The following is a 56668-nucleotide window of genomic DNA, read 5'->3' on the forward strand; positions in this document are numbered from 1 at the left end:
AAGTCTCAGCGTGCGGGGTGTGGGATGCGAATCAGGATGGGCTGCAAGGCGCAAACCGCAGCAATACCTAGCGGTATCGCGAGGATTTGCAACGCAGCAGACCGCCCGAGGCCGCGCCCACACACCCGCGCAGAGACTTTGAACACGCTCTAAAGCCGCCTGCATTTGAGCGGTATTGAGCGGCGGCAGGCTGCTCAGGCAGGCCCTGGTCAAGCATGAGGGACAATTTGCGCTGTTTTTTGCTGTCTTGACCTGACATGTCCAAGCCCCCACGCGGTCGCGCCCGGCCGCCATCCATGGCCAGCAGCTTGATGTTTGGCACCAGCGCGACCCGCGCCGCGCCCTCTGCCGCTGCTTCCAGCACCTCACCGGCCACCCAGTTGCAGCAGGCCGTGGCTTTGCTGCGCCAAGGCCAGGGCAGTCGCGCCGAAACCCTGTTGCGCGCGCTGATGCAGCAACCCGCCGCGCGTTTTGACGCCGTGCACCTGCTGGGCTTGATCCAGCTTCAGCGCAAGGACGCGGCAGCGGCGCTGGGCTATTTTGAGCAAGCCATGCAACTGCGCCCTGATGCCGTGCCACTGCTCAACAACATGGGCATCGCTTTGCGTGAGCTGGGCCGCTTGCAAGAGGCACTGGCACATTACGAGCGTGCGCTGGCGCTGCAACCCGATTACGTGGAAGCGCTGGTCAACCGCGGCAACACCTTGCGCACGCTGGGCCAGCCCCAGACCGCGCTGGACAGCTACGCCCGCGCCTTGCAACTGCAAGCGGCGCATCCGCAGGCGCTGAACAACCGCGCGCTGGCGCTGCGCGAGCTGGGTCAGTTGGATCAGGCGCTGGCCAGCGTCCGCACCGCCAACGCGGCCCGGCCTGATTACGTTGAGGCGCTGATGACCGAAGGACTGCTGCTGCAAGACCTCAAGCAACCCAGCGACGCCCTGGCCGTGTACCAACGCGTACTGGCGCTGCAACCGGCGCACGCCCAGGCGCTGAACGCCCAGGGCAGCGCGCTGGAAGATTTGCAACGCCCCGCTGATGCCCTGGCCTGTTACGACCAGGCCTTGCGCCACGTCCCCGGTCTGCCCGATGCGCTGGCCAACCGTGCCAGCGCGCTGGAGGCATTGCACCGCATGGACGAGGCCGTGCAAGCCTATGACCAGGCCATTGCCGCACAGCCCCAACGCGCAGCGCTGCTGTCCAACGCGGGGGCACTGCTGGCGCGTCTGGGCCGCCATGCTGCAGCTGCGCAACGCTATCAGGCCGCGCTGACTGCCGACCCCGCATTGCCCTACACCGCAGGCGCGCTGCTGCACAGCCGCATGCAACGCTGCGACTGGGCAGACCACGCCGCCGACGTACAGGCGCTGGAGCAGGCCGTGGCCGCAGGCCAGCGCGTGGTCACGCCGTTTCAGTTTCTGGGCCTGTCAGGGCAAGCGGCGCTGCAAAAACAATGCGCCGAGATTTACACCCAGGACCAACACCGCCAGCGCCCGCCGCTGACGGTGCCGCGCGCTGCCCCGCTGCCCGATGGCCGCCTGCGCCTGGCGTATTTGTCGGCCGATCTGCACGACCACGCCACCGCGCACCTGATGGCAGACGTGTTCGACGCCCACGACCACAGCCGCTTCGAACTGTGGACCTTCTCGATAGGCCCCGAAACCGGCGACGCCATGCAGCAGCGCTTGAAGGGGGCGTTCAACCATTTCATCGACGCTCGCCGCCTGAGCGATCAGGCTGTGGCCGAGCGCATCGCCCGCGCGGGCATCGACATCTTGATCGACTTGAAGGGCTACACCCGCGACAGTCGCCCCGACATCCTGGCCTGGCGGCCCGCGCCGCTGCAAGTGAGCTACCTGGGCTACCCCGGCACGCTGGGCGCGCCATACATCGACGCCGTGCTGGCCGATGCCGTGCTGGTGCCGCCAGGCGATGAGGCGCACTACACCGAGCGTGTGCTGCGTCTGCCCGGCAGCTACCAGGCCAATAACGCCTTGCACGCGCTGGACACGCCCGCGCCCACGCGCGCCGAAGCGGGCCTGCCCGCCAGCGGCGTGGTGTTCAGTTGCTTCAACAACGCCTGGAAGATCAGCCCGCCGGTGTTCGATGCCTGGATGCAAATCCTCACCGCCGTGCCTGCCAGCGTGCTGTGGCTGCTGCAAGATCATGAGGATGCCGCCGCCAACCTGCGTCGCGAAGCCGCAGCGCGTGGCGTGACCGCCGAACGGCTGGTGTTTGCCCCGCGCGTGGCCCACGCCGAACATCTGGCGCGTCAATCCTTGGCCGATTTGTTTTTGGACACCCAGCCCTACGGTGCGCACACCACCGCCAGCGATGCACTGCGCCAAGGCGTGCCGGTGCTGACTTGCCGGGGCGGCAGCTTTGCCGCCCGGGTAGGGGCCAGTCTGCTGACGGCATTGGATTTGCCAGAGTTGATCGCACCTGATTTGCCCGGCTACACCGCGCGGGCCATCGAATTGGCGAGCGACCCCGCGTTATTGCAGGCTCTGCGCCACAAGCTGTCAGCGCAAAGGCAAGCCACCGAACTGTTTGCGCCCAAACGCTTTGCGGTCGACTTCGAGGCCGCGCTGATTCGGCTGCATGACGACAGCGCCCGTCCGGCTGTTGCAGCGTGAGTTTTGGCGGGCAGCGCCGCCCTATCAAAGCAGCGATGACGGCGTTGGCGTGCTGCTTTGCATTTGCGCCGCCTCTGCCTGCGCGCTGTCGTTGTTGCTGTCGCTTTCGGGGCGCTCCAGTTGCCAGCGCACCAGCCGCCCCTGATTGAATTCGGCCGTCACGAAAGAATCGCCCGGATCGGTCCAGCGGTACACCTCGGGCTGGGTGTCTTTGGAGGTTTGCAACTGGCCGATCGAGCGCGTCAGCGCCAGCACGTGCAGCAGCGACACTCTGGGCTTGAGCTTGGCGTTCAGCATCACGGCGCTGTCGATGTAGCCGATGGGGCGGTCAGCCGTGCGCTTGAGCACCGCCATCACCCGGTTCATGTACAGCAAAAACCACATCACCAGCCCGCTGGCGACCAGCGCCAACCCCGCCCAGCCGCCCATGCGCCAGCCGCTGGCCCCCAGGGCCACGGCGCACAGCACCACCAAAATTTTGCGTCCCATCATGCGGCGATTGTCACCGCAGGAAGGACGCTGGCGGGGGCGGTTGCTTCAAGACTGGCTTGAAGACGCGTCTTGCGTGCGCTGCTGCACCTCTTTGGCTTTTTCTTCCGCCGCGTAGCGCTCGACCAAATGCTTCAGATCGCGCTCGTGGCGTTGCTCGGCTTCCCAATCCTGGCGGATGGCCCGCGTCAGCGCAATGGCCATCAACACCAGCACCAGCGAGAACGGCAGTGCAAACACAATGGTGGCGGTCTGCACAGCCTTCAGTCCACCGGCCAACAGCAAGGCGATGGCAATGCCAGACACCAGCACGCCCCACACCACCTTGCTGCGGTTGGGCGGGATGGGGTTGCCGTCGTTGCTCATGGTGGCCAACACCAGCGTGGCCGAATCGCCCGAGGTGACAAAAAACACCAGCACCAGCACCGTGGCCAAAATGGAGGTGATGGTGCTCAGTGGCAGCTCCCCCAGCAGGGCGAACAGGGCCAGCGATGAATCCTTGCTGGCCACGCCAGACAGGCTGACGTGCTGGAAGATTTCCATGTTCAGGGCGGCACCGCCGAAGATCGAGAACCACACAAAGCCCACCAGCGTGGGCGCAATCACCACGCCCAGCAAAAATTCGCGGATGGTGCGACCGCGCGAGACGCGCGCGATGAACAGGCCCACGAAGGGCGACCACGCGATCCACCAGGCCCAGTAAAAAATGGTCCAGCCGCCCACCCAGCCTGATTCGCGAAACGGCGTCAGGCGCAGGCTCATGCGGGCAAACTCGGTCAGGTAGCTGCCCAGCGTGCTCGACAGCGTGTCCATGATGGCCACCGTGGGGCCGAAGATGAACACCGCCAGCGCCAGCAAGCCCGCGGCCAGCAAATTGGCCTGCGACAGCCATTTCACGCCGCGTTCCACACCAGTGACGGCCGAGCCAATGAACAGCAGCGTCACCACCACGATGATGCCGGTTTGCCAGTTGGGGCCGATGGGCATGCCAAACACGGTGTGCAGGCCGCTGTTGATTTGCGCCGCACCCATGCCCAGCGAGGCCGCCACGCCAAACGCTGTGGCCACCACGGCCATGATGTTGAACACTGGCGACAGGCTTTGCGCCCAGCGCCAGGACAGGGTTTCGGTGGCCGAGCTGACCAGCGCCTTGCTGCCACGCCGGAACTGAAAGTAAGCAATGGCCAGCGCCACGATGCCGTAAATGGCCCAAGGGTGCAGCCCCCAGTGAAAAAACGCGTAGCGCATGGCGGCGTTGGCCGCCTCGGGCGTGTTGGCGGCAATACCCGGCGGCGGTGTGCCGTAGTGCGTCAGCGGCTCGGCCACGCCCCAGTACACCAGCCCGATGCCCATGCCTGCGGCGAACAGCATGGCAAACCAGGCGGTGTTGGTAAATTCAGGCTCCTCGTCCTCTGCGCCCAGTTTCAAATCGCCATAGCGGCTGAAGGCCAGCACCACGGCCAGCACCACCAGGCCCAGCACGATCCACAGGTAAAGCCAGCCAAAATCGCGTGTGATCATGGCCAGCGCAGTGTTAAATACTTCGCCCAGACTGCTGGGCGATAGCAGCCCCCAGGCGACAATCAGGCCGATAATGCCGGCCGATATCAGCATTTGCATATGGTTTTTCCTTGTGTAATGAAGTGGTATTTAAGTTTTGTTTTGCTGCTGTGAGATTTTCGTAAACAGGCGTTTTGATTTAATTAATTGGTTGTATGGAATTCGCGGATTTGATCGGAGCGTTCAGCAAAGGCTTGTTGCTGGTGGTGGCAACCATCCTGCCCATCGTCAACCCGCCCGCCATGGCCCCCACTTTTCTGGCCATGACCGAAGGCGCTGCGCCCGCCACCCGCACCTTGCTGGCACGGCGCATTGGCATCAACGTGATGATGTCGCTGGTGGGGGCGATGGTGATTGGCAGTTACGTGCTGACGGTGTTTGGTATTTCGCTGCCCATCGTTCGGGTGGCTGGTGGCCTGATCGTGGCGGCCAATGCCTGGCGGCTGTTGACCGTCAACCCGTCGTCCACCGATGGCCGGGCCGAGCTGGCCGAGACCTTCACGGCCGAGCACGTGCGCGCCACGGCGTATTACCCCATGACGTTTCCGATCACTTTCGGCCCAGGCTCTATCGCTGCGTCGATCACCATTGGCGCGGCACTGCGCGACAGCCACGCCATGACCTCGTTGGTGCGCTTTTCGGGCGGTGTGGTGGGCGCAGCGCTCGTGGGTCTGGTGGTGTATCTGGTGTACCGCTTTGCCCGGCGCATGCTGCGCCCGCTGGGTGAAACTGGCACTACGGTGTTCTTGCGGCTGTCGGCCTTCATCTTGCTGTGCGTGGGCGTACAGATCATCTGGGATGGTGTCAGCGGTTTGGTGCAAACGCTGCACTGAGGCAGCGAAGACAGCAAAAGCTGCCAAGTCGGGAGATCGAAAAAACAAAATAGACCGCGCTGGGATAGGAACAAAAATGCGCCACGCATCGGGCGTGGCGCACCACGAAAAGCAAGTGCTGCTTTAAGCGCCGTGTTACTTGGCAGCCGCCAGCGCCTCGGCCACCCAGCCATCAAACTTGGCTTGGTTGGCCTTGATCCAGGCGTTGGTGTGCTTTTCAATGTCGGCCGGTTTGTTGGCCCCTTCGGACATGGCCATGTTTTGTGCGTTGATGTCGGCCACGGGCAGCTTCATCAGGCTGAACAGTTTTTTGGCGGCGGGGTTCTTGTCCACGAAAGCCTTGTTGGCCAGGATGCGCTGGGTATTGACCACAAAGCCGTAGTTCTGGCCATTGGGCAGTTTGGTGTCCAGCCCTTTTTGCTCGCCGGGCAGTGATGAGAAAGGCACTTGCAGCCATACCACGTCCTTGCCGGGCTTGAGCACGTTGCTGACCCAGTACGGCGTCCAGGTGTAATAAAAGACCGGCTGGCCAGCACGATAGCGGGTGATGGTGTCGGCAATCAGCGCCGAGTAGTTGCCCTGCACGTGTTGCACGTGGCCGCGCAGCTTGTAGGCGTCCAACTGGTGCTCGATGACTTTTTCGCAGCCCCAGCCGGGGTTGCAGCCGGTCATGTTGGCCTTGCCGTCGCCGTCGGTGTCGAACAGCTTGGCGATTTTTGGGTCGCTCATCTGGGCAATGTTGGTGATCTTGTGCGCGTCGGCGGTTTTCTTGTCGATCAGGTAGCCCTGCAAGGCATTGTCCGAGTAAATGTTGTCCCGCCACAGCTTGGCTGCGCCGCCAGCGTTCTTGAAGTAATCAGCGTGCAGCGGATCCCAGTGGTCAGCCAAAAAAGTGGCGTCGCCATTGCCGATGGCCAGATGGGCGGCAGGGTATTCCACCTCTTTGATGGGCTTGACGTCGTAGCCCAGCTTTTCCAGCCCTTTCATCACCAGCAGGGTTTGAAAGGTTTCTTCAGCGATGGAGCTTTTGAGCGGCTGCACCGTGACGCCCTTGCCAGGCAGATCGGCGGCCAGCGCGGATGTGGCCGTGGTGGCCAGGGTCAGACCGCAGGCGGCAATCAATGTGCGCAGGCGATGGTTTGTGAACTTCATGGATAACCTCCTGAAAAAGGTGGAAAAAAGAGGGTGTTCAGGCATGTGCTGATGCGGCGGCCGAAGTTTCAGCACGATGAAACAGCTGCCACACCAGCCCAATGGGGCCACGCATGTACCAGCGCAGGCTTTGATCACGTTTGGGCTGGCCCATGGTCTGGGTGATGCGGTCGAGCACGATGGCCAGAATGACGATGCCTAAACCACCCACGGTGGCCATACCCATGTCGAGTCGGCCAATACCGCGCAGCACCATCAGGCCCAGACCACCCACAGCGATCATGGAGGCGATGACCACCATCGACAGACTCAGCATCAGTGACTGGTTGATGCCCGCCATGATGGACGGCATGGCCAGTGGCAGTTGTACCTTGGTGAGCAACTGCCACGGCGAAGCGCCATAGGCCCGGGCGGCCTCCACCAGATCGGGGCGCACTTGGCGGATGCCCAGGTTCGTGAGGCGCACCAGCGGCGGCAGCGCAAAGATGATGGTGACAATGACGCCCGGTACGTTGCCAATGCCAAACAGCATGACCACCGGTACCAGGTAGACGAAGGCGGGCGTGGTCTGCATGGCGTCCAGAATGGGGCGCACGAAGCGTTGGGCGCGGTCGCTGGCGGCCAGCACAATGCCCAGCGGCAAGCCGATCACCACGCAAAACAGCAGCGATGTGAGCACCAGCGACAGCGTGACCATCGCATCCGGCCAGATGCCCAGCATGGCCACCACCAGCAGCGATGCCAGCGCAGCGATGCCCATGGCCCCGCCCGCCAGTTGCCAGGCCAGCAGCGACAGCAGCGCCACCATGAGCAGCGTGGGCGGGTATTGCAAGGCGGCTTCCACGCTGGTCAGCAATGTATCGACCGGGCCGCGCAGCGCCAGAAAGAAGGGGCGAAAGCGTTCCACCACCCAGTCCAGACCCTGGTTGATCCAGTCTTGCACGGGCAAGGTGCCATCCCAAAGCTGGTGCAGGGCAAAGCCTTGCTCTTGCACCGCCTGGGCGGGCGCATCCTGAATGAAGCTGGCGCTGGGCGCGGCACCTTCGCCCATCGACCAGGCGTCAACAGTGGGTGCCGAAGCTGGTGCTGCCGACGCATCCGGTGCGGAGGCAGCGGCGCTGGTGGCCCAGGGATCGATAACGGTGTCAGTCATGGATGAGGCTCCTTGTGCGGCGTTGGCTCAGGCCATGGCGGTTTCGGACGATGCAGGCAGCGGGTTGCCGTCGGCATCGGTGCTGCGGTCCAGAAACTTCAGCAGCGTGTTCTTGCTGATGGTGCCCAGCAGGCGGCCATCGTCAGCCACCACGGGCAGCGGCGTGTGCGCTTGCGCCACGGCACCAATCAGCTCGTGAATGGGGGTGGCCGCCGGTACCGCAGCCACGTCAGTCAGGAAAGCGTGCGACAGGCCCAACGGCCCTTCGTGCCCGCGCAAGGCGGCGCGCAATGAATCGCCCGACACTGCGCCCAGGTACTTGTGCTCGGGGCTGACCACGTAGCCCCAGTCGCGGTCTTCGTCTTGCAGGCGTTGCAGCATGGGGCGGCAGCCGCGCGAGGGGCTTTCAGAAATTTCGACCTGCGTGCGACGGGCAATGTCACCGGCTTTGAAGACCGCCGCAGCGTCCACCCCGCGGATGAAGTTGCGCACGTAGGCGTCGGCAGGCTTGCGCAAAATTTCTTCAGGTGTGCCCACCTGCACCACCTGACCGTCTTTCATGATGGCAATGCGGTCGCCAATGCGCATGGCCTCGTCCAAATCGTGCGAGATGAAGACGATGGTGCGGCGCTGTTGCTGCTGCAGGCGCAGCAGCTCGTCCTGCATGTCGGTGCGGATGATGGGGTCGAGCGCCGAGAACGCCTCGTCCATCAGCAAGATGGCCGGGTCGGCCGCCAGCGCGCGCGCCAGACCCACGCGCTGTTGCATGCCACCCGACAGCTCATCGGGGTAAGACTTGGCCCACACCTCCAGCCCCACCTGTGCCAATGCGGCGCGCGCCTGCTCAAGGCGTGTGGCTTTGTCCACGCCTGCCAGTTCCAGACCAAAGGCGGTGTTGTCCAGCACCGTCATATGCGGCAGCAGCGCGAAGGACTGGAACACCATGCTGATGTCCTTGCGGCGAAATTCGCGCAACTGTGCGTCATTGAAGTCGTTGATGTTTTGCCCGTCGACCACGATGCGTCCGGCGGTGGGTTCGATCAGCCGGTTGAGCAGTCGCACCAGCGTGGACTTGCCTGAACCCGACAGGCCCATGACGACAAAAATTTCACCCGCCTCGATGTGCAAACTGGCATCGAACACGCCAATCGACTGTCCGGTTTGCGCCACGATCTCTTGCTTGGACAGCCCTTCGCGCGCCAGTGTCAGCGCACGCTTAGGCGCGTCACCAAAGACTTTGAAAACGTGCTCGATCTGGATGGTTTTGGCCATGCGCTCCTTCCGGTGTGAGGTGGCAACGCCGCAACGCCTGCGGCTTGAAGCAGGCGCGGCGCAGTGCGCCACACAAAGGGATTTCCAGGTTGGGGCGGTGCCAGACGCAACGCTCCTCAAAGGGCGGGCGATGTGGGGCGCGCAAAGCCCCAGCAAGTCCTTGACGGCCCAGCCGCTGTGAACAAAAGCAAGCGGTAGATTGGGCGCGCCCACGGCTGTCAAGGCAACCGAAACCTTTGACCGCATGGGCGTCGATCCCAGCCAGCCAAAATTATATTATAACCTTTGCATATGAATCGACACAAAAATTGATGGAAACAGATATAAGAGAGGGCGCTTTAAGTGCGGAAAAACAGCCCATTTTCAGGCGCTATCGCTTGAAAATAAAGCAAAGTAAGCTATAGAAAGTGAAGTTAACTATCATCAAGCATTTTCAAATGACGTGAATGGTTGCGCCCTCTTGGACTGGACAGCCTGGTGCATGATTTAACAAGGGGAGAAAAAACACATGATGCGCGCCAAGATCAGAACGTGTTGTGTCACCTGGGCGGTGCTGATGCCCATGGTGCTGTCGGCCTGCGGCGGTGATGGGTCAGAAGAGGGGGTGACGGTGGTGCCCACGCCCACGCCCGCCGTTGGCGCTATCCCTAACGACTTTGACAGCGACGCCCACATGGCGGTGCGCGCGGCTTTGCCTACGGCCAGCACGGTGTCGGCGCTGGCAGTCGCCAGTAATCGCTGCGAGACAGGCGCTTTTCCGGCCTTCCAGGTCTGGCCGACGGCCCAGCTGTCTTCGCCTGCGCAGCCCGCTGCTTCAGGCACGCCGCTGATCCGGCAGATTCGAGATGGGCAGGTAATTGCCACCTACGACAGTCTGGGCAAGTCGGGTTGCTATCAGCCGGAGAACAACGATGCGTCGCCCGATCCCAGTTGCGGCGTGTTCTCGCGCGACTTTGGCCGCAATTGGCGAGAAGGTGACGTGTTCGAGATTTACCCCGCTGTTTATGAAGGCGAAGACCAGCAACCCTGGATCGGCCCGGCCTACAGCACGCATGCGCAGTACAACACGCGCGAGCCCACGGTGCCGCGCAACATCACGCTGCGCGGCATCACGGTGGATGGCAAGCGTCCAGTCATCCGGCTGTCGGCCAGCGGTGCGTCGAACAACACACTGGGCCAGGGGCTGGTGTATGTGGATGAATCCAGCGGTATCACGCTTGAAAACCTGGATATTGACGGTGGCACAGCAGGCAGCGTGGGCAAAGCGGGCGTGTACGTGCGCGCGGGAGAGAACCTGACGCTGCGCAACGTGCGCGTGAGTGGCTTTGGCCGCGTGGATGCCAACGGCATCTTCGTGGCGGGCGACGCATCCGGCGTGCTGCGCCTGGACGGGCTGGAGCTGAGCGGCAACGGCGGCGACAGCGGGCCAGAGCACAACATTTATGTCAACGCCAGCCATGTGGACGACAACTTCACCGTGTGGATGACCGGATCGTATTCGCACGACGTGTACTACGGCCACACCTTCAAATCGCGCGCACAAGTCAATCTGCTGGAGGGCAATTATTTTCAGGGAGGCGTGGGCGGCAGCCGCCAGGCCGAGGCATATCTGGTCGATCTGCCCGAAGGCGGGCGGGCCTTGCTGCGCAACAACCTGTTGATCAAAAACGCCTCGGGCGACAACTCCAACGGCGCGCTGGTGACCTACGCTGTCGAGGGCGCGCCCGCAGGCCGTACGCAGTCGCTGGTGATCGAGCACAACACCTTCATGGCCTATGCCAAGACCTACGACGGGCAGCACCTGATCTACCCCATCTTCACGCGCTACCAGTCGGACGACGGCACCAGCACCTGGCCGTTCGCCAAAGTGGCGGTTCAAAACAATGTATTTGTCGGCTTTTGCGGCACCCAAGGGCGTGCGGTCTACCGGGGTGATGCGGCTTGGACGCTGGATTTTGATGATCTGAACGCCGGTTTTTCGCCTTTTGTGAAAACCATGCAAGGCAACGCGCAAACCGTGGGCCGCCCGAGCTACGTGCACCAAAGCAGCAGCCAGCAGCGCCAGACGGCGCTGGCCGGTGCGTTTGATTGAGCCGTGTGTTGTGTGGTTGGCCGTGCCGTCAACGGATCATCAGGCCTGCTAGCCGCTGCATGTGGCAGCGCTGCGTCAAAGGATGTAGCGCGACAGGTCTTCGTCTTGACTGAGGGCCGACAGGCGCTCATCGACGTAAGCCGCATCGATCACCACGGTTTGCCCTTCCAGCCGGGTGGCGTTGAAGCTCACGTCGTCCAGCAGGCGCTCCATCACGGTGGACAGGCGCCGCGCGCCGATGTTCTCGGTCGATTCGTTGACGGCAAAGGCGATCTCGGCCAGGCGCGAAATGCCCTCGGGCCGAAAATCCAGCGCCACGCCTTCGGTCTGCATGAGCGCCTGGTACTGGCGCACCAAGGAGGCATCCGTCTGCATGAGGATGGCCTCGAAATCCTGCACCGACAATGACGCCAACTCCACCCGAATCGGCAAGCGCCCTTGCAGCTCAGGAATCAAATCGCTGGGTTTGGCCAGATGAAACGCGCCTGAGGCGATGAACAGGATGTGATCAGTGCGCACCATGCCGTATTTGGTGCTGACGGTGGTGCCTTCCACCAGCGGCAGCAAGTCGCGCTGAACCCCTTGGCGCGACACTTCGCCCGCACTGCTGCCTTCTCCGCTGCGCGAGGCCACCTTGTCGATCTCGTCAATGAAGACGATGCCGTTTTGTTCCAGGTTATGCACGGCCTGTTCGCGGATATCGTCGTCGTTGACCAGTTTGGCGGCTTCTTCGTCGATCAACTGCTTCATGGCTTCGCCAATGCGCACGCGGCGCGTTTTTTTGCGGCCCGTGCTCAGGTTGCCCAGCATGCCTTTGAGCTGCTCGGCCATGTCTTCCATGCCCGGCGGCCCCATGATTTCCATGGTGGGGGTGGGCAGGGCCAACTCGATCTCAATTTCTTTGTCGTTGAGCTGACCTTCGCGCAGTTTTTTGCGAAAAGCCTGACGCGCGGCCCCATCGGTGGGGGCTGCGTCGCTGCCGTCTGCGTTGCGCGCGGGCGGCAGCAGCACGTCCAGCACGCGCTCTTCGGCCAGGTCTTCGGCGCGCGAGCGGTGCTGTTTCATGGCTTGCTCGCGCTGCTGTTTGACGGCCATCTCGGCCAGATCACGAATGATGGCGTCGACATCTTTGCCCACATAACCGACTTCGGTGAACTTGGTGGCTTCGACCTTGATAAAGGGCGCATTGGCCAGCCGGGCCAGTCGGCGTGCAATCTCAGTCTTGCCCACGCCGGTGGGGCCGATCATCAAAATGTTTTTGGGCGTGATTTCGGGGCGCAGCTTGTCATCGACCTGCTGGCGGCGCCAGCGGTTGCGCAGCGCAATGGCGACGGCGCGCTTGGCGTCTTGCTGGCCAACGATAAAGCGATCAAGTTCGGAGACGATCTCCTGCGGCGTCATGGCAGACATGGGCATCTATCAATCATGAATGAAAATAGGCTTTAGAGCTAGAAATATCTGCGTTAGCAGCTATTTATTGAGGAGCAGCTACAGCGTTTCAACGGTGTGGTGCATGTTGGTGTAAATGCACAGCTCGCCAGCGATTTCCAGCGCTTTTTTGACCACCTGATCGGCGGGCAGCTCGGTGTGATCGAGCAGCGCCTTGGCGGCCGATTGTGCATAGGCGCCGCCGGAGCCGATGGCGACCAGGCCGTGCTCAGGCTCCAGCACGTCGCCATTGCCAGTGATGATGAGCGAAGTTTCTTTATCAGCAACCGCCAGCATGGCTTCAAGCCGACGCAGCACGCGGTCAGTGCGCCAATCTTTGGTCAGCTCAATGGCGGCCCGGCTCAGGTGGCCTTGGTGCTTTTCCAGTTTGGCCTCAAAACGCTCGAACAGCGTAAAGGCGTCGGCTGTGGCCCCCGCAAAACCTGCCAGCACCTTGCCGTGGTAGAGCTTGCGCACCTTGCGCGCAGAGCCTTTGACCACAATGTGGCCCAGCGTTACCTGGCCATCGCCGCCAATGGCAACTTGCCAGCCCTCGGGTGTCTGGCGGCGGACGCTGACGATGGTGGTTCCGTGAAATGATTCCATCGTCTTATGGTGATGGCAAAACGTGATGAATCAAGGGGACAGGTGTTCAGCATCTGCATATTTCAGATGCGTGGGGGTGGCTGCGGTCAATCGGCCCGCAGGACGACGCTGGCGTTTTCGGTAATGCCAATCACGCCAAAAAAGGCTGCCACCAGCCGGTTCACCTGCTTGAAAGTGACGGCGCGCCCAAGGCTGCCTTGGGCCATGGCCCAGTTGAGCAAATCGCCCGCCGCACCAAAGTCCACCCGCCGCAAGGTGCGGCAGTTCAATTCGACGACGGTCATGCCGGCGTCGATGCGAATCGCTTGCAGTGTCGTCTCGGCTGAACCCACCAGCTCCCCCGTCAGTTCTGCGCGCTGGATGCCATCGCCCAGCCCGCCTAAAGCACTAGGTGGCGGCTCCGTGTGGCCAAACTGACTCGTTGGCAGGCTGTCATGCGCTTGGTCACCCTCATCGGGTAGCAGCGTATGGCCTTCGTCGGACAGCGGACTGTAGCTGCTGGCCGGGTCTTCCCAGGCGGGTGGCGATACTTCGTAGGTCACGCAATAGCTCAACGCCACAAAATCAAACTGATCCATCTCGCCCATAACGCGCAGTAAATTCAGTCGCGTGCCCCACCACTGCGGATCGGCAGATCGATCGTCGGCGGGGGAATGATCTTCCAGTATTTGCAGTACATGCTCGGCTCCTGCAAAACGCAGTTGCACCGGCTCACTGGCCCAGCGTTTGAACAGATTGTCCAAAATGGGCAAGGCGTCCAGCTCCATTGTTTTGAGCTTGCGCCAGTCAATGCGCCAGGGCTGCGGTGAGCGCGCCAATGCCCCATTCAAGGCCGCGAACGACTGCGCATTCAGACTGGCCGGACATACCCAATGAAAAGTCCCTGCGGGTTTGGCGACAGGTGCCACCGTGCTGGCCACTGGGCCGGGCGAGACCACCGCTTCGCGCCCCCATTGCGGGGCCGAGCGCCCAAAGCGGGCTGCAAACTGCAACGCCATGCCATCGAACTTGTCTTGTGCGTCCGTGGCGCGGTACAGATCGAACAGGGTCAGCCAAGTGTCGGTGTCGTCTTCGCGCCGCCCGCCTTCGGCCAGCAACTCGAGCAAGCCCGCCTCGGCACCTTCTGCATCGCCATTGGCAAAACGCACAGCAACTTCTTCGATTTCAGGGTCCAGCTTGGCAGGGGCTGCCACCTCCACCTGAAAGTCGCCCACCATGCCACCCAGAAAGTCACCATCCGTAAAGATGGGCTTGGGCACGTGGGGTGCCGCAGTCGGCCTGAGTGAGGTTGTCGCTGGCATCGCTGATGGCGGCATAGCCGGGGGCATCGGCATGGCGGCAGGCGCTGAAGCAGCTGCCTGCGCGTGTTTGCCCGCGCGAATGCGTGCCAGCTCGGCCTCGAACTCCGCGTCGTCCATGGGCACGGTGTGCACGAAGGTGCCGGGCAGTCTTTCTGCTGCACCGTGCGATAGCACTCCAGAATTTTCCATCGGCAGCCTGGAAGATGAAGAATGTGAGGCTGAAGACGGAGAAACTGAGGAGTGAGGAAAAGACGGCGCGTGGGCAGAGGTGGTGATGTCAGGTGCTCTTGCTGTCGATGCGGCCGCAGCTTGGTTGGTGGCGGGCACAGATGCGGTTTGCCCCCCTGAGGCCTGACCATCGGGACGTTTCAACCAGGTCGTCGACATTTGCGCTTCAATTTCGTCGATCTTTTTGATCGTGTGCTCGCGCTTGATCTGATTGTCAGCAGGTTGCTCGCTGGGGAAATAAGAAGGGCCAGGCAAGGCATCTTCCGGATTCAGTTTTTCCTTGCGCCGCAACTTGCGCAGCATGTCGAATTCGCGGTTGCGCACAAAGTCATTGCGGCGCTTGCGTTCGATCATCTCCTTGAGCGCCAGACGTGATTCGGAATGACCAGAATCGGCAGGCTCCGGCCGGTCCAGATCAGCCCAATGCGTGGTTGGGCTTTTGACGAACTTGACCATTTTGGAGAGCAAGCCCCCACGGCTGCTGGAGTTTCCGCTGCCGTCCGTGTCGGGTGTTTTGCTCATGGTCAAACGCTCTCCTGCGCTGGATGTTTGGCGCAACTGTCAGTCGCCAAACATCTTCTGTTTCATTTCGCGGCGCTGCTGCGCTTCCAGCGACAGTGTGGCTGTCGGGCGGGCCAGCAGACGCGGCACGCCAATCGGCTCGCCTGTTTCGTCGCAATAGCCGTAGTCGTCCGCGTCAATGCGGGCGATGGATTGTTCAATCTTTTTCAGCAACTTGCGCTCGCGATCGCGTGTGCGAAGCTCTAGCGCATGCTCTTCTTCGATGGTGGCTCGGTCTGCTGGGTCGGGCACCACCACGGTGTCATCGCGCAGGTTTTCCGCCGTTTGGTCGGCGTTGGCCAAGATGCCGTTTTTCAGGTCGACCAGCTTGAGGCGGAAAAACGCCAGTTGCGTGCCGTTCATGTATTCGCCGTCGGGCATGGCGATCACCTCGGCATCCGAGAGTTGCTCGACGGGTTTGGATTTCCAGTTGTTGGCCAATTTGGGGTTTTTCTTGACGGCGACAGGCACAGGAGGAGGTGCCACGATGGGCATAGGCAAAATTTTTGGAGCAACTGCAGGTGCTGTTGCCGGGGCAGCCTTGGTCGCTTTTTTGTTTGGCGCAGATTTCTTGCGTGATGAAACAAGGTTGGTAGGCTTGACGGGGGTTTTGGCCACAGTTGCTTGCTTTTTGGCGACAACCCCTTTTGGGGTAGCGAAAGTCTTGGCCGCAGTGGGTTTAGCGGCACCCCTTTTGGCAGCCACAACTTTTCGAGCCGCTGGTTTGGCAGTCGGTACTTTGGTCGAAGTTGCCTTCGATTGGGCCGTTTTTTTGGCCGCAGCCATGGATTTCACTTCTGGCGTCTCCTGTCGTAACCGCACAAGCTCCAAGTTTGTACCGTCACGTGACGTGCGGGACAAAGCATCTATGCCCAACCCCGCGTAAAGCCCGCTCATTCACCGAACCGGGCAACCTCACCAGACCACTATGAGTCTGGTGACCAACGACTTCAGAGGCGGCGATTGTATCGGTACCGCGACATATGCCGCAGCCAAGGGCATGCCAAGTCGGTTACAGAATGTTGAAACTGCGCAATTTCGCGCAATCCTGTACGATTGACGGCGTCATATTTGGAATGCTGTGGCAGCAGTCATCACACCAAGCATTGCTCTAAACCCTGGGTCAAGATATCGCGTGGCAGATCGATGCCGATGAACACCATTTTGCTCACGCGCGGCTCATCAGGCTTCCAGACTGGCCCCAGGTCGCTTCCCATGAGCTGGTGCACGCCTTGGAAAATCACTTTGCGCTCGACCCATTGCATCGACAGCACGCCTTTGTAGCGCAGCATGCGCGGCCCATAAATGTTGACGATGGCACCTAAAAAATCCTCCAGCCTGGCCGGATCAAAGGCGCGTTCGGCGCGAAAGATAAAGCTTTTGACGTCATCGTCATGATGGTGGTGGTGCCCATGCTGGTGCGAGGGGTGATCGCAATGTTCGCCATGTGCATGGTCATGGTCATGGTGATCGTGGTGGTCGTCGACGGTCAGAAAATCCGGATCAATGTCCAGCTTGGCGTTCAGGTTGAAACCCCGTAGATCAAACACGTCCTTGATGGGCACAGCACCAAAATGTGCCACGCGCTGCTCGGCGCGCGGGTTCATGTGCTTTAAGCGGTGCTGCAAGGTGGCCAGCTCGTCGGCTGACACCAGATCGGCCTTGCTGATGAAAATCTGATCGGCAAAGCCCACTTGGCGCTGCGCCTCCACGCGGTCATTCAGTTGCTGAGAAGCGTGCTTGGCGTCTACCAAGGTGACGATGGCGTCCAGCAAAAAACTTTCGGCGATTTCGTCGTCCATGAAAAAGGTTTGCGCGACCGGGCCCGGATCGGCCAGGCCGGTGGTTTCGATCACCACACGCTCAAAATCCAGCTCGCCCTTGCGCCGTTTGGCGGCCAGGTCGGCCAGCGTGGCGCGTAAATCTTCACGGATGGTGCAGCAGATGCAGCCATTGCTCATCTGGATGATCTGCTCGTTGGCATCGGTCACCAGAATGTCGTTGTCGATGTTCTCTTCGCCAAACTCGTTTTCGATCACGGCAATTTTTTGACCATGCGCCTCGGTCAACACGCGCTGAAGCAAGGTGGTTTTGCCCGAACCTAAAAATCCCGTGAGGATGGTGGCAGGAATCAATGACATGGCAGCCCGGTGCACCCTAACGTGGGTATGAAGTGAATGAAAAACCAGCGTGCAGTTTAGCGATGTCTTAAAAATGGCATGCTTTTGAGCGAAGAACTGTCGGTCTTACTTCTCGAGGCCGCGCAGCAGGCGTGCCCACCTCGCTGCGGAGCAAGCGATACGGGAACGCCGTGGCCGACGCACCCCCAGTCACCAACGCTGCCCCCTCAGAGGAAAGGCGCGCAGCACCACAGGGGGTACGTAAAGGTACGTCAATAGTGTGAAGCCCGCCGATACGCCGGATTCTGTGCAGCGCGGTGACCCGCGCTGTGACCGCCATCAATCTGGGCCGCCGGTCGCCCGGGCGGCTCGGTGCCACCTACCCGCCAGCTCAGCGGGTCGCCTCAACGCTGGCCTACTTGGTGTTGCTGCGCGCAGAGATTGCCCGTTTCACCCACCTTGGTTGCTCGTACCTCTGGCTTGCGCCTTCGGTGCGGCACCCAAGGTGACTCGTCTCTGTTGCTCTGATCCTCACCTCACGGTGGAGAGCCGTTAGCTCCTGCGCTTACCCTGTGCAGTCCGGACGTTCCTCCAGCGCGCCCTTTCGGGCCTTGCGCCAGCGGCGGTCTGGCGGGCTTCACGGGGTGCATTATCGCTTTCAGTTATATCCATAGGCGTGACGCGGCGTGTGCACTGCGCCAGAATGGCCCACTTCACCCTTTTGAACCTGAAGAGACAAACCTATGAAAGCCGACAACATCCTGCAAACCATTGGCCGTACCCCCGAGGTGCGCATCAACCGCCTGTTTGGCCCTGGTGCCCACGTGTGGGTCAAAGCCGAACGCGCCAACCCCGGCGGTTCGGTCAAAGACCGCATTGCCCTGGCCATGGTGGAGGCGGCGCAAGCATCAGGCCAGCTTAAACCCGGCGGCACCATCATCGAACCCACCAGCGGCAACACCGGCGTGGGCCTGGCCATGGTAGCCGCTGTCAAGGGCTACAAACTGGTGCTGGTGATGCCCGACAGCATGAGCGTGGAGCGCCGCCGTTTGATGCTGGCCTACGGGGCCACGTTCGATCTGACGCCGCGCGAAAAGGGCATGAAAGGGGCCATCGCCCGCGCTGAAGAGCTGGCCGCGCAAACACCCGGTGCCTGGATACCGCAGCAGTTTGACAACCCGGCCAACGTCACGGCGCACGAGCAAACCACGGCGCAGGAGATTCTGGCCGATTTTCCTGACGGGCTGGACGTGCTGATCACCGGCGTGGGCACGGGCGGCCACATTACCGGCTGCGCGCGTGTGCTCAAAGCCCAATGGCCGCAATTGAAGGTGTACGCGGTGGAGCCGACACAATCGCCCGTCATCAGCGGTGGCGCACCCGCTCCGCACCCCATTCAGGGCATTGGCGCAGGCTTTGTGCCCAAAAACCTCGACACCAGCTTGCTGGATGGCGTGATTCAGGTCGAAGCCGAAGCCGCCCGTGAAATGGCGCGCCGCTCAGCACGCGAAGAAGGCATGCTGGTGGGCATCAGCAGCGGGGCCACGCTGGCCGCCATCGCCCAAAAGCTGCCCGAGCTGCCTGCCGGTGCCAAGGTGCTGGGCTTTAACTACGACACGGGTGAGCGGTACCTGTCGGTGGAAGGGTTTTTGCCCGCGTAAACCTGTGCCATCCAATCCATGACGTGCACGGACGCCACGGGCACTATGACCCAGTGAACAAAACGTGACTCGGACTGTGACTCAGCCCACCCCCAAGGAGACTCTGTACATGCAACGCCGCACCCTGATCCGTTCCGCAGCCTTGGCCGCGGTCAGCAGCAGCCTGGGCGCACCTGCCCTGGCGCAGCAGTCTGACGTGGTGCGCCTGATCGTGCCGTATGCGCCCGGTGGTGGCAGCGACCGCGCGGCGCGGCTGGTGGGTGACAAGCTGGGCGCTCAACTTGGCCAGACCGTGCTGGTCGAGAACAAGCCCGGCGCAGGCGGGCGCTTGGCCGCCCAGCAGTTGCGTGGCGCGTCGGCCGACACACAGTCGCTGCTGCTGGCCAATCCAGCCATCATGGTGGTGGCTCCGCTGGTGTTCAAAAACAGCGGCTACGACCCGATGCGCGACTTTCAGCCGGTTTCCAGCGCCAGCAGCTATGAATTTGTGGTGGCGGTGGGCGCAGCAGTGCCGGTCAAGGCGCTATCGCATTTGCTGGCATGGCTGAAGGCCAACCCGGCCAGTGCCAACTTTGGCGTACCAGCGACCGGCAGCCTCCCGCACTTCTTTGGTTTGATGGTGGGCGAGAAGGCCGACGTCAAGGCGCAGGTAGTCGGTTATCGCGGCTCCGGCCCGCTGATGACGGATCTGATCGGCGGGCAAGTGCCCGTGGCTTTTGACACCATGGATGCCGTGCTGCCGCACGCTGAGGGTGGGCGGGTTCGCATCCTGGCGTCATCTGGCGCCAAGCGTTCCATCTTCTCGCCCCAGATCCCGACGTTTCGCGAAGCTGGGCTCGATCTGGTGGCCAGCGGCTGGAACTGCTTTTTTGCCCCAGCGGCGATGCCCGCAGCGACCGTCACGCGCCTGTCTGGTGCCATTGAAAAGGTGATGCGCGACGCCGACACCCAACGCCGCTTCGTCGATGCCAAGCTCACCCCGGTGGCCAGCAACGCCGCCCAGACCGCGGCCATGATCAAGGCATTCCGCGCCCAATGGGCACCAGTGGTGCAACGCTCTGGCTATCAGCCCTGATCCTGTAGCGCTGAACTTTGGGGCATATTCAAGCAATGACTGCAAAAGAATGACTGTAAAAGCACGCCCCAACATCATTTTTATCGTGGCCGATGATCTGGGTTACGCGGATCTGGGCTGCTACGGTGGTCGTCAAGCGGTGTTTGGTCCGGTATCGCCTGAGCTGGACAAACTGGCGGCTGGGGGCCTGAAGCTCACCCAGGGCTACAGCAACTCGCCCGTGTGTTCGCCCACGCGCTTTGCGCTGATGACAGCGCGCTACCAGTACCGCCTGCGCGGTGGCGCTGACGAACCCATCAATTCGCGCAGCCGCGGCAGCGACGTGCTGGGCCTGCCGCCCGGGGTGCCCACCTTGCCTTCGCTGTTGCGCGGCGTGGGCTATCGCACCGCGCTGATGGGCAAATGGCACCTGGGTTACCCGCCGCACTTTGGCCCGCTCAAGTCTGGCTACGAAGAATTCTTCGGCCCCATGTCGGGCGGCGTGGATTACTTCAGCCATTGCAGCTCAACCGGCCAGCATGACCTGTTCATCGGCAATGCCGAGCAGCAGGTGGAGGGCTACCTGACCGACCTGATCACCGAGCGCAGCATCGATTACGTGCAGCGCATGGCCGAAGGCGCACGCTGCGGCACGCCGTTTTTCCTCAGCATGCACTACACCGCGCCGCACTGGCCGTGGGAAACGCGCGACGACGCCCACATGGTGGATGACGTGCGCGCCAACCTGTTTCACCTGCACGGCGGCAACATCCACACCTATCGCCGCATGATTCACCACATGGACGAAGGCATCGGGCGCGTGGTCAAGACGCTGCGTGCGCAGAATCTGCTGGACGACACCTTGATTGTCTTTACCAGCGACAACGGCGGTGAGCGTTTTTCAGACAACTGGCCCCTGGTCGGCGGCAAGATGGATCTGACCGAAGGCGGTATTCGCGTGCCCTGGATTGCCCACTGGCCAAGCGTCATTCCGCCCGGCTGCGAAAGCGGGCAACTGTGCATGACCATGGACTGGTCGGCCACCATGATCGAGCTGGCCGGTGCCCGGCCGCAGCCGGACTACCCGCTGGATGGCGTGTCGCTGGCTGCGGTGCTGCGCGATCCGTCCACGCTGTTCGAGCGCCCTTTGTACTGGCGTATGAACCACCGTGGACAGCGCGCGCTGCGGCGCGGCGACTGGAAGTACCTGCGGGTGGACGGCAACGACTATCTGTTCAACGTGGTCGACGACGCGCGCGAGCGTGCCAACCGCGCACCGCGCGAGCCTGATCGTCTGCAAGCCATGCGTGCCGACTGGCAAGCCTGGGATGCCAGCGTGCCGCCGATTCCGCTTGATGCCACCGTCAGCCTGGGTTATGGCACCAAGGACATGCCCCAGCGCTGAAGGCGCAGGCCTGTGAATCCATATCCATCGCATCTTTCATCTGCTCATGCCTGGCCGCCTTGCTGCCGGTGTTCTTGCGGGGTTTGACCCGTCCACTGGCGGAAGGCGCGGGCAAAGCTTTTATCGCTGGCAAATCCTGCCGCGCGCGCCACGCGGGCGATGGGCTGGCGGGTGCGCAGCAGCAGGACGCTGGCGCGCGCGCAGCGCACCTCATCTTTCAGCGCTTGCAAGCTGCTGCCTTCGGCGGCCAGTTGACGGTGCAGGCTGCGGGTGGACAGCCCCAGTTGCGCGGCCAGAGTGTCGGCGGTGTGCACGCTGCCAGCCGGTTGCAACAGGCGGCGCACGCGGTGCGACAGCAGGCGGTCGCGTCGGTAAGGCCACACCATGATGGGCAAGGCGCGGCGCAGCATCTGGTCGAGCGCGGGAGCGTCGCGGCGCAGCGGCAATTGCAGATAGGGAGCGTCAAACGTCAGCGCGGCGTGGGGCGCGCTGAACTGCACCGGGCCGGGAAACAGGCGCGCGTACAAATCGGCATGCGGCGGCACAGCCAGCGGAAACTGCACCGAACGCAGCGCAATGTGCGAATCCACCAGCCAACTGGCCAACCCATGCACGTTGCGCAGCAGCGAGAGCAGGGCGAATTCACGCAGCACGCCCAGATCGCGGTGCTCGGCAATGTCAAGCCGCGCCTGGTCGCCGTGCTGGGTGAGCGAAAGGGTCACGTCTTCGGTCAGCAGGCGGTGGTGGCGGCACCAACGCGCCAGCGCCACGCCCAGCGTGGGCGCGCTGATGCTGGCGCGCGCCAGCATGCCGTAACTGCCCCAGGGCAAGCGGCGGCTGAACCAGCCAGGGGCTTCGTCGTCCAGCTCTTGCATGGCGGCGGCGCACAGGCGCTCGAACTGCAAGGCCGTGACATGGTTGCCTGGTTTTTGAATGTCTTTTGGCGTAATTTGCGCCTTGATCAAAGCCCCGCAAGGGTCGAGGCCGCGCTGTGCATACGCCTGAACAACCGCCTGAACCAAAGCCACAGGCGTGCGCGCTGGCAAATGCCATAGGGGGGTTGGAGTCCGCTGAGGTGCCATGCTTTCAGTGTTGATGAACTTGGCAGTTTTTGCAACCCGTGTGGCAACAGGCATGACCACTGCCGGGATAAGCTCCAAGACTTGGCAGGCGCGGACACTGGGTGCGTGCGATATAGGTGCGTGTGACATGGTGGGTTGTAGATGCGCTGCCCGGCAACCACCGCTGCCGCCAGTCACAACGACTACGATGGCGTGTGCACCGCCCGTGATAGAGACCAAGGAGACCAACCCGATGACCACCCAGTTGACTGAAAGCCACGCCCGCGGCAACGCCGACGCGCCGCTGCTGGAGCAGACCATCGGCGATTTTTTTGATGACATGGCGGCGCGCCAGCCCGATGCGCTGGCGCTGGTCAGCCGTCACGAGAGCGTGCGCCTGAGCTATCGTCAATTGCAGGCCGAAGCCAACCGCTTGGCCAGCGCCTTGCTGCGCACGGGCCTCAAGCCGGGCGACCGCATCGGCATCTGGTCGCACAACAACCTGGCCTGGGTGCTGATGCAGATCGCCACCGCCAAGGCGGGGCTGATTCTGGTCAACATCAACCCCGCCTACCGCATGGCTGAGGTGGAATACGCGCTGAACAAGGTGGGCTGCAAGGCGCTGGTGACGATGCCGCGCTTCAAGACCAGCGAGTACCTGGCCATGCTGCGCGAGCTGGGCGCGGCCAGGCTGCCCACGCTGAAAAACATCTGGTGGATTGACCTGCCCGGTGCTGCCGACGAAGCGGCGGGCGAGATCCCGCTGGCGCGCTTTTCCGCGTTGCTGGCCAGTGGCGATGCGCAGGACGGGCGCGTGGCCGAGGTGCAGCGCACGCTGCAAAGCACCGACCCCATCAACATCCAGTTCACCAGCGGCACCACCGGCTTCCCGAAGGGGGCCACGCTGACGCACCGCAACATCCTCAACAACGGCCTGTTCATCGGCGACTGCATGAAGCTGGGGCCACAGGACAAGTTGTGCATCCCCGTGCCCATGTACCACTGCTTTGGCATGGTGCTGGGCAACCTGGCCTGCCTGACGCACGGCAGCGCCATCATCTACCCCAACGACGGGTTCGATGCGCTGACGGTGCTGGAGACGGTGCAGGCCGAGCGCTGCACCGGCCTGCACGGCGTGCCGACCATGTTCATCGCCGAGCTGGACCACCCGCGCTTTGCCGAGTTCGATCTGAGCAGCCTGCGCACCGGCATCATGGCCGGCACCGCCTGCCCCATTGAGGTCATGAAGCGCGTGGTCGAACAGATGCACCTGCGCGAGATCACCATCGCCTATGGCATGACCGAGACCAGCCCGGTCAGCTGCCAGAGCAGCACCAGCACGCCGCTGGAAAAGCGCGTGGCCACCGTGGGCACCGTGCAGCCGCACCTGGAGGTGAAGATCGTCAATCCGGACAACGGCACCACCCTGCCGCTGGGCCAGTCGGGCGAGCTGTGCACGCGCGGCTATTCGGTGATGCACGGCTACTGGGGCGACGAGGAAAAAACCCGCGAGGCCATCGACGCCGAAGGCTGGATGCACACGGGTGACCTGGCCACCATGGACGCCGAGGGCTACGTCAACATCGTCGGCCGCATCAAGGACATGGTGATCCGCGGCGGCGAGAACGTCTACCCGCGCGAGATTGAAGAATTTTTGTACCGCCACCCCAAGGTGCAGGACGTGCAGATTGTGGGCGTGCCCGATGCGCGCTTTGGCGAGGAGCTGTGCGCCTGGATCGTTGTCAAGCCCGGCCAGCAGCTCACCGAAGACGAGGTACGCGCCTTCTGCAAGGGCCAGATCGCGCACTACAAGGTGCCGCGCTACATGAAGTTCGTGGCCGAGTTTCCGATGACGGTGACCGGCAAGATCCAGAAGTTCAAGATCCGCGACCAGATGAAGCAAGAGTTGGGTTTGTCAGAGCAAAAAACGGCCTGATCGCAGATAAATCAAGCGCAACAAGCTATTTAAATCATAGTAAAGGTGAATATGCCCGTCATTCAAAGCAAGCTCAGCGTTCGTTCGGCCGACTTTCAGGCCAACGCAGCGGCCATGCGCGCCGTGGTCGACGATCTGAAAGCGCAGGTGCAGCAAGTTGGCCAGGGCGGCGGCGAAGCTGCACGCAAAAAACACACCGATCGCGGCAAGCTGCTGCCACGCGTGCGCGTGCAAATGCTGCTCGATCCTGGCACGCCGTTTCTGGAAGTGGCCCCGCTGGCCGCGCTGAACATGTACGGCGGCGATGCGCCGGGCGGCGGCATCGTGGCGGGCATTGGCCGCGTGTCGGGCGTGGACTGCATGGTTGTCTGTAACGACGCCACGGTCAAAGGCGGCACCTATTACCCCATCACTGTCAAAAAACACCTGCGCGCGCAAGAGATCGCCGAGGCCAACCGCCTGCCCTGCATTTACCTGGTCGATTCAGGCGGAGCCAACCTGCCCAACCAGGACGAGGTGTTTCCCGATCGCGACCACTTTGGCCGCATCTTCTATAACCAGGCCAACATGAGCGCGCAGGGCATTGCGCAGATTGCCGTGGTCATGGGCAGTTGCACCGCAGGCGGTGCCTACGTGCCCGCCATGAGCGACGAAAGCATCATCGTCAAAAACCAGGGCACCATCTTTTTAGGCGGCCCGCCACTGGTCAAGGCCGCCACCGGCGAGGTGGTCAGCGCCGAAGACTTAGGGGGTGGCGACGTACACACGCGCCTGTCAGGCGTGGCCGACCACTTGGCTGAAAACGACATGCATGCGCTGGCGCTGGCGCGCCAAATCGTCGCGCAGCTCAACGTCAAAAAGCAGTACAGCGGCGATTTGAGGGCACCAGTGGCCCCTCAATATGAAACGGATGAGCTGTACGGCGTGATCCCCGTGGATACGCGCAAACCGTTCGACGTGCGCGAAATCATCGCCCGCATCGTTGACGGCAGCGAATTGCAAGAGTTCAAGGCCCGCTACGGCACCACCTTGGTGTGCGGCTTTGCCCGCATCGAGGGCATGCCGGTCGGCATTGTCGCCAACAACGGCATCCTGTTCAGCGAGAGCGCGCAAAAGGGCGCGCACTTCATCGAGCTGTGCTGCCAGCGCAAGATTCCGCTGGTGTTTTTGCAGAACATCACCGGCTTCATGGTTGGCCGCAAGGTTGAAAACGAAGGCATTGCCCGCCACGGTGCCAAGATGGTCACCGCCGTGGCCACGGCCAATGTGCCCAAGTTCACCATCATCATCGGCGGCAGCTTCGGTGCGGGCAATTACGGCATGTGTGGCCGCGCCTACAGCCCGCACTTTCTGTGGATGTGGCCCAACGCCCGCATCAGCGTCATGGGCGGCGAGCAGGCCGCCAGCGTGCTGGCCACCGTGCGCCGCGACGGCATCGAAGCCAAAGGTGGCCAATGGAGTGCTGAGGAAGAAGACGCCTTCAAAGCCCCCATCCGCCAACAGTACGAAGAACAAGGCCACCCCTACTACGCCACCGCCCGCCTGTGGGACGACGGCATCATCGACCCGGCCGACACCCGCCGCGTGCTGGCGCTGGGCTTGAGTGCGGCGCAGAACGCGCCGGTGCCGGAGGTGAAATTTGGCGTTTTCAGAATGTAGTGTTCGGCTTATCAATGGGGAGCGATGATGAACGATGCGGTATGGGGGTTTTTAAGCGCAGTGGCAGGTAGTCTGATTGGTGGAGTGATTGCGTGGAGAGTAGCGATGGTGGCTACACGCGCGCAAGTAGCAGCTGCGTTGGAGGCCACCAGTCTTCAAATCAATGCTTCGCGTGACATGGAGCGGCGCAAACAAGAGCGGGACTTGGCGCTCAAGTTACTGATTGAAATTGATGAGTTTGTCCATGTGTCGTTTCGTGGCTCGAAAGAAGACCGTCAATTGGCTGGCCGCACTATGTTGACAACTGCACTGACCGTTTTAAAGGTGGATGACGTCAAGGCCTTCAATGAACAGTTAACACGCATTGATCGCTATCACCAAGTCAGAGCGGCTGACAAATCAATTGCGGGTTTGACGAATTACAGTCAAGTTGAAAATTTTTTCGTCAGTCGAAATACCGTATTTGCAAAGACATTCTGAATGTTGATGTTTCGGTTTTTCAGAGATCAAGTACTGAGAAGTAGCTGCAAATGAGCTTCTACATCTACGCCATGACCCTGGCCCGCTACAACGCCTGGGCCACGCAGCGCCTGCTGGATGCGGTGGCGCAGGTGCATGAAGACGACTACCGCCGCGATGTGGGCCTGTTCTTCAAGAGCATTCACGGCACGCTGAACCACCTGCTGGTGGCCGAGCACCTGCTGTGGTTCCGTCGCTTTGCCGAAGGCGTGTCGCCCAAGCTGGCGCTGGATGATGAAGTGGAGCCTGACCGCGCTCGTCTGGCCGAGCACTTGACTGAAGGTGCCGCATCCTGGCAACCGCTGATTGTCAGTTGGTCTGCTGACCGTTTTGACGGCGTACTGAGTTACACCACCATGCGCGGCCAACCAGCCACACTGCCTTTTGCCGCCACGCTGGCCCATGTGTTCAACCACGGCACGCACCACCGCGGGCAGATCACCGCGTTGGGCCAACCGTGTCCTGAGCTGGACATGGTCTACATGCTGCAAGACGAATCGAGGAACCCATGACAGAACAAGCCATCCGCATCAGCACCCAGGGCCATGTGGCCACGGTAACGCTGAACCGCCCCGAGGTGCGCAACGCCTTCAACGACGAAGTCATTGCCGAGCTGACTGAGGCGTTTGTCCGTTTGGGGGATGCGCCCGAGGTGCGCGCCATCGTGCTCATGGCCGAAGGCAAGGCGTTCTGCGCCGGTGCTGATTTGAACTGGATGCGTCGCATGGCCGACTATTCGCGCGATGAAAACCTGGCCGACGCCGAAAAGCTGGCCTTCATGCTGCGCACGTTGTACGAATGCCCCAAACCCACCATCGCGCGCGTGCAAGGTGACGTGTATGCCGGCGGCCTGGGCCTGGTGGCGGCGTGCGATGTGGTGGTGAGCGTGCCCACGGCGCACTTTTGCGTCAGCGAGGTCAAGCTGGGGCTGATTCCGGCCACCATCAGCCCCTACCTGATCCGCGCCATTGGCCCCCGCGCGGCGCATCGCTACTTTTTGACCGCCGAGCGTTTTGATGCGGACGAAGCGCACCGTCTGGGGCTGGTGCATGAGGTGGTGCCCGCCGATCAATTGGACGCCAAGGTGGGCGAGCTGGCCAACGCACTCACCACCAACAGCCCCAATGCCGTGCGCGAATGCAAAAAGCTGGTGCACGAGGTGGCGTACCACAACATTTCGCGCCTGCTGATCGAGCGCACCGTGGAGGGCATTGCCGACATCCGTGCCAGCGACGAGGGTAAAGAAGGCGTGCAGTCCTTTCTTCAGAAACGCAAAGCAAGATGGTTGTAACCCCCCCTGAGTCGCTGCGCACCTTCCCCCGGAAGGGGGACAACGCCACTGGCCATGCACAACACGGCCACGACGTTCGCTGGCCTGGCCTGTTCCGCAGCCGTTTGGTCACGGGCGCGACTTGCGGCGCAGCCACTGGGAGCGTGGCGATGTGCAGGCTTCGGGTTTGTGTGATTAAAGCGGCCTCTGGCGCTTTCGTGACAAGCATAGACGGCTATCAAAAAAGTAGCTTTCTGGCGCGTGTGGGCGGGTGATGGACGACTTCATTCAACACCTCGTCCAATGGCTGCATGGCATCGGCATTCATCCCGGCACGGATGCGGCGCAGGCCGTCGGTCAGGCGGCGGGGCAGGTCGCGGGACAGATGGGCGCTGCGGTCAACGCGGCGACAGCGCAGCTCGACATGCCCAGCCTGCTGGCGCTGGCAGCGGCGCTGGGCTGGGCCAGCGGTTTCAGGCTGTATGCGGTGGTGTTTTTGACTGGGGCCATGGGTTACGCGGGCTGGATCGCACTGCCCGAAGGGCTGCATCTGCTGCAGCACCCGGCGGTGCTGACGGCCAGCGGCGTGATGCTGCTGGTGGAGTTTTTGGCCGACAAGATTCCGTGGGTGGACAGCCTGTGGGATTCGGTCAACGCCTTTATCCGCATCCCGGCCGGGGCGCTGCTGGCCGCTGGGGCGTTGGGGGCCGATTCGGCCGCCATGGGCCTGGTGGGTGCGCTGCTGGGTGGTTCATTGGCGGCCACATCGTTCGCCACCAAGGCCACCACGCGCGCAGCCATCAACACCAGCCCCGAGCCGTTCAGTAACTGGCTGGCCTCCTTCTTCGAGGACGGACTGGTCGTCGGCGTGGTCTGGTTGGCGACACAACATCCAGTGGCGTTTGGTGTGGCGCTGGCGTTGATGCTGGTCGTATCGGTACTGCTGCTGGTGGTGTTGTTTAAATTTTTGAAGCTGGTGATTGCCAAGCTGCGCGGACGCGGGGGCGATCCGCCCGCGTCGGTGTCCACCTGACGTCTACCTTGTTTTGTTTTTGTGAAAGTTGATTTTCTGATGCAACCCCTTGCTTCTTCGCTGCCGAATGCCTCCCCCACACCCGAGGGTACATCCACCACCTGGACGGTGGACGCCGTGGCCGCACTGCTGGATCTGCCGCTGTCTGATCTGATTTTTCGCGCCCAACAGGTGCATCGCACGCATTTCGATGCCGATGTGGTGCAGTTGTCCACGCTGCTGTCGATCAAAACCGGCGGATGCGAAGAAGACTGCGCGTACTGTCCGCAGTCGGCGCATTTCGACACCGGCGTCACGGCCGACAAGCTGATGCCACTGGATGAAGTGCTGACCGCTGCGCGGGCGGCGCAGGCCAGTGGAGCCACGCGCTTTTGCATGGGTGCGGCCTGGCGCTCGCCCAAGCCGCGCCATCTGACTCAGGTGCAGGCCATGGTGGCTGCCGTGAAAGCGCTCGGTTTGGAGACTTGCCTGACTGCGGGCATGCTGGAGCCGGGGCAAGCACAAGCATTGCGTGATGCAGGGCTGGACTACTACAACCACAACCTGGATACCGCGCCTGAGTTTTATGGTCAGGTCATCACCACCCGCACCTACGAAGACCGGCTCAACACGCTGGCCCAGGTGCGCGATGCAGGCATGCGCGTGTGCTGTGGCGGCATATTGGGCATGGGCGAAACGCGGCGTCAACGTGCCGGGCTGATTGCGCAACTGGCCAACTTGTCGCCTTACCCCGACTCAGTGCCCATCAACAACCTAGTGCAGGTGCAAGGCACGCCGCTGGCGGGCACGCCCGAGCTGGATCCGTTTGAATTTGTGCGCGTGATTGCAGCCGCGCGCATCACCATGCCGCGTGCACTGGTGCGCCTGTCTGCCGGGCGGGAGATGATGTCCGAACAAACCCAGGCGCTGTGCTTTCTGGCCGGTGCCAATTCCATCTTTTATGGCGACCGCCTGCTGACGACAAAAAACCCGCAGGCCGAACGCGACCGCGCCCTGCTAGTCAAGCTGGGCATGCGCATGGATCACATGCGTGCGGATCAGCCCGCGCATGCTGACCGTGAGCACGCCCGCAGCCCGCAGGAAACCGTTGCATGAGTGATTTTCAAAAACTATTGCGCCCGAACCGAATGCCATCATGAGGAGACTTGTATGTTCACCAAAATCCTGATCGCCAATCGCGGCGAAATCGCCTGCCGCGTGGCCGCCACCGCCCGTCGCATGGGAGTCAAGACCGTGGCGGTGTATTCCGACGCCGACGCGCACGCCAAGCACGTCATGGCCTGCGACGAGGCGGTGCACGTGGGCGGCAACGCGCCCAAAGAAAGCTATTTGCAATGGCAGCGCATCATCGACGCGGCCAAGGCCACGGAGGCACAGGCCATTCACCCCGGCTACGGTTTTTTGAGCGAAAACGAAGACTTTGCCAAAGCCTGTGCCGGTGCGGGCCTGGTCTTCATCGGCCCGCCCGCAGCGGCCATCAAGGACATGGGCTTGAAGGCTGAATCCAAGCGTTTGATGGAGGCCGCCAAGGTGCCGCTGGTGCCCGGCTACCACGGTGCTGATCAATCGCCCGAACTTTTGAAAAAAGAAGCTGATCGCATCGGCTACCCCGTGCTCATCAAGGCCAGCGCGGGCGGCGGCGGCAAGGGCATGCGCGCGGTGGACAATGCTGAGGGCTTCATGGCCGCGCTGGACAGTTGCAAACGCGAAGCCATTAATAGTTTTGGCGATGATGCGGTGCTGGTCGAGAAATACGTGCAGCGCCCGCGCCACATCGAGATTCAGGTATTTGGCGACGCGCACGGCCGTTACGTGTACCTGTTCGAGCGCGACTGCTCGGTGCAGCGCCGTCACCAGAAGGTGCTGGAAGAAGCCCCCGCGCCGGGCATGACTGAGAGCCTGCGCCAGAAAATGGGCGAGGCGGCCGTTGCAGCGGCGCGCGCCGTCAACTATGTGGGCGCGGGCACGGTGGAGTTCATCGTCGAGCAGCCGGGCAGCTACGACCAACCCGAAGACATGAAGTTCTATTTCATGGAGATGAACACCCGCCTGCAGGTCGAGCACCCGGTGACCGAGGCCATCACAGGCCTGGACCTGGTGGAGTGGCAACTGCGCGTGGCCGCCGGCGAGCCGCTGCCGCTGGCGCAAGACGATCTCGATTTGAACGGCCACGCCATCGAAGCACGCATTTGCGCCGAAAACCCCGACAACAATTTTCTGCCCGCTACTGGCACCCTGCACGTGTACCGCAAGCCTTTGTCCAGCGCTTTTGAAATTGACGAAGTGCGCATCGACGACGGCGTGCGCGAGGGCGACGCCATCAGCCCGTTTTACGACAGCATGATCGCCAAGCTGATCGTCTGGGGGGCTTCGCGCGAAGAAGCGCTGGGCAAGCTGGATGCGGCATTGGCTGCGGTGCGCATCGTCGGTGTGCAGACCAACGTACAGTTTTTGCGCCGCGTGCTGGCCACGCCATCTTTCAGCCAGGCGCGGCTGGACACGGCCCTGATCGAGCGAGAGAAAGCCAGTCTGTTCGACCAAGACCCGCTGGGCCTGCACATGGCCGTGGCTGCTGCCGTGGCGCACACCGTGCTGGCCGAGCATGGTGCCGAAACGCTGGACCCGTTCAGCCGCACCGACGGTTTTCGCTCGCACGGCGTGGCTTCACGTCGCATCGATCTGGAATACGCGGGCCAGCCCGTAGTGGCCAAGCTGCGCTATTTGCACGACGGCCTGCAACTGCGCGTGGGAGGCGATGCGCCCGCACCGCTGTCGATCGAGCGGTTGCCCGGCGGCGGCATTGACGTGCGCTATGGCAACCAGCGGCAGGTGGTGCACATATTTCCGCGCGGTGAGGTGATGCACGTGTTTGGCAGCGCAGGGGCTACGCAAATCACCGAGCTGGACGTGCTGTCACACTCGGGCGAGCACGCAGGCGAAGGCGGCCGCCTGACGGCACCCATGCCCGGTAAGGTGGTGTCCATCGCCGTCAAGGCGGGCGACAAAGTCAGTCAAGGTCAGGCGCTGGCCGTGATGGAAGCCATGAAGATGGAGCACACCATCGCCGCACCGCAGGACGGCGTGGTGGGCGAAGTGCTGTACGGGCCGGGCGACCAGGTGCCCGAAGGGGCGGAGTTGCTGCGGTTGAATGGCATAGATGAATAAGTTTTTGGTATGCCACTGCTGTTGACGCGCCAAGCGTTGCTCAAAGAACGGCAAACAGCTTTTTCTTGAATTCCGGCAAGCGCTTGAGTCCGATCCGACTGGTGGATAAGACGTCTTCCCAATGCAGGTAGGCTTGCCGCAACTCGGTAGCTGTTTGGCAACATTGAATAGCTTCTAGTAATGTTAGGCGTGTATTCGGCTGGAACACGGTATTGACGGTGTTCATCATGAAATTGCGCGCCATCTCTATTTCTTTTTGAGTGCGTTGACTGGCCGGGGGTAGGTCTAGCTCATGATGGTTAGATGCTTTGAGGGATGAGGCCGTGTCGAGCGTTGGTGATGATGCAGTGGTGCTGATGATTTTGATGAGCTTTTGCTCAAGTAGGCTTTTCAAAATTGACGGTGCATCATTGCCTGCACAAAATGGCTCCAATGCTTTGCCTATTTTTTTCCATCCACTAACAGTAACACTCGACGTTCAATGAGTGAGAGCGGGATGTGTTTGGTTTCAATAACCTGTTTACCAACAGATGTCTTGGCAAACGTTGCCTCAAGCAAAGGTGGTAAAAAACTTGTCATGAAATAGGATGCTCTAAAGAGAAGCAACGCTCGGTTAGTAAATTCAATTGAATACTGAAGTAAGCATTATTTTGACGCAAAGATCAATGATGGATAACCATAAAGCTGAGTTGTGAGTTGCCCCTGTTGGAATGGTGCGCCAGGGCATAGGCCGCTGGCACGCCGTTCGTGGCCACGCTGGTGGTGACCTGTCCCATCCAGCCGTGCCAGCTTAAAAGTGCACGACGCCAATGCAGACGCTTCGTCTGATGTAGATGACCATCAGGTCGGCTTACTGAACCCCTTGCGCGCCTTGATCACCCTGGCGCGCACCGCGCAATCGGCCGCATGATCATTGACCAGCCCCATCGCTTGCATGAAGGCATAGGCAGTGGTGGGGCCGACGAACTTCCAGCCGCGCTTTTTTAAGTCTTTGCTCAGAGCGATGGACTCGGCTGTGGTTGATACAGCTTCGGAGGAGGTTGCGGCCTTGGGTTCCCAGCGCCAGAAGTAAGCGGCGAGCGACCCCGCCTCTTGCACCAGTTCGACCGCACGTCCCGCGTTGTGGATGGCCGCTTCGATCTTGCCGCGATGGCGCACGATGCCTTCGTCTTGCAGCAGCCTTTCAACATCTTTGGCGGTAAAGCGCGCCACCTGGTGGAAATCAAAGCCTGCAAACGCAGCGCGGAAATTCTCGCGTTTGGCCAAAATGGTGCGCCAGCTCAGGCCTGACTGAAAGCCTTCGAGGCAAATCTTTTCAAACAGCCGCAAGTCGTCTGCGACCGGAAAGCCCCATTCGTGGTCGTGGTAGGCCATGTACTCGGGCGTGGCGGTGCACCAACGGCAGCGCAATTGGCCATCTGTGCAGAGAAGGGATGTGTTCATGGGTGCAGTATGGCGCTGCCCAGCAGGCAAACAAAAGGCACGGCGATCGCCGTGCCTGAAGTGTTGGCTGAGGCTGGTTCAGCCTCAATCGTTCTGATTGCCGCATACCGCCCGGTAAATTACCGCGCCAAGCATGCCGCCCACGATGGGAGCCACCCAGAACAACCACAATTGGCCCATTGCGCCGGTCTGTGCAAACAGCGCCACGCCGGTGGAACGGGCCGGGTTGACCGACGTGTTGGACACCGGAATGCTGACCAGGTGAATCAGCGTCAGGCACAGGCCGATGGCAATGGGGGCAAAGCCTGCGGGCGCGTTCTTGTGCGTCGACCCCATGATGACGAACAAAAAGCCTGCCGTCAGCACCACTTCGCACACCAGCACGGCCATCAGCGAATAGCCGCCGGGCGACTTGTCGCCATAGCCGTTGGAGGCAAAGCCGCCTACTTCAAAACCGGGCTTGCCGCTGGCAACCAGGTACAGCACACCAGCAGCGGCAATGGCACCGATGACTTGGGCCACCACATAAGGCAGCAAATCCTTGCCCGAGAAGCGCCCGCCCGCCCACATGCCAAACGACACGGCGGGGTTGAAGTGCGCGCCCGAGACGTGGCCCAGTGCATAGGCCATGGTCAGCACCGTCAGGCCAAAGGCCAGTGACACACCCACAAAGCCAATGCCCAGCTCAGGAAAGGCCGCCGCCAGCACGGCGCTGCCGCAGCCGCCCAGCACCAGCCAGAAAGTGCCGATGAATTCCGCCAGATACTTGTTCATACGCTGTCCTCGAATGCCTTGATGAAAAACAAGTCGCACATGCTAATAAAATCGGCGGGCGGCGTCAGCGTGGTGACGGTTTTTTGTGACCTATGTCCGTCTTTGTCGCCACCAAAGAACGAAATGTGCAGGCAAACGCTGCACAGGTATCAGGACGTTACCCGTGGCATTGCCCAAAACGCTCAGGAAGCCCCGCAGAGCAAGGCCCGTCAGTGGCTGTCAAACAACTGCTCGCCGCTGTTGGCGCGCGGGGCCGACAAGCCGAGATGCCGGTACGCGGCCAGCGTGGCCACGCGCCCGCGGGGGGTGCGTTGCAAAAAACCTTGCTGAATCAGGTAAGGCTCGATCACGTCTTCGATGGTGCCCGCTTCTTCACCAATGCTGGCGGCAATGTTGTCCAGCCCCACCGGGCCGCCGTCAAAGCGGTGGATCACGGCTTCGAGCAGTTTGCGGTCCATGATGTCAAAGCCCTCGGGGTCCACGTCCAGCATGGCCAGCGCAGCGTGGGCAATGGCCTGGGTGATGCGGCCCTGGCCCTTCACATCGGCATAGTCGCGCACGCGGCGCAGCAGGCGGTTGGCAATACGCGGTGTGCCCCGGCTGCGGCGGGCAATTTCAAAAGCGCCTTCAGCATCGGCAGCCACGTTCAGCAAACCGGCGCTGCGCGTGACGATGCGCGCCAGCTCATCCGGCGTATAAAACTCCAGCCGCGCCACAATACCAAAGCGGTCGCGCAACGGGTTGGTGAGCATGCCCGCACGCGTGGTGGCCCCCACCAGGGTGAAGGGCTGCAAATCCAGCTTGATGCTGCGCGCCGCTGGCCCTTCGCCAATCATGATGTCAATCTGGTAGTCCTCCAGCGCGGGGTAAAGGATTTCTTCTACCACCGGGCTGAGGCGGTGGATTTCGTCGATGAACAGAACGTCGTTCTTCTCCAGATTGGTGAGCAAAGCCGCCAGATCCTTGGGCTTTTCGAGCACCGGGCCGCTGGTCTGGCGCAGGTTGACACCCAACTCGTGCGCAATGATGTGGCTCAGCGTGGTCTTGCCCAGACCGGGCGGACCGAACAGCAGCACGTGATCGAGCGCCTCAGCACGCTTTTTGGCCGCACCGATAAAGATGTCCAGTTGTTCGCGTGCTTTGGCTTGGCCGACGTATTCATCCAGCAGCTTGGGACGCAGCGCGCGCTCCAGGGCTTCTTCGCGCGGCGATGCGGCGGCGGCCGATACCGTGCGCGCCGCCGCCGCAGATTCGGCGGGCAGGGAGAATTCGTCGGTCTGGATGGTCACGTCTTGGGCGTCACGGCAGCTTTGGCGGCGCAGTCAGGGTTGCACCGGTACACACCACAGACAGAGTGACAAGCGCATGACTTATTGCGCTGGCCAAGCATAGTAAGCCGTCCCTTCGTAATCGAAGTCGGGGTAAGTGGCGATGACGTAATCGCGCTCGCCTTCGCTCATAGTGTAGAAATGCGCCCGGCGCTGCGCGCTGTAAAAGCGGTACAGCGCACTGGCCCCGCTGCCGCTGGCCGTTTGCGCGTACCACGTTGGGCCTTCGTAGGTGTAGACCGGCATGGTGTTGATCACATTGTCACGCTCAGCCGCACTGATGGTGTAGAAGTGCACGCCTGTTTCGGTGTTGTAGAAGCGATAAACCGGACTCGCATTGGCGGCGGTGCCGTTGTAGGCGCGGTAGCTGATGCCTTCGTAGCTGTACGTCGGCAGGGTAGAAATGACGTAGTCACGCTCAAGCGCGCTGTTGGTATAAAAGTGCGCGCTGGTGACCGAGTTGTAAAACCTGTAGACAGGTGACAGCGTTCCCGGCTCGGTCGAGATGGCAGGACTGAGCCACTGCGACAGTGCCGAATACGCCAGATCCAGACGGCCATACACATCCCACCCGCCTGGGTTGGCGCAACTGGCTGTTCCGCCCAGCAATTGCCCAATCACACTGCCGTCGCTGGCAAACAGCGCGCCGCCGCTGCTGCCGCCTTCGGTCACGCCTTGTGTCCAGACCGTGCGGTAAAACTGCCCGCGGCTGGAAGACACATCGTTGCAGTAACCCTCATCATCGCAACTGGAGTACGCCACCACGCCGCCCAGGCTGTATTTTTGCCAGTCACCATCGGGGTGATGGATAGAAAAAACACTGCTGCCTGTGGCGACGACAGCGCTGGCGTCCCAGCCGGCAAAGATGGGATTGTTCGGGCTCGCGTTCAGGCGCATGAAAGAGGTGTCCGTGCTCTCTGCGGCATGCAGCAAGGTCGCGCCGCCCGTCAGAATCTGAAAGCGGCTGTCACGTGTGGAGCCATTGCAACTGCTGGAACGGTAATTCCAGTACGTCTCCAGCGACGTCGCCACCGTCTGGCTGGAAATGCAGTGGTTGGCGCTGAGGAAGTACGGCGTGCCGTCTTCCTTGGTGTTGTTAAGCAAGGTGCCCGTGCACACATAACCGTCACCACCATTCACAAAATACATCAGCGCCACGGCACGCCGCAGTGTTTCGGTGCTGCTGGTGCACGTCACATCCACGTTGCAGGCACCAGCATCTTTGAGCTGCATTTCAGCATCGACCGGCAGCGCCTTCAGGTGCGACACCTGGGGCAGCGCCACTTTCAGTAGCGCGGGATCCGTACCTGCGGCCAAATCGAACTCCAGCACCGCCTCAGCGCCTTCCACCGTCGGCAGCCAATAAGTGTAGGCGGCATCGCCCGTGGCGCCGGCATCCAGGTTGCGCTGAATGGCGCGCAGCACTTCGGCGCTGGCCACTTCCACCACCTGTTCGGCGTTCGGGGCGTACACGCGCAACAAGGTGCCGGGCGGCAACTGCTCTATCCGCAGGCCCAAACGCAAGCCTTTGGCGGCGGGCGACTGCACGCTGATGGCCGCACGCTGGTGGCCATCAGCAGCCCCACTCCAGCTTAATTGCGCGGCTGTTGCAGCGCTGTCGGCGGCCTGCGCGACACTGCGTGCCACGCCAATTTGCTGTGGCTGACCGGGCTGGGCCGCGGTAATGGGGGCCGCCTTCAGACCCGACAGCGGCTCCAGCGTGATCGTACGCGGGGCCACCCGATCGGCTACTTTTTGCGCCACCTTCTGGATTTGCACCAGCTTGGTATCGACCGCCTCCACGCTTTCCAGCATGCCCAGCTTGGTGACCGCTGCTGTGGCCACCGGTGCGCTGCTCACGCTGATGGCGGTTGCACCATCACCGCCGCCACAGGCGGCCAACGTGATGGCAGAAAAAACCACGGTCAGCGCCCACCTGCCCCGGCTTGGCTGGTCAGTGAGGCCATCGCTCAAAGATAATTTTTCAAAGCCTTGATGATTCTGAGTTGAATGCATCGCGCTGCCCTTCTGATGTGCCGTGTGATCTGGATACGATCCCTGTAGTATCCCTGCTTTTTTGGTCGGCCATCGTTGAGCAACCGCCCCTCGGCGACCTTTACAACCAGCGCGCCATCAAGCTGGCCACCGCGCTCAAGATCAGGGTGGTGGTCAGCGGAATCGACCAGTCGCGCCCCAGCCACCGAAAGCGGAAGTCGCCCGGCAGCCGCCCCAGCCCCAGCTTGTGCAGCAGTGGCTGAAGCCAGCTGATGAGCATCAACGCCAGAAAAATCACCAGCATCCAGCGAATCACAGCGCGCCTCCCAAAACCTACAGCCGGTGCGTGCGGTCGCCCGCCGCAAACCCCAGCGCGGGCGCATGGCCCGGCGTGGCCAGGCCGATGACCTTGAACAGCTCACCCATTTCGTGCTCGGCCAGCAACTTCATGGCGTTGGCGCGCATGGGCAAATCGGCTGCTTCCATCATTTGTGCCATGCCGCAGTTGATCAGAAAACGCCCCTGACTGGTATAGCCCAGCACGTCCAGCCCCGCGTTTTGCGCCGCCAGTGCCACGCCAGTGAAATCGACATGCGCGGTGATGTCCTTGTCACCCACGCTGACCAACGGGTTGTCGTCCATCCGGTGCGCCTGGTGGCACACCAGCGTGCCCTGGGTGCGCTCAGGCAGCCAATACTCGGCCTCAGGAAAGCCGTAGTCGATCAAAAATGCGGCCCCGGTACCGCCCCTGCCCAGGGCCTGCGCCAATGTGCTGATGAAGGCCGTTTGCTGCGGGTGAATTTCCGTCACCACATCATGTGCGCCAGGCACATCAATGGGTGGGCGCAATGGTGTGGGGCGGTCTGACCATTCAAAAACCGCTTCAACCCTGTTTTTTGCTTCATGATTGATAGCTTCATGCGCTTGTGCAGACTGCGCCAAAAGACCAAAACGCTCTGAAGTTTTCACACCACGCTCAAACCACTCACCCTTGCTCCGCGCCAGCAGCTTGACGGGCATCGCGTCCAGCACCTCATTGCCCACCACCACGCCGCGCAAAGCATCGGGCAGCCGATCGGCCCACTGCACACGATCACCAAAATGCGCCAGCCGCTGCTGCTGGCGCGCACGCAACGCGCCCGATACATCGACGATGGTGTAGCGCGAAAGGGCCGTGCCTTGCGCATCCAGCGCATTGATCAACTGCTCGGCCAGTGCACCAGAGCCTGCGCCAAACTCCCACACCGTATCCGTGCCCGTGCTCCACAGACTCTGCGCCACTTGCACCGCCAGCGCGCGGCCAAACAGCGGCGACAGCTCAGGCGCGGTCACAAAATCGCTGCCCGACTGCGGCAAAACCCCAAACTTGGCGCTGTCATGCGCGTAATACCCCAGGCCCGGCGCATACAGCGCCAAATGCATGAAGCGGTCGAACGGCAGCCAGCCGCCTGTCGTGTTGACTTCCTGGGCGATCAGTTGGGTCAGCGAAAAATGGGCCATCGGGGCCGTAGAACAAGACACTGGGTTCACACGGGCGATTGTCGGTGATGCCAAGCACCCCGGCGCATTCAGGCTTTCGTCTGAAGCGCGCGCTCATTGGCGAGCTGCACGGGCAGTGCCTGCTCACGCATAATTTGCGCACCTCATCCCCTTTGAACAACACTGAACCCGTCCGTTAATGACAGAAAGCCGTCCAGAATCCTGGGTGTTGATCACAGGCGCTGCACGCCGCCTTGGGCGCGAGCTGTGCTTGGCTTTTGCTCGCCAGGGCTGGAATGTCCTGGGCCACTTCAGGCACTCAGCGGCAGATGCCCGCACCACACGCGAATCGGTCTTGTCGCTGGGTGTGCGCTGCGAGATGATCGAGGTCGATCTGGCGCACCCACAAGCGGCTGTATCGTTGATGGACGCTGCCATCAGTGCTGCGGGCACGGTGCCACGTTGCGTCGTCAACAACGCATCGAGCTTTGAATCTGACGATGCCACCACAGTGTCCGAGGACCAGTTGCAAGCGGCGCTGCAAACCAATTTGGTGGCACCGCTTTTGTTGGGCCAGCAGCAGCATCTGCGCCTTGGACAGCGGTGGCTTGACTGGCCCGGCGCTTGCAGCCTGATCCATGTGCTGGATCAGAAAGTGCACAACCTCAACCCGGATTATTTTTCATACACCGTCAGCAAACTGGCACTGGAGCGCGCAGTGGCCTTGCAGGCGCAGGCGCTGGCACCCAGGCTGCGTGTGTGCGGAGTTTCACCGGGGTTGATCTACGTCAGCGGTCCACAGTCCGAAAGCAATTTCGCCGCAGCCCGGCAGGTGAATTTGTTGCGCACCCCGATCGACCCGCCTCTGGTCACTGAAGCGGTGGTGTTTCTGGCCAGCAATGCCGCCTTGACTGGTGTGACCTTGCCGGTCGACAACGGGCAGCATCTGGTGCCTCTTGAGCGTGATGTGATGTTTTGGGTTGACGCCAATGGGCCCGCCTTAGAAGGCCATCAACATGAATGATGCGATGGTCGTGTTTGCGGCACTGGACCGACGGCTGGCCCTAGAATGCCGGACGTTGATACTGCGCGACTATGCGGTGCAGGTGCGCATCGGCATCCATGATTTTGAGCGCGCAACGCCACAACGCATGCTGTTTGACGTGGACTTGTGTGTCCCGCTCGACCATGCACCTGCACGGCACGATGACATCGGCCAGACGCTGGACTACGATTTTTTGCGCACACTAATTGCGCGTCTGGCCCATCAAACGCACTTTGAAATTCAGGAAACTCTGTGCGACGCGATCTTGAATGAGTTGTTGACACACCCACAGGTACAGGCCGCGCGCGTCACCACGCGCAAGCCCGACGTTTATCCCGATTGCGCGGCGGTAGGTACACAGCGCGTAGGGATCAAGCCATGATGACGATGCCGTTGACACATGGTGCCCACACGTTGGCGCTAACCGGGCTGCGCTTCAACGCCAATTTGGGCATCCTGGCACACGAAAAAACAGCGCCCCAACCCATCCAGGTCGATGCCGAATTAAGCCTGGGCGCGCAGCCGCTGCACCCGCGCGATGACGACATCACGCATGTGCTGGATTACCGCAAGGTGCGCCAGATCATCATTGACGAGTGCACCGCCGAACACGTGAACCTGCTGGAGACCTTGATTGGCAAGGTATGCGCACGGCTGATGCAATTGCCCGGCGTGCAGGGCGTGCGGGTCAAGATCACCAAGCTGGAGATTTTTGACGACTGCGAGGTGGCAATCCGCATGGAAGCGGGACGCTGGTGAGCACGTCTTTTTGAGTCGAACTCTTGTGAGCCAAAACGCGCTCACCCAACCCGCATCACGCCAGCGGATTGCCCTCGGCCAGCGATTCCAGCAATTCGGCCGACGGCACGAAAAACAGAGTGCCGGTCACGGCAGTGCTGAAGTCCAGCAACCGGTCGTAATTGCCGGGCGGGCGGCCAATGAACATGTTGGTCAGCATCAACTCGGTCACTGCCGGATCGCGGGCGTAACCGATGAAGTAGGTGCCGAACTCACCGCGCGAGGCGTTGGCAAAAGGCAGGTTGCCGCGCAAGATGGCCATCTCGTTACCGTCATCGTCTTCCACCACGTTCAGCGCCACATGCGAGTTGCTGGGTTTGATGTCGTCGGCCAGTTCCAGGTTGTCCGCCTTGGTGCGACCGATCACGCGCTCTTGCTCTTCGCTCGAAAGCTGGTTCCACGCGGCCATGTCGTGCAGGTACTTTTGCACGATAACGTAAGTGCCGCCCGCAAAAGGTGCATCTTCATCGCCGATCAGCACCGCCTCTTCAGCCTCGCGCCCTTCGGGGTTTTCCACCCCGTCCACAAAACCAATCATGGCGCGCGCATCAAAGTAGCGAAAACCGTGCACCTCATCAACAGGCTGCACCGCATCGCCCAGTGCGCGCATGCACAGCATGGCCAGCTCAAAGCACATATCTTCGCTGTCAGCGCGTATATGCAGCAGCATATCGCCCGGCGTGGACGGCGCGTGATGCTTGTCGCCACGCAAGGCTTTGAACTCGTGCAGACCGGCAGGACGCGGCGCGCCAAACAGCCTATCCCAGGCGCGCGCGCCAATGCCCACCGCCATGCGCAACTGCCGCTCAGGCAAGCGCCGCCCCACGCTGCGCACCAGGCCCGCCGCGCCGCCAAAAAAATCGCGCACAGCATCTTCGGCCTCTGCGCCGGGCGCAATATTCAGCACGATAAAGTGCGCGGCCATGCCGTGCATGTCGGCAGGGGTTTGAGGCTCGGGAGCATCGGTGATCGTGGGCATGGTAGTTTTTGACAAAGTAGATTCGGACAAGGCACGCGCCTTGCTTGATCACGTTGACCACGCAAGGCGATGTTCTGCACAAGTCTATCAACCCAACACCTTGAGCCAAGTCCACCCAAGCGTGAAAGTCGTGAATGTTTTAATCCCCCAGCGCAGCGCATGACCTGGAACGCCACCCTCCAACTCCGTTACGCCCTCCATGAGGGTCGCTCAGTTGTCCATCACCGGCATCATGGGCCACTGCGCGTGCTCAAAAGTCTGTACCCCGAGTCGCCAGCGATTTGCCACAACGTGCTGGTGCACCCACCCAGCGGCATTGCCGGTGGCGACACGCTGGCGATACAAGTGCATGTGCAGGCACACGCCCACGGTCTCATCAGCACCCCCGGTGCCACACGCTTTTACCGCTGCGACCAGGGCAGCGGCGTGCAGCGCGTGGACGTGCAACTGGACGAAGACGCGCGGCTGGAATGGCTGCCGCTGGAAACCCTGATCTACCCCGGCGCACGGGCTGAAAACCACCTGACGCTGGCTTTGGCACCCAGCGCCGCCATGATCGGCTGGGACGTCGTCGGCCTGGGCCTGCCGCACGCGGGTCAGCCGTTTGATCGCGGCCACTTGCGACAACGCATCGACTGGCCGGGCGTGTGGCTGGAGCAAGCGCTGATCAACGCCGAGGACGACCGCTTGCTGAACAGCCCCTTGGGCCTGAATGGTCAGCGCTGCATCGCCACCGCCTTTTGCGCCCACGGCTCACCTGTGCCGCGTGCCGCGCGCGAGCAGGCGCTCGACCTCACCCGTGCCGCGCTGGCCGCACACCCTCTGGCACCCCGTGCGGGAGTCACCTGGCTGAACGACCAGCTGCTGGTGGTGCGCGTGCTGGCCGACGTGACCGAACCGGCCACCGCCTTGCTGCGACAGGCGTGGGGCGTGTGGCGGCATCATTTCTGGCATATGCCTGCTACGCCGCCACGGGTTTGGGCCGTGTGAGGTGGGTTACATGGGCCTCATATCGCCACCAAGCGCCGAATCCCCTTGGCCGCCATCTCGCTGCCCGGCCCTTGGGCAATGACTTCGCCGCGCTCCATGACCAAATACTCGTCGGCCAGATTTTCGGCAAAGTCGTAATACTGCTCGCACAGCAAGATGGCCATATCGCCGCGGTCGGCCAGCATGCGGATGACACGGCCGATGTCCTTGATGATCGACGGCTGAATGCCCTCGGTCGGCTCATCCAGAATCAGCAGCCTGGGGCCGGGGGCCAGTGCACGTGCAATGGCCAGTTGCTGCTGCTGGCCGCCTGACAAATCCCCGCCGCGCCGCTGGCGCATTTGGTCGAGGACGGGAAATAACTCAAACAACTCCGGCGGAATGGATGTGCCCGCCGGGCGGTAGGCCAGGCCCATGCGCAGATTTTCTTCCACCGTCAGGCGACCAAAAATTTCGCGCCCTTGCGGCACAAAGCCCATGCCAGCGCGGGCGCGCTCATACGGGGTGCGGCTTTGCAACGGCTGGCCGTTGAGTTCGATACCGCCGGTTTTAATGGGCACCAGCCCCATCAGGCTTTTAAGCAAGGTGGTTTTGCCCACGCCGTTGCGCCCCAGCAGCACAGTGACTTTGCCAATATGCGCTTGCAAGCTGACGTTGCGCAGGATGTGCGATCCACCGTAGTACTGGTTGATGTCTTTGACCTTGAGCATATGCAGTTTATGAATGAAATTGGCCTTCAATGCCAACGCAACAAGCGAATAGATTTTTATGGATTCGAGGGCACAAATTACGTCAACGCCCCAGATATGACTCGATCACCCGTTCATCAGCCTGCACCGCATCCAGTGTGCCCTGGGCCAGCACGCGGCCTTCGGCCAGCACGGTGACGGTGCCGGTGTCGCCCGCAATGGCGCGGATGAAGTGCATGTCGTGCTCTACCACCATCAGGCTGTGTTGGCCTTTGAGTGTGAGAAACAGCTCGGCGGTACGCGCGGTTTCTTCATCGGTCATGCCAGCGACGGGTTCGTCCAGCAGCAGCAAGGCGGGTTGCTGCATCAGCAGCATGCCAATTTCCAGCCACTGCTTTTGACCGTGGCTCAACAGTCCAGCCTGGCGGTGCACATGCTCGTTCAGGTGGATGGTGTGCAGCACGCTGGCCAGTTGGTCTTTTTGTTCGTCATCCAGCGTAAACACCATCGACGGGCGGATGCGCTTGTCGGTCTTGAGCGCCAGCTCCAGGTTCTCGAACACCGTCAACTGCTCGAACACGGTGGGCTTTTGGAACTTGCGGCCAATGCCCAGTTGGGCAATTTCAGGCTCGTTGTGGCGCAGCAGGTCGATGGTGGAGCCGAAGTACACGGTGCCGCTGTCGGGCCGCGTCTTGCCAGTGATGATGTCCATCATCGTCGTCTTGCCCGCGCCGTTGGGGCCGATGATGCAGCGCAGCTCGCCGGGGGCGATGTCGATGTTCAGGCCGTTAATGGCCTTGAAACCATCGAACGCCACATGCACGTCTTCCAGATAAAGAATGCGCCCGTGCGTTACGTCCACCTTGCCCCACGTGGCGATGCGGCCATAAGAGGCGGTGCGTCCGCCGGATTCTGTTTTGCCCACTTCGATGCGGGCAGTGTGCGCTTGCAGGCGCTGGGCACCAGCTTCCATCAAATCAGGGGTCATGTGCTTTTTTCCTTGCGCCGCAAGCGGATCTTCAGACGAGCTTTCAGGCGGCGTGCCAGCCCCACCACGCCATCGGGCAACCACAGCGTGACGGCGATGAACAGCGCACCCAGAAAGTACAGCCAGAATTCGGGCGCAGCCACCGTCAGCCAGCTCTTGGCACCATTGACGATAAAGGCACCGACGATAGGCCCGATCAACGTCGCGCGCCCACCCACAGCCGTCCAGATGACGATCTCGATCGAGGCAGCCGGACTCATCTCACCGGGGTTGATGATGCCCACCTGCGGCACATACAGCGCCCCGGCCACGCCGCACATCATGGCGCTGATGACCCAGATGCTGAGTTTGTAGGGCAGCGGCGCATAGCCCGAAAACATGACCCGGCTTTCTGCGTCCCGAATGGCTTGCAACACGCGCCCGTATTTGCTGCGAACCAGCCAGCGCGCCAGCAAAAAGAAAACCAGCAGCGTCAGGCCCGTCAGCACGAAAAGCGCCATGCGCATCTCGGGCGTGGCCATGGGCAATCCGGCGATGCGCTTGAAATCGGTAAAACCATTGTTGCCGCCAAAGCCGGTTTCATTGCGAAAAAACAGCAGCATCGCCGCCACCGTCAGCGCCTGCGTAATGATGGAAAAGTACACCCCTTTGATGCGCGAGCGAAAGGCAAACCAGCCGAACACAAAGGCCACCAGCCCCGGCACGGCCACAATCAAAATCAGGGTAGCGGCCAAGCTGTCCGACAGCAGCCAGTGCCAGGGCAGTTCTTTCCAGTCCAGAAACACCATAAAGTCAGGCAGATCGTTCTGATAGCTGCCCTCGCGCCCAATCTGACGCATCAGGTACATGCCCATCACGTAACCGCCCAACGCAAAGAACAGGCCATGCCCCAGGCTCAGAATGCCGGTGTAGCCCCAGATCAAATCCATCGCCAACGCGCAGATGGCGTAGCACATGATCTTGCCCAGCAGGCCCAGCATGTAGTCCGACAAATGCAGCGCGCTGTCCTCGGGCACCCACAAATTGAGCGCCGGTGCCACCGCGCAAACGACGATCAGCGCGGCCAAAAAAACGCCCCAGCCACCGCGCGTGAGCAAAGGCGTGCGCGCAGGCAGTAGCAAGGCGGCAGACGTGGCTGCGGAGGATGAAGACCACACAGCGCTCATGCTTCACGCCCTTTCAGTGCAAAGATGCCTTGCGGGCGTTTTTGAATGAACACGATGATGAACAGCAGCACCGCAATTTTGGCCAGCACTGCGCCGCTCCAGCCTTCAAGCAACTTGCCCGCCAGCCCCAGGCCCAGCGCGGCGTACACCGCGCCCGCCAGTTGGCCCACGCCGCCCAGCACCACCACCATGAACGAATCGACGATGTAGGCTTGCCCCAGATCCGGCCCCACGTTGCCCACTTGGCTCAAGGCGCAGCCCGCCAGCCCCGCAATGCCTGAGCCAAGCGCAAAAGCATAGGTGTCGATGCGGGCGGTGTTCACCCCCATACACGAGGCAATGGGGCGGTTTTGCGTGACCCCGCGCACGAACAGCCCCAGCCGTGTGCGGCCAATCAGATACGCCACACCCGCCAGCACCGCCACCGCAAAGACGATGATGACAAGGCGGTTGTAGGGCAGCATCAAATTGGGCAACACCTGCCAGCCGCCGCTCATCCACGCTGGGTTTTCCACGCCGACGTTTTGCGCGCCGAACAGCGAGCGCACGCACTGGATCAACACCAGGCTGATGCCCCAGGTGGCCAGCAATGTTTCCAGCGGGCGGCCGTACAGAAAGCGGATCACCCCGCGCTCGAGCACGGCACCCACCCCGGCAGAGGCCGCAAACGCCACCGGCACCGCCACCACCAGGTACCAGCCAAAAGCGCTGTCGGGCAGATAGCGCTGAAACGCCGCCTGCGTCAGGTAAGTGGCGTAAGCGCCGATCATGATCAGCTCGCCGTGCGCCATGTTGATCACGCCCATCAACCCGTAGGTAATGGCCAGGCCCAGCGCCGCCAGCAGCAGAATCGACCCCAGGCTGAGGCCGGTAAACAGCACGCCCAGCCGCTCACCCCAGGCCAGCCCTTCGTCGATGCGCGCGATGGCGGACTGGATGGCGACCTTGACTTTGGGGTCATCTTCGCGACTCAACTGCTCGTTCAGCAGCAGCTTCACGTCTGGGCTGCGCGCTTTTTGCAGCGCCTCGGCGGCTTGCAAACGTTGGCCCGCATCGTCACTGACCAGCAGCGTGGTGGCCCGCGCACGCTCCAGCCATTCACGCACCACGCCGTCTTGTTCGCGCGTCAAGGCGTTTTCAATCAGTGGCAGACGGGATTCGTCAGGTTCTTTCATCAGCGCGCGCGCAGCTTCTGTGCGCAAGGCGGGGTCGCCACTTTGCAACTGCAAGGCCGCCTTGGCCGCATCCAGCGCGCCGCGCAGGTAGTTGTTGTTGATCACGTCTTCGGCGTCATCGGGCAGTTGCACAGCGTCGCCAGTAACCGGATCGCTCGCCTGCTCGCCCTGCACCACATAAGCGGCGTGCGCGGTAACTTTGACCGCATCGTCTGCCAGAGCGTCGATAAAGGCGCGGGTGCGTTCATCGGCGTTCAGTACGGCGCTGTTGATGGCTTGCACGCGCGATTCGCTGTCACCGGTGGCCATGCCCAGGGCCTGCTCGACCGTCAACGCCCAGGCCGCCGGGGCCAGGCACAGCAGCGCCAGCCACAGCATTACGCTGCGCCATGCGAGGGACAGCCAAAGCCAGCGACGGTGAATCAAGCGTGGCCGGTTTATAGAAATTTCAAACAAAGCAGGCTCCAGCGCGAATTCCAGCGCCAATGCAAAAAACGCAAGCAGCTATCAAAACAAAAGCAAATGCTTTGGCTGTGTTTCAAAGATCGCTTTAAAAACCAAAAAAAGCGGGTGAAGGTTGGCACCCTCACCGCACGCACACTGCGGGCTTAATCAGCCACCTTGGTTTTGCCGTCCGGCTCGTCTTTTTTCTTGTCGTTGCCAGAAATGAAGGGACTCCAGGGCTGCGCCTTGACGGGGCCTTTGGTCTTCCACACCACGTTGAATTGGCCGTCGGCGCGGATCTCACCCACCAGCACGGGTTTGTGCAGATGGTGGTTTTTCTCGTCCATCTTCACCGTGAAACCATCCGGGGCCTTGAACTGCTGCCCCGCCATGGCGGCAATCACCTTGTCGGTATCGGTGCTCTTGGCTTTTTCGACCGCCTGCTTCCACATGTGGATGCCGATGTAGGTGGCTTCCATCGGGTCATTGGTCAGCGGCTTACTGGCCTGACCGGGCAGATTTTTGTTTTTGGCATAGGCGCTCCAGTCCTTGATCCAGGCGGCATTGGCGGGATTTTTCACCGACATGAAGTAGTTCCACGCCGCCAGATGGCCCACCAGTGGTTTGGTGTCTACGCCGCGCAGCTCTTCTTCACCCACACTGAAGGCCATCACCGGCACATCTTTGGCTTTCAGTCCCGCGTTGCCCAGCTCTTTGTAAAACGGCACATTGGAGTCGCCATTGATGGTGGAGATGACGGCCGTCTTGCCACCAGCAGAAAATTTCTTGATATCCGCCACGATGGTCTGGTAGTCGCTGTGGCCGAACGGCGTATAGGTTTCCATGATGTCGCCGTCTTTCACGCCTTTGGATTTGAGAAAGGCGCGCAGAATTTTGTTGGTGGTGCGCGGGTACACGTAATCAGTGCCCAGCAGCACAAAACGCTTGGCACCGCCGCCTTCCTTGCCCATCAGGTATTCCACCGCTGGAATCGCTTGCTGGTTGGGTGCCGCGCCGGTGTAAAACACGTTCTTCGAGAGTTCCTCGCCTTCATATTGCACGGGATAGAACAGCAGGCCGTTCATTTCCTCAAACACCGGCAGCACCGATTTGCGGCTGACCGATGTCCAGCAGCCAAACACCACCGCCACCTTGTCTTGTCCCAGCAGTTGCTTGGCTTTTTCAGCAAACAAGGGCCAGTTGGACGCCGGATCGACCACCACCGGCTCAAGCTGCTTGCCCAGCACGCCGCCCTTGGCGTTGATCTCGTCGATGGCCATCAGCGCCATATCTTTGAGCGCCGTCTCAGAAATCGCCATGGTGCCCGAAAGCGAATGCAAGATGCCCACCTTGATGGTGTCGGCCGCGTGGGCAGGCAACACGGCAAAGCCACTGAGCGCAGCGGCAGCAGCCAAAGCCTTGAGGGTGAAACGACGTTGCATGATGGGGTACTCCTGTTTCAGTTCGAGGCCGACAATGACCGCATCAAAGGCAATGCAACGACCGTGCCAGCCTATGCGCTTGATCGTCATCAGCGACCACGCAACGCCTGTCATTCCAAGAGCTGCACGCGCTCATGCTGCGCACGGCAGCGCAAGCGCATGCACCACATTGGCAGCCGGTGCACCATCAGTGAACACCCGGCGCACCAGGCCGGGGCGCTTCGTCGTGCGACGCACCGAGCCAAAGCTGGCGCGCAACTTGCGTGCACCATCATCGACTGAACCAACGCACCATTGCTGCGCGCCCCATGGAACTGACCCCCCGCGAAAAAGACAAGCTGCTGATCTTCACTGCCGCATTGCTGGCTGAGCGGCGCAAGGCGCGTGGCCTGAAGCTGAACTACCCCGAGGCGGTGGCCTTGATCAGCGCCGCCGTCATGGAAGGCGCACGCGACGGCAAAACGGTGGCCGCGTTGATGGCCGATGGCCGCGCCGTGCTGGCGCGCGCCGATGTGATGGAAGGGGTGCCAGAGATGGTGGCCGACATCCAGGTCGAGGCGACCTTCCCGGACGGCACCAAGCTGGTGACGGTGCACCAGCCCATTGTGTAAACGCTCAAGCCATTCAAGACATTTCGGCTTCTGGAGCTATCCATACAAACACAACATACAAACACAAACCAGCCATGACAAAGACAAAGCAACCATGAAAATTAAAGCAACTTCTCTTCTCGCCTGTCCGGTGTTGATGACACCTGCCGTCGCCTTGGCCCATACCGGTGTCTTGGCCGATCACACGCACACGGGCTTTGCTGCAGGGCTGCTGCACCCGCTCACTGGTGCTGACCATTTGGCCGCCATGCTGGCGGTGGGGGTGTGGAGCGCGCTGGCCGTCCGCCCGGTGTGGCTGGCGCCGCTGGCCTTTGTCGGCATGTTGCTGGCCGGTGCGCTGGCGGCGCAGGCCGGGTTGGTGCTGCCCGGGGTGGAGCCGATGATTGCGGCCTCGCTGCTGGTACTGGGGCTGCTGGTGGCCATGCGCGCCCGACTGCCGCGCGCGGCAGCGGTGGGTCTGTGCGGCCTGTTTGCGTTCTTCCATGGCGCGGCGCACGGTGCTGAGCTGGGCGACGGCGCGGCCGCCTGGTCGGCGCTGGCCGGTATGGTGGTGGCCACCGCCGCGCTGCACGCCAGTGGCATCGGTCTGGGCCGGTGGGTGCTGGCGCGCAGACAGTGGCTGGCCCGTTTCAGCGGCGCTGCCGTGGCGTTGCTGGGCGCAGCTTTGCTGCTGCGCCTGGTGTGAGGGACGCACCATGATTCCCGGCGAAATGTTCGTTGAAGCGGGCGAGCACATGCTCAACCCTGGTCGGCGCACCATCACGTTGGTGGTGAAAAACACCGCCGATCGGCCAATTCAGGTCGGCTCGCACTACCACTTTGCCGAAACCAATGCCGCGCTCGACTTTGACCGTGTCGCCGCGCATGGCATGCGCTTGAACATTGGTTCGGGACTGGCCGTGCGCTTTGAACCCGGCCAGCAACGCACCGTGGATCTGGTGGACTTTGGCGGCGAACGCGTGGTGTACGGCTTTCGCGGTTTGGTTCAAGGAGCGCTGTGATGGCCCAGATCGACAAGCGTGCCTACGCAGAAACCTACGGCCCCACGGTGGGCGACCGCGTCCGGCTGGCCGACACCGACCTGGTGATCGAAGTTGAGAAAGACTACACCCTGACCGCTGGCGGCTACGGTGAAGAGGTCAAGTTCGGCGGCGGCAAGACCATCCGCGACGGCATGGCGCAAAGCCAGCGCACACGCGACGGGACTGGCACAGGCCCCTGCGGTGGCGGCGCTGTGGACACGGTGATCACCAACGCCCTCATTCTGGACCACTGGGGCATCGTCAAGGCCGACATTGGCCTGAAGGGCGGCCGCATTGCCGCCATTGGCAAGGCAGGCAACCCGGACACGCAGCCGGGCGTTGACATCGTCATCGGCCCCGGCACCGAGATCATTGCGGGCGAAGGCCACATCGTCACCGCTGGTGGTATCGACAGCCACATTCACTTCATCTGCCCGCAGCAGATTGAGGAAGCGCTGGCCAGCGGCGTGACCACCATGCTCGGCGGCGGCACCGGCCCGGCCACGGGCACCTTCGCCACCACCTGCACGCCGGGGCCGTGGCATATCGAGCGCATGCTGCAAGCGGCAGACGCTTTCCCGATGAATCTGGGCTTCTTCGGCAAGGGCAACGCCAGCCTGCCCGGTGCGCTGCAAGAACAGGTGCAGGCCGGCGTGATCGGCCTGAAACTGCACGAAGACTGGGGCACCACGCCGAGCGCCATCAACACTTGTCTGTGCGTGGCCGAAGACCTGGACGTGCAGGTGGCGATCCACTCAGACACATTGAACGAATCGGGTTTTGTCGAAAACACCATTGCCGCCACGAAAGACAAAAATGGTGTGGGCCGCACGCTGTGCGCCTTTCACACCGAAGGCGCGGGCGGCGGCCACGCCCCTGACATTCTGCGGGTGGTGGGCGAAGCCAACTTTCTGCCCAGTTCCACCAACCCCACCATGCCGTACACGCGCAACACGCTGGACGAGCATGTGGACATGCTGATGGTCTGTCACCATCTGGATGCGGCCATCGCCGAAGACTTGGCTTTCGCCGAAAGCCGCATCCGCAAAGAGACCATTGCCGCTGAAGATATCTTGCACGACATCGGTGCCATCAGCATGATGAGCAGCGACAGCCAGGCCATGGGGCGCGTCGGCGAGGTGATCTTGCGCACGTGGCAGACCGCGCACAAGATGAAAGTGCAGCGCGGCACCCTGCCAGAAGACAGCGCTCGCCACGACAACGCGCGTGCCAAACGCTACGTGGCCAAATACACCATCAACCCCGCCATCGCGCACGGCCTGAGTCACGAAGTGGGCAGCCTAGAAGTGGGCAAATGGGCCGACATCGTGCTGTGGAAGCCCGCATTCTTTGGCGTTAAGCCGTTTTGCATATTGAAAGGTGGCAGCATCGCCCTGGCCGCCATGGGCGACCCCAACGCCAGCATTCCCACGCCGCAACCCGTGCACTACCGGCCTATGTTTGGGGCTTATGCGGGCAGCAATGCACGCAGCAGCCTCACGTTTGTCTCACAGGCGGGGTTTGACGCAGGTGTGGCGCAGCGCTACGGCCTGGCCAAGACCATCGGTGTGGCCAAGGGCATTCGGGGCGTGCGCAAGCAGCACATGGTGCACAACGGCCTGACGCCCAAGATGGAGATCGACCACCAGACCTACGCCGTGCGTGCCGACGGACAGCTGCTGGTGTGCGAACCCGCCAAGGTGCTGCCGATGGCGCAGCGGTATTTTTTGTTCTGATCCTCACGGACGGACCATCATGCTTCCTGCCACTTCCTTGTTGCTGGCCTTTGTTGCCGCCAGCCTCGCGCTGACCCTGACGCCGGGTCCGGCCGTTGTCTACATCGTGGCACGCACCGTGGCGCAGGGCCGCACATATGGCGTGGTTTCAGTTCTGGGCGTGGCCTTGGGCAATTTCGCCAATGCGGTGGGTGCCGCCCTGGGGTTGGCGGCGCTGTTCGCAGTGTCGGCCGCAGCCTTCACCGTGGTGAAGTGGGCGGGCGCGGCGTACCTGGTCTATCTGGGCATCCAGATGTGGTGCCAGCCTCCGCTGCGTTCCGGTCAGCCGCAACTTGCGTCGGCAAAGCCCTTGCGCCAGGTGTTCCGAGATGGCTTTGTCGTGGCCATGCTCAACCCCAAGACGGCCTTGTTCTTCGCGGCCTTTTTGCCGCAATTTCTGGATTCGCACGCGATCCCTTTGGTTCAGATACTGGCATTGGGTGCCGTGTTCTGCGCCATTGCGGCTTGCACCGACCTGATGTACGTCACCCTGGCCAGCGTCATTGCGCCGCGCCTATCGCGCCGGGCCCAGCACGCCGTGTGGGGCCACCGACTCGCGGGCACCTCATTCATTGGCCTGGGCTTGCTCACGGCGGTGGGCGTCAAGCCGGGCAAGTGAGTCGCACCTGCTGAATTCGTCATGCTCACCGCCAACAAACTCATGCCTCAGTCCCACGGTCTGGCCGATGCCTTGCTCAAGCGCGCCGCCACCGTGGCGCTGGATTGGGACGTGCGCCAGAAAAGCCGCTTTGCCGCCACCGACTCGCAGGGGCGGGAGCTGGGCGTGTTTTTGCCACGCGGCACGGTGGTGCGCGGCGGCGACGTGTTGGTGGCCGAAGACGGCTCGCTGGTGCGTGTGCTGGCCGCGCCGCAGCCGGTGCTGCGCATCACGCCGTGTGCCGAGCACGGCACGCCGTTCGACTTGACGCGCGCGGCCTACCACCTGGGCAACCGCCACGTGCCTATTGAACTGAAGCCCGACCACCTGAAGATCGAGCCTGATCACGTGCTGGCGGGCATGCTGCGCGCCATGCACCTGACGGTGTGCGAGGCAAGCGCGCCATTCGAGCCTGAAGCTGGGGCTTACGGCGGTGGGAACAGCCACGGTCATGCACATGCGCATTCACACCCTCACGACCACGGATGAGCGCCTCTTTGCCAGCCACCGACCTTTCCGCTGCCAGCCTGCTGCGACTGATCTGGCTGGCATCGCCCGCCTTGCCAGTCGGTGGGTTTTCGTATTCGGAAGGACTGGAGGCGGCCATCGAGAGCGACCGGATCACGTCGGAGGCGGGTACCGCCGATTGGCTCAGCGACCAGCTGCACCTGTCGCAGGCCCGTGCCGACCTGCCCGCACTGGCACAGGCCATCGTGTCGTGGCGTGAGGGTGATCTGGCGCGCGCCGCTGCCCTCAACGCCTGGGTGCTGCACACGCGCGAAAGCAGCGAGCTGCGCCTGCAAACCGAGCAGATGGGCCGCTCGCTGACCGACTGGCTGCGCAACCAGTATGCCGATGCGCCCCATGCTCAACCGCGCATCACCGCGCTGGCGGGCATGAACCCCAGCTACCCCATCGCCTTCGCCCTGGCCTGCGCGCTGGCCGAGGTGCCCGCGCGCGAAGCGCTGATGGCCGCCGCCTTCGGCTGGGCCGAAAACATGGTGCAAGCCGCCATCAAAGCCGTGCCGCTGGGCCAGAGCGCGGGCCAGCGCATTCTGGCGCGGCTGGCGCGCGAGATCCCCACCGCCGCCGAACACGCCCTGACGCTGGGCGACGATCAGCGCCAGTCGTTCACGCCCATGCTGGCCATACTTTCCGCACAACACGAGGCGCAATATTCGCGCCTGTTTCGCTCCTGATCTGTTTTTTCTGGATTGCCATGACCGCCTTGCACCACATCCCCCGCCGCACCAAAAAGCTGCCACCGCTGCGCGTCGGTATTGGCGGCCCCGTCGGCTCCGGCAAGACCACATTGCTGGAGATGCTGTGCAAGACCATGCGCGCGCACTACGACCTGATCGCCATCACCAACGACATCTACACCAAGGAAGACCAGCGCCTGCTGACGGTCAGCGGCGCGCTGCCTGCCGAGCGCATCATGGGCGTGGAAACTGGCGGCTGCCCGCACACCGCCATTCGTGAAGACGCTTCGATCAACCTGGAGGCCATCGACCGCATGCTGGCCGAGTTTCCCGACGCCGATATCGTGTTCGTCGAAAGCGGCGGCGACAACCTGGCCGCCACCTTCAGCCCCGAGCTGAGCGATCTGACGATCTACGTCATCGACGTCGCCGCCGGCGAAAAGATCCCACGCAAGGGCGGCCCCGGCATCACCAAAAGCGATTTGTTCGTCATCAACAAGACCGACCTGGCACCGCACGTCGGCGCTGACCTGGGCGTGATGCGCAGTGACACCGAGCGCATGCGCGGCGCGCGGCCTTTTGTCATGACCAACCTCAAAACGCAAGAAGGCGTGGACGAGGTGGTGGCGTTTATTGAGCGGCAGGGTTTGTTGAAAACGGGGTAATCCACAGCTGCTTTCAAAGCAAATCCAAATAAATACCACAACACGCTGCGACCACGGTACCATGCACCCCTTGGCAGGTGCCGTCATGCACGCACTTTGTCTGCCCTACCCGCGCTGCTGAACCACAGGCAGTGCGTCCTTTGCGACCCAATCTGTTCATGCAAACGCAGGCCCTTCCCCCGCAGATCGACACCGAGCGCACCGACCAGGGCGAGCGGGCCGTGCTGCGTGGCCGCTGGACGGCCACCGCCTTGACCATGAGCAGCCACTGGCGCGCGGTGCAAGACGGGTTGCGCGCTGTCAGCGCCCAGGCCCGCTGGGATTTGCGCGGCATTCAGGCGCTGGACCACCTGGGGGCCATGGTGCTGTGGAACCACTGGGGCCAGCGCTGGCCTGCGCACATCGACGCCGATGACGAGCAGCGCGCGCTGCTTCAGCGGCTGTCGCAGTTCAAGCAAGAAGATGTCAAACGCCAGCGCCTGTCTTTGACCGACCGGGTGAATATGCTGGGCCTGCGGGTGATCGACGGCATGGCGCAGATGCGCGATGGCGTGGTGCTGATCGGCCAGTTACTACTGAGTTTTTTGCGCCTGCTGGCCGCGCCGCAAAACGGACCGTGGCGCGACTTCTCAGGCAATCTGTACAACATTGGCGCGCTGGCCTTGTTAATTACAGCGCTGGTGGGCTTTTTGATCGGCGTGGTGCTGGCGTATTTGATGAGTTCAGTACTGCGCCAGTTTGGGGCCGAGACCTTTGTGGTCAACATTCTGGGGCTGGCGTTGATCCGCGAGCTGGGGCCGCTGCTGGCGGCGGTGCTGATCGCCGGACGGTCCGGCTCGGCCATCACGGCGCAAATCGGGGTCATGCGCGTGACCGAAGAGCTGGACGCCATGCGCGTGCTGGGCGTGCCGGTCGGCTTTCGGCTGGTGCTGCCGCGCGCCATGGCCCTGAGCATCGCCATGCCGCTGATTGCGGTGTGGACCACCCTGGCGGCTTTGATCGGCGGCATGCTGGCCGCCGATATTGCCATGGGCATCACGGCCAGCTATTTTTTCGAGGCGCTGCCCAAGGCGGTGCCGGTGTCTAACCTGTGGCTGGCTTTGGGCAAGTCGGTGGTGTTTGGCGGGGTAATTGCCCTCATCGGCTGCCACTTCGGCCTGCGCGTCAAACCCAATACCGAAAGCCTGGGGCGCGGCACCACGTCGTCGGTGGTGGCTTCCATCACGGCGGTGATCGTGATCGACGCCATATTCGCCATCGTGTTCAGAGGCGTGGGCATATGACCAAGCCGCGCCTCAAGAACGACCGGCTGCTGGGTTTGCCGCCTGCGCCAGGACAGCCCGTGATTGAAGTGCGTGGGCTGTGGACGGTGTTCAAGCAGCCTGGTAACGACGAAGTGGTGGTGCACAAAGACCTCGACCTGACCGTGGTGCGCGGCGAGGTGCTGACGCTGGTGGGCGGTTCAGGCACGGGCAAAACCGTGCTGCTGCGCCAGATGCTGGGTTTGCACACCCCTTCGCGCGGCAGCATCACGGTGCTGGGCAGCCCGGCCTCTGAGGTGGGCAAGCTGGGCGCATTGGGCCGCGTGGGCATGCTGTTTCAGCAAGGCGCGCTGTTTTCAGCCTTCAGCGTGCTGGACAACATTGCCTTTCCGCTGCGCGAGCTGGGCACGCTGCCGCCAAAGCTGGTGCGCGATGCAGCCATGCTCAAGCTGGAAATGGTGGGGCTCAAGCCTGGCGACGCCCCCAAGATGCCGGCCGAGCTGTCGGGCGGCATGATCAAGCGCGTGGCATTGGCGCGCGCGCTGAT

The 56668-nt window shown here is 62.0% G+C and carries 51 protein-coding genes, 1 other RNA gene and 1 pseudogene (1 of these 53 cut by a window edge); 28 read left to right on the forward strand and 25 right to left on the reverse strand.

Annotation, left to right across the window (positions count from 1 at the left end; genetic code table 11):
- Window positions 1–257 precede the first annotated feature (257 nt).
- Window positions 258–2633, forward strand: a complete 2376-nt coding sequence (locus ACK5NW_RS13865; RefSeq protein WP_416929053.1) for a tetratricopeptide repeat protein — start codon at window positions 258–260, stop codon at window positions 2631–2633.
- A 24-nt stretch (window positions 2634–2657) separates the two neighbouring features.
- On the opposite strand, the gene ACK5NW_RS13870 is transcribed toward ACK5NW_RS13865, so the two are convergent.
- Both ACK5NW_RS13870 and ACK5NW_RS13875 read right to left on the reverse strand, forming a co-directional pair.
- On the reverse strand, window positions 2658–3125 hold the full coding sequence (locus tag ACK5NW_RS13870; protein WP_416929055.1) for a glycerate kinase: 468 nt from the start codon (window positions 3123–3125) through the stop codon (window positions 2658–2660).
- A gap of 45 nt (window positions 3126–3170) precedes the next feature.
- The gene (locus ACK5NW_RS13875; RefSeq protein ID WP_416929057.1) at window positions 3171–4742 is read right to left on the reverse strand and encodes a BCCT family transporter; all 1572 of its coding nucleotides are present in this window, start codon (window positions 4740–4742) and stop codon (window positions 3171–3173) included.
- Window positions 4743–4837: 95 nt separating this feature from the next.
- On the opposite strand from ACK5NW_RS13875, the gene ACK5NW_RS13880 reads away from it, so the two are divergent.
- Window positions 4838–5515, forward strand: a complete 678-nt coding sequence (locus ACK5NW_RS13880; RefSeq protein WP_416929059.1) for a MarC family protein — start codon at window positions 4838–4840, stop codon at window positions 5513–5515.
- Between the two features lie 135 nt (window positions 5516–5650).
- Here ACK5NW_RS13880 and proX read toward each other — a convergent pair whose 3' ends face one another.
- From proX to proV, 3 genes are read right to left on the reverse strand one after another with little or no spacing between them, the layout of a single operon-like run.
- Window positions 5651–6667, reverse strand: a complete 1017-nt coding sequence (gene proX, locus ACK5NW_RS13885; protein ID WP_416929061.1) for a glycine betaine/L-proline ABC transporter substrate-binding protein ProX — start codon at window positions 6665–6667, stop codon at window positions 5651–5653.
- A gap of 37 nt (window positions 6668–6704) precedes the next feature.
- Window positions 6705–7820 (reverse strand): glycine betaine/L-proline ABC transporter permease ProW, encoded by a 1116-nt coding sequence (gene proW, locus ACK5NW_RS13890; protein WP_416929063.1) that lies wholly within the window; start codon window positions 7818–7820, stop codon window positions 6705–6707.
- 27 nt (window positions 7821–7847) lie between these two features.
- Window positions 7848–9092: a glycine betaine/L-proline ABC transporter ATP-binding protein ProV gene (gene proV, locus ACK5NW_RS13895; RefSeq protein ID WP_416929065.1), complete on the reverse strand. Its 1245-nt coding sequence runs from the start codon at window positions 9090–9092 to the stop codon at window positions 7848–7850.
- A gap of 508 nt (window positions 9093–9600) precedes the next feature.
- Here proV and ACK5NW_RS13900 point away from each other — a divergent pair.
- Window positions 9601–11184: a hypothetical protein gene (locus ACK5NW_RS13900; RefSeq protein ID WP_416929067.1), complete on the forward strand. Its 1584-nt coding sequence runs from the start codon at window positions 9601–9603 to the stop codon at window positions 11182–11184.
- Between the two features lie 75 nt (window positions 11185–11259).
- Here the strand turns inward: ACK5NW_RS13900 and hslU are convergent, their stop codons facing one another.
- The 6 genes from hslU to rnpB form a co-directional block, all read right to left on the reverse strand.
- Window positions 11260–12594 (reverse strand): ATP-dependent protease ATPase subunit HslU, encoded by a 1335-nt coding sequence (gene hslU, locus ACK5NW_RS13905; protein WP_416929069.1) that lies wholly within the window; start codon window positions 12592–12594, stop codon window positions 11260–11262.
- A 78-nt stretch (window positions 12595–12672) separates the two neighbouring features.
- Complete coding sequence (gene hslV, locus ACK5NW_RS13910; protein WP_416929071.1) at window positions 12673–13218, reverse strand: ATP-dependent protease subunit HslV; 546 nt, start codon at window positions 13216–13218, stop codon at window positions 12673–12675.
- Between the two features lie 86 nt (window positions 13219–13304).
- Complete coding sequence (locus ACK5NW_RS13915; protein ID WP_416929073.1) at window positions 13305–15269, reverse strand: STAS domain-containing protein; 1965 nt, start codon at window positions 15267–15269, stop codon at window positions 13305–13307.
- 39 nt (window positions 15270–15308) lie between these two features.
- Complete coding sequence (dksA, locus tag ACK5NW_RS13920; protein WP_416929075.1) at window positions 15309–16094, reverse strand: RNA polymerase-binding protein DksA; 786 nt, start codon at window positions 16092–16094, stop codon at window positions 15309–15311.
- Between the two features lie 308 nt (window positions 16095–16402).
- Window positions 16403–17449: a CobW family GTP-binding protein gene (locus tag ACK5NW_RS13925; protein ID WP_416929077.1), complete on the reverse strand. Its 1047-nt coding sequence runs from the start codon at window positions 17447–17449 to the stop codon at window positions 16403–16405.
- Between the two features lie 257 nt (window positions 17450–17706).
- Window positions 17707–18067, reverse strand: an RNA gene (gene rnpB, locus ACK5NW_RS13930) — RNase P RNA component class A.
- A 104-nt stretch (window positions 18068–18171) separates the two neighbouring features.
- On the opposite strand from rnpB, the gene cysK reads away from it, so the two are divergent.
- From cysK to ACK5NW_RS13945, 3 genes are all read left to right on the forward strand, one after another.
- Window positions 18172–19089 (forward strand): cysteine synthase A, encoded by a 918-nt coding sequence (gene cysK, locus ACK5NW_RS13935; RefSeq protein ID WP_416929079.1) that lies wholly within the window; start codon window positions 18172–18174, stop codon window positions 19087–19089.
- 109 nt (window positions 19090–19198) lie between these two features.
- Window positions 19199–20164 (forward strand): tripartite tricarboxylate transporter substrate-binding protein, encoded by a 966-nt coding sequence (locus ACK5NW_RS13940; RefSeq protein WP_416929081.1) that lies wholly within the window; start codon window positions 19199–19201, stop codon window positions 20162–20164.
- 49 nt (window positions 20165–20213) lie between these two features.
- A complete protein-coding gene (locus tag ACK5NW_RS13945; RefSeq protein ID WP_416929083.1) occupies window positions 20214–21548 on the forward strand; it encodes a sulfatase in 1335 nt (444 codons plus the stop codon).
- A gap of 44 nt (window positions 21549–21592) precedes the next feature.
- On the opposite strand, the gene ACK5NW_RS13950 is transcribed toward ACK5NW_RS13945, so the two are convergent.
- A complete protein-coding gene (locus ACK5NW_RS13950; RefSeq protein ID WP_416929179.1) occupies window positions 21593–22630 on the reverse strand; it encodes an AraC family transcriptional regulator in 1038 nt (345 codons plus the stop codon).
- A gap of 232 nt (window positions 22631–22862) precedes the next feature.
- Here ACK5NW_RS13950 and ACK5NW_RS13955 point away from each other — a divergent pair, with 232 nt between their 5' ends.
- The 8 genes from ACK5NW_RS13955 (at window position 22863) to ACK5NW_RS13990 (ending at window position 32191) form a co-directional block, all read left to right on the forward strand.
- Entirely contained in the window at window positions 22863–24545 is a 1683-nt protein-coding gene (locus ACK5NW_RS13955) for an AMP-binding protein (protein ID WP_416929085.1), read from the forward strand.
- Between the two features lie 51 nt (window positions 24546–24596).
- Window positions 24597–26204, forward strand: coding sequence for a carboxyl transferase domain-containing protein (locus tag ACK5NW_RS13960; RefSeq protein ID WP_416929087.1), 1608 nt, complete (start codon window positions 24597–24599; stop codon window positions 26202–26204).
- Window positions 26205–26231: 27 nt separating this feature from the next.
- Window positions 26232–26684 carry a hypothetical protein gene (locus tag ACK5NW_RS13965; RefSeq protein ID WP_416929089.1) on the forward strand — a complete coding sequence of 151 codons (453 nt, stop codon included), beginning with the start codon at window positions 26232–26234 and terminating at the stop codon, window positions 26682–26684.
- Between the two features lie 50 nt (window positions 26685–26734).
- Window positions 26735–27235: a DinB family protein gene (locus tag ACK5NW_RS13970; RefSeq protein ID WP_416929091.1), complete on the forward strand. Its 501-nt coding sequence runs from the start codon at window positions 26735–26737 to the stop codon at window positions 27233–27235.
- A complete protein-coding gene (locus ACK5NW_RS13975; protein WP_416929093.1) occupies window positions 27232–28014 on the forward strand; it encodes an enoyl-CoA hydratase/isomerase family protein in 783 nt (260 codons plus the stop codon). Before ACK5NW_RS13970 ends, ACK5NW_RS13975 begins: the two co-directional genes overlap by 4 nt.
- A 253-nt stretch (window positions 28015–28267) precedes the next feature.
- Window positions 28268–29026, forward strand: coding sequence for a DUF4126 domain-containing protein (locus ACK5NW_RS13980; RefSeq protein WP_416929095.1), 759 nt, complete (start codon window positions 28268–28270; stop codon window positions 29024–29026).
- A 39-nt stretch (window positions 29027–29065) separates the two neighbouring features.
- Window positions 29066–30121, forward strand: a complete 1056-nt coding sequence (bioB, locus tag ACK5NW_RS13985) for a biotin synthase BioB (protein ID WP_416929097.1) — start codon at window positions 29066–29068, stop codon at window positions 30119–30121.
- Window positions 30122–30175: 54 nt separating this feature from the next.
- Entirely contained in the window at window positions 30176–32191 is a 2016-nt protein-coding gene (locus ACK5NW_RS13990) for an acetyl/propionyl/methylcrotonyl-CoA carboxylase subunit alpha (protein WP_416929099.1), read from the forward strand.
- Window positions 32192–32231: 40 nt separating this feature from the next.
- On the opposite strand, the gene ACK5NW_RS13995 is transcribed toward ACK5NW_RS13990, so the two are convergent.
- The 7 genes from ACK5NW_RS13995 to ACK5NW_RS14025 all read right to left on the reverse strand — a co-directional run bounded on the left by ACK5NW_RS13995 (window position 32232) and on the right by ACK5NW_RS14025 (window position 39231).
- Window positions 32232–32585: a hypothetical protein gene (locus tag ACK5NW_RS13995; protein ID WP_416929101.1), complete on the reverse strand. Its 354-nt coding sequence runs from the start codon at window positions 32583–32585 to the stop codon at window positions 32232–32234.
- A gap of 446 nt (window positions 32586–33031) precedes the next feature.
- Complete coding sequence (locus ACK5NW_RS14000; RefSeq protein WP_416929103.1) at window positions 33032–33634, reverse strand: DNA-3-methyladenine glycosylase I; 603 nt, start codon at window positions 33632–33634, stop codon at window positions 33032–33034.
- 84 nt (window positions 33635–33718) lie between these two features.
- Window positions 33719–34408, reverse strand: coding sequence for an aquaporin Z (gene aqpZ / locus ACK5NW_RS14005; RefSeq protein WP_416929105.1), 690 nt, complete (start codon window positions 34406–34408; stop codon window positions 33719–33721).
- Between the two features lie 209 nt (window positions 34409–34617).
- Window positions 34618–35697, reverse strand: a complete 1080-nt coding sequence (ruvB, locus tag ACK5NW_RS14010) for a Holliday junction branch migration DNA helicase RuvB (protein WP_416929107.1) — start codon at window positions 35695–35697, stop codon at window positions 34618–34620.
- A gap of 81 nt (window positions 35698–35778) precedes the next feature.
- Entirely contained in the window at window positions 35779–37659 is a 1881-nt protein-coding gene (locus ACK5NW_RS14015; protein ID WP_416929109.1) for a trypsin-like peptidase domain-containing protein, read from the reverse strand.
- A 193-nt stretch (window positions 37660–37852) separates the two neighbouring features.
- The gene (locus tag ACK5NW_RS14020) at window positions 37853–38047 is read right to left on the reverse strand and encodes a DUF2905 domain-containing protein (protein ID WP_416929111.1); all 195 of its coding nucleotides are present in this window, start codon (window positions 38045–38047) and stop codon (window positions 37853–37855) included.
- A 17-nt stretch (window positions 38048–38064) separates the two neighbouring features.
- Window positions 38065–39231 (reverse strand): class I SAM-dependent methyltransferase, encoded by a 1167-nt coding sequence (locus ACK5NW_RS14025; protein WP_416929113.1) that lies wholly within the window; start codon window positions 39229–39231, stop codon window positions 38065–38067.
- A 178-nt stretch (window positions 39232–39409) separates the two neighbouring features.
- On the opposite strand from ACK5NW_RS14025, the gene ACK5NW_RS14030 reads away from it, so the two are divergent.
- Genes ACK5NW_RS14030 through ACK5NW_RS14040 form a run of 3 tightly spaced genes read left to right on the forward strand, consistent with a single transcriptional unit; the run spans window position 39410 to window position 41014 of the window.
- Window positions 39410–40234 (forward strand): SDR family oxidoreductase, encoded by an 825-nt coding sequence (locus ACK5NW_RS14030; protein ID WP_416929115.1) that lies wholly within the window; start codon window positions 39410–39412, stop codon window positions 40232–40234.
- Window positions 40227–40637, forward strand: a complete 411-nt coding sequence (locus tag ACK5NW_RS14035; RefSeq protein ID WP_416929117.1) for a dihydroneopterin aldolase — start codon at window positions 40227–40229, stop codon at window positions 40635–40637. Before ACK5NW_RS14030 ends, ACK5NW_RS14035 begins: the two co-directional genes overlap by 8 nt.
- A gap of 5 nt (window positions 40638–40642) precedes the next feature.
- Window positions 40643–41014: a dihydroneopterin aldolase gene (locus ACK5NW_RS14040; RefSeq protein ID WP_416929181.1), complete on the forward strand. Its 372-nt coding sequence runs from the start codon at window positions 40643–40645 to the stop codon at window positions 41012–41014.
- Window positions 41015–41069: 55 nt separating this feature from the next.
- On the opposite strand, the gene ACK5NW_RS14045 is transcribed toward ACK5NW_RS14040, so the two are convergent.
- Window positions 41070–42032: a Dyp-type peroxidase gene (locus ACK5NW_RS14045; protein WP_416929119.1), complete on the reverse strand. Its 963-nt coding sequence runs from the start codon at window positions 42030–42032 to the stop codon at window positions 41070–41072.
- Window positions 42033–42191: 159 nt separating this feature from the next.
- Between ACK5NW_RS14045 and ACK5NW_RS14050 the strand changes: the two genes are divergently transcribed.
- Complete coding sequence (locus ACK5NW_RS14050) at window positions 42192–43022, forward strand: urease accessory protein UreD (RefSeq protein ID WP_416929121.1); 831 nt, start codon at window positions 42192–42194, stop codon at window positions 43020–43022.
- 17 nt (window positions 43023–43039) lie between these two features.
- Here ACK5NW_RS14050 and urtE read toward each other — a convergent pair whose 3' ends face one another.
- The 5 genes from urtE to urtA form a co-directional block, all read right to left on the reverse strand.
- Window positions 43040–43732: an urea ABC transporter ATP-binding subunit UrtE gene (gene urtE, locus ACK5NW_RS14055; RefSeq protein WP_416929123.1), complete on the reverse strand. Its 693-nt coding sequence runs from the start codon at window positions 43730–43732 to the stop codon at window positions 43040–43042.
- Between the two features lie 82 nt (window positions 43733–43814).
- A complete protein-coding gene (urtD, locus tag ACK5NW_RS14060; RefSeq protein ID WP_416929125.1) occupies window positions 43815–44699 on the reverse strand; it encodes an urea ABC transporter ATP-binding protein UrtD in 885 nt (294 codons plus the stop codon).
- Window positions 44696–45865 carry an urea ABC transporter permease subunit UrtC gene (gene urtC, locus ACK5NW_RS14065; protein WP_416929127.1) on the reverse strand — a complete coding sequence of 390 codons (1170 nt, stop codon included), beginning with the start codon at window positions 45863–45865 and terminating at the stop codon, window positions 44696–44698. Before urtC ends, urtD begins: the two co-directional genes overlap by 4 nt.
- Entirely contained in the window at window positions 45862–47418 is a 1557-nt protein-coding gene (gene urtB, locus ACK5NW_RS14070) for an urea ABC transporter permease subunit UrtB (RefSeq protein WP_416929129.1), read from the reverse strand. The genes urtC and urtB overlap by 4 nt, the downstream gene beginning before the upstream one ends.
- Window positions 47419–47648: 230 nt before the next feature.
- Window positions 47649–48926 carry an urea ABC transporter substrate-binding protein gene (urtA, locus tag ACK5NW_RS14075; protein ID WP_416929131.1) on the reverse strand — a complete coding sequence of 426 codons (1278 nt, stop codon included), beginning with the start codon at window positions 48924–48926 and terminating at the stop codon, window positions 47649–47651.
- Between the two features lie 308 nt (window positions 48927–49234).
- On the opposite strand from urtA, the gene ACK5NW_RS14080 reads away from it, so the two are divergent.
- The 10 genes and pseudogenes from ACK5NW_RS14080 to ACK5NW_RS14125 form a co-directional block, all read left to right on the forward strand.
- Window positions 49235–49537 (forward strand): urease subunit gamma, encoded by a 303-nt coding sequence (locus tag ACK5NW_RS14080; RefSeq protein WP_416929133.1) that lies wholly within the window; start codon window positions 49235–49237, stop codon window positions 49535–49537.
- A 94-nt stretch (window positions 49538–49631) separates the two neighbouring features.
- Entirely contained in the window at window positions 49632–50222 is a 591-nt protein-coding gene (locus ACK5NW_RS14085; RefSeq protein ID WP_416929135.1) for a HupE/UreJ family protein, read from the forward strand.
- Window positions 50223–50232: 10 nt separating this feature from the next.
- The gene (locus ACK5NW_RS14090) at window positions 50233–50538 is read left to right on the forward strand and encodes an urease subunit beta (RefSeq protein WP_416929137.1); all 306 of its coding nucleotides are present in this window, start codon (window positions 50233–50235) and stop codon (window positions 50536–50538) included.
- Window positions 50538–52295, forward strand: a complete 1758-nt coding sequence (gene ureC / locus ACK5NW_RS14095) for an urease subunit alpha (RefSeq protein ID WP_416929139.1) — start codon at window positions 50538–50540, stop codon at window positions 52293–52295. The genes ACK5NW_RS14090 and ureC overlap by 1 nt, the downstream gene beginning before the upstream one ends.
- A 19-nt stretch (window positions 52296–52314) precedes the next feature.
- Entirely contained in the window at window positions 52315–52953 is a 639-nt protein-coding gene (locus tag ACK5NW_RS14100; RefSeq protein ID WP_416929141.1) for a LysE family translocator, read from the forward strand.
- Between the two features lie 21 nt (window positions 52954–52974).
- Window positions 52975–53478 (forward strand): annotated as a pseudogene (gene ureE / locus ACK5NW_RS14105) (urease accessory protein UreE); the annotation flags it as partial.
- On the forward strand, window positions 53478–54191 hold the full coding sequence (locus ACK5NW_RS14110) for an urease accessory protein UreF (RefSeq protein ID WP_416929143.1): 714 nt from the start codon (window positions 53478–53480) through the stop codon (window positions 54189–54191). The pseudogene ureE and the gene ACK5NW_RS14110, both read left to right, overlap by 1 nt.
- 20 nt (window positions 54192–54211) lie before the next feature.
- The gene (ureG, locus tag ACK5NW_RS14115) at window positions 54212–54859 is read left to right on the forward strand and encodes an urease accessory protein UreG (RefSeq protein WP_416929145.1); all 648 of its coding nucleotides are present in this window, start codon (window positions 54212–54214) and stop codon (window positions 54857–54859) included.
- A 158-nt stretch (window positions 54860–55017) separates the two neighbouring features.
- On the forward strand, window positions 55018–56142 hold the full coding sequence (locus tag ACK5NW_RS14120; protein ID WP_416929183.1) for an MlaE family ABC transporter permease: 1125 nt from the start codon (window positions 55018–55020) through the stop codon (window positions 56140–56142).
- A protein-coding gene (locus ACK5NW_RS14125) for an ABC transporter ATP-binding protein (RefSeq protein WP_416929147.1) crosses the window boundary here: on the forward strand, window positions 56139–56668 show its 5' portion. Its footprint extends 376 nt past the window's final position; the window shows 530 of its 906 coding nt (coding positions 1–530); its start codon is at window positions 56139–56141; the stop codon falls past the right edge of the window. The genes ACK5NW_RS14120 and ACK5NW_RS14125 overlap by 4 nt, the downstream gene beginning before the upstream one ends.

Origin of the sequence: Ottowia sp., from assembly GCF_047975795.1 — a bacterium.
GTDB lineage: Bacteria > Pseudomonadota > Gammaproteobacteria > Burkholderiales > Burkholderiaceae_C > Ottowia.

Coding starts and splice junctions, on each gene's coding strand:
- urtB (WP_416929129.1), bottom strand. CDS start 47,418: ATGCTGTGGCTGGCGCTGCTGTGCCTGGCCCCGGCGGCCTGGGCGTTG.
- ACK5NW_RS14045 (WP_416929119.1), bottom strand. CDS start 42,032: ATGCCCACGATCACCGATGCTCCCGAGCCTCAAACCCCTGCCGACATG.
- proW (WP_416929063.1), bottom strand. CDS start 7,820: ATGACTGACACCGTTATCGATCCCTGGGCCACCAGCGCCGCTGCCTCC.
- ACK5NW_RS13925 (WP_416929077.1), bottom strand. CDS start 17,449: ATGTCATTGATTCCTGCCACCATCCTCACGGGATTTTTAGGTTCGGGC.
- ACK5NW_RS14110 (WP_416929143.1), top strand. CDS start 53,478: ATGAGCGCCTCTTTGCCAGCCACCGACCTTTCCGCTGCCAGCCTGCTG.
- ACK5NW_RS13960 (WP_416929087.1), top strand. CDS start 24,597: ATGCCCGTCATTCAAAGCAAGCTCAGCGTTCGTTCGGCCGACTTTCAG.
- ACK5NW_RS13870 (WP_416929055.1), bottom strand. CDS start 3,125: ATGATGGGACGCAAAATTTTGGTGGTGCTGTGCGCCGTGGCCCTGGGG.
- cysK (WP_416929079.1), top strand. CDS start 18,172: ATGAAAGCCGACAACATCCTGCAAACCATTGGCCGTACCCCCGAGGTG.
- bioB (WP_416929097.1), top strand. CDS start 29,066: ATGCAACCCCTTGCTTCTTCGCTGCCGAATGCCTCCCCCACACCCGAG.
- dksA (WP_416929075.1), bottom strand. CDS start 16,094: ATGGCTGCGGCCAAAAAAACGGCCCAATCGAAGGCAACTTCGACCAAA.
- ACK5NW_RS14035 (WP_416929117.1), top strand. CDS start 40,227: ATGAATGATGCGATGGTCGTGTTTGCGGCACTGGACCGACGGCTGGCC.
- ACK5NW_RS14100 (WP_416929141.1), top strand. CDS start 52,315: ATGCTTCCTGCCACTTCCTTGTTGCTGGCCTTTGTTGCCGCCAGCCTC.
- ACK5NW_RS13950 (WP_416929179.1), bottom strand. CDS start 22,630: ATGGCACCTCAGCGGACTCCAACCCCCCTATGGCATTTGCCAGCGCGC.
- ACK5NW_RS13880 (WP_416929059.1), top strand. CDS start 4,838: ATGGAATTCGCGGATTTGATCGGAGCGTTCAGCAAAGGCTTGTTGCTG.
- proV (WP_416929065.1), bottom strand. CDS start 9,092: ATGGCCAAAACCATCCAGATCGAGCACGTTTTCAAAGTCTTTGGTGAC.
- ACK5NW_RS13900 (WP_416929067.1), top strand. CDS start 9,601: ATGATGCGCGCCAAGATCAGAACGTGTTGTGTCACCTGGGCGGTGCTG.
- aqpZ (WP_416929105.1), bottom strand. CDS start 34,408: ATGAACAAGTATCTGGCGGAATTCATCGGCACTTTCTGGCTGGTGCTG.
- ACK5NW_RS14040 (WP_416929181.1), top strand. CDS start 40,643: ATGCCGTTGACACATGGTGCCCACACGTTGGCGCTAACCGGGCTGCGC.
- ureC (WP_416929139.1), top strand. CDS start 50,538: ATGGCCCAGATCGACAAGCGTGCCTACGCAGAAACCTACGGCCCCACG.
- ACK5NW_RS14080 (WP_416929133.1), top strand. CDS start 49,235: ATGGAACTGACCCCCCGCGAAAAAGACAAGCTGCTGATCTTCACTGCC.
- proX (WP_416929061.1), bottom strand. CDS start 6,667: ATGAAGTTCACAAACCATCGCCTGCGCACATTGATTGCCGCCTGCGGT.
- ACK5NW_RS13980 (WP_416929095.1), top strand. CDS start 28,268: ATGGACGACTTCATTCAACACCTCGTCCAATGGCTGCATGGCATCGGC.
- urtC (WP_416929127.1), bottom strand. CDS start 45,865: ATGAGCGCTGTGTGGTCTTCATCCTCCGCAGCCACGTCTGCCGCCTTG.
- ACK5NW_RS14030 (WP_416929115.1), top strand. CDS start 39,410: ATGACAGAAAGCCGTCCAGAATCCTGGGTGTTGATCACAGGCGCTGCA.
- ACK5NW_RS13990 (WP_416929099.1), top strand. CDS start 30,176: ATGTTCACCAAAATCCTGATCGCCAATCGCGGCGAAATCGCCTGCCGC.
- ACK5NW_RS14000 (WP_416929103.1), bottom strand. CDS start 33,634: ATGAACACATCCCTTCTCTGCACAGATGGCCAATTGCGCTGCCGTTGG.
- urtE (WP_416929123.1), bottom strand. CDS start 43,732: ATGCTCAAGGTCAAAGACATCAACCAGTACTACGGTGGATCGCACATC.
- ACK5NW_RS14050 (WP_416929121.1), top strand. CDS start 42,192: ATGACCTGGAACGCCACCCTCCAACTCCGTTACGCCCTCCATGAGGGT.
- ACK5NW_RS14090 (WP_416929137.1), top strand. CDS start 50,233: ATGATTCCCGGCGAAATGTTCGTTGAAGCGGGCGAGCACATGCTCAAC.
- ACK5NW_RS13940 (WP_416929081.1), top strand. CDS start 19,199: ATGCAACGCCGCACCCTGATCCGTTCCGCAGCCTTGGCCGCGGTCAGC.
- hslU (WP_416929069.1), bottom strand. CDS start 12,594: ATGTCTGCCATGACGCCGCAGGAGATCGTCTCCGAACTTGATCGCTTT.
- ureG (WP_416929145.1), top strand. CDS start 54,212: ATGACCGCCTTGCACCACATCCCCCGCCGCACCAAAAAGCTGCCACCG.
- ACK5NW_RS13970 (WP_416929091.1), top strand. CDS start 26,735: ATGAGCTTCTACATCTACGCCATGACCCTGGCCCGCTACAACGCCTGG.
- ACK5NW_RS14120 (WP_416929183.1), top strand. CDS start 55,018: ATGCAAACGCAGGCCCTTCCCCCGCAGATCGACACCGAGCGCACCGAC.
- ACK5NW_RS13945 (WP_416929083.1), top strand. CDS start 20,214: ATGACTGTAAAAGCACGCCCCAACATCATTTTTATCGTGGCCGATGAT.
- ACK5NW_RS13955 (WP_416929085.1), top strand. CDS start 22,863: ATGACCACCCAGTTGACTGAAAGCCACGCCCGCGGCAACGCCGACGCG.
- ACK5NW_RS14085 (WP_416929135.1), top strand. CDS start 49,632: ATGAAAATTAAAGCAACTTCTCTTCTCGCCTGTCCGGTGTTGATGACA.
- ACK5NW_RS13865 (WP_416929053.1), top strand. CDS start 258: ATGTCCAAGCCCCCACGCGGTCGCGCCCGGCCGCCATCCATGGCCAGC.
- ACK5NW_RS14025 (WP_416929113.1), bottom strand. CDS start 39,231: ATGGCCCATTTTTCGCTGACCCAACTGATCGCCCAGGAAGTCAACACG.
- ACK5NW_RS13875 (WP_416929057.1), bottom strand. CDS start 4,742: ATGCAAATGCTGATATCGGCCGGCATTATCGGCCTGATTGTCGCCTGG.
- ACK5NW_RS13965 (WP_416929089.1), top strand. CDS start 26,232: ATGAACGATGCGGTATGGGGGTTTTTAAGCGCAGTGGCAGGTAGTCTG.
- ACK5NW_RS13975 (WP_416929093.1), top strand. CDS start 27,232: ATGACAGAACAAGCCATCCGCATCAGCACCCAGGGCCATGTGGCCACG.
- ACK5NW_RS13915 (WP_416929073.1), bottom strand. CDS start 15,269: ATGAGCAAAACACCCGACACGGACGGCAGCGGAAACTCCAGCAGCCGT.
- urtA (WP_416929131.1), bottom strand. CDS start 48,926: ATGCAACGTCGTTTCACCCTCAAGGCTTTGGCTGCTGCCGCTGCGCTC.
- hslV (WP_416929071.1), bottom strand. CDS start 13,218: ATGGAATCATTTCACGGAACCACCATCGTCAGCGTCCGCCGCCAGACA.
- urtD (WP_416929125.1), bottom strand. CDS start 44,699: ATGACCCCTGATTTGATGGAAGCTGGTGCCCAGCGCCTGCAAGCGCAC.